Below are 57,671 nucleotides of genomic sequence, written 5' to 3'. Positions count from 1 at the left end.
TATCATATTCGGTTTATAAAAGTTACTTACTTCTTAAAACCGTAGTTTGTTAAAGAACATCAACCCTTTGCGACGTTTGTCACTCAAATTGGACGGGAATTATAATAGGTTTTTTACCCTTTGTCAAGAGGTACAGATTAATTGTAGCTTAAATTTTGAAATTTTTTAAATTTCTACTTTTTCTTAGTTTTTATATACATATATAAGATAATATAGTCATGTTAATCAACTATGTTTATAAAGTACATTTAATTATCATATTTAAAGATATTATTAAGCTTTACATATTAAAATATCAACTGTATATATAAAATACAAAAAGGAAGACATAATGTACAACAGAGATTATTTATCTCATAAAGATACAACGCAACAATATACACAAGAATCATCTAAAGTTGAATTAATGAGCTTTTTAAAAGCTACATATCAATTATTTGCAGGTTCATTACTTGCTGCAACTGCAGGAGCTTATATCGGGTTAGGTATGGTTTCAACTATTGCTAGTTGGTATTGGGGATTAGTTATTTTAGAATTTGCTTTATTATTTGGACTATTTGCAGTTAAAAATAAACCTGGTATTAACTTAGCAGTTTTATTTGGATTTACTTTTGTAAGTGGTTTAACAATTACTCCTTTATTAGCTTCAGTATTTGCAATGCCAGCAGGTGCTTCAATAGTAGCACAAGCATTTTTAATGACTTCAGTAGCTTTTGGTGGAATTTCAATGTTTGCCCTTACAACTAAAAGAGATTTTTCTGGTATGGGGAAAATGTTGTTTATTGCTCTTATTATATTAGTAGTAGGATCTATTTCTAATATTTTTATTCAAGCGCCATTATTACAACTTGGAATAGCGATGGTGGGAGCTGTTTTATTTTCTGCGTTTATTCTTTATGATACACAACAAATTATAAAAGGTGGGTTTTCAACTCCAATTGAAGCTGCTATTTCTTTATACTTAGATTTCTTTAATCTATTTATTTCATTATTACAAATACTTGGTATTTTTAATAGTAGTGACGACTAAATCATAACTCCTCGAGTTATGATTTACTTCTTATAACATGAATACAACCGAATTAAGACTTATTGATGCAAATCTAAATCGCCTAAGAGAGGGAATTAGAGTTGTAGAAGATATCTTTAGATACGTTTACAATAATAAAGATATCGCTTCAAAACTAAAAGAATTAAGACACAAATCAAGAATATCTATTTATGATGAACTTTTAGACTCAAGAGATATAAAAAATGATGTCTTAAAACAAAGCACTGCATCAGAAAAAAGTAGAGATGACTTAAACTCTATTCTAATAGCTAACTTTAAAAGAGCGCAAGAGAGTTCTAGAGTTCTAGAAGAAGTTTGCAAACTAGAAGAAAATAATAGCAGTGAAGTATTTAAATATATAAGATATGAACTTTATGATTTAGAAAAAGCTTTGACAAAGATAACTTCAAACTCTAAATAATTTAAACTATACTCTTTGTATAATTTTTTAGCATCTTTAAATTCAAGAGTATTTCCACCACTTACACCTGATTTCTTAATATAATCAAATAATTTTTTCTTATTATCAAACTCTAAATTATAAGTTATAGTTTCAAATTCACAATCACAATATTGAGTAAAAGCTTTTTTTATTGATTGGTCATCTAATATTGGTGATTTTTTATTTGTTATTGTTTGTATTGTCTTAAAAGTATTTGAAGTAAATAAAGCAGCATAAATCTTAGGAGAAATAGCACTAATAGCTTTAACTATCTTACTTAAATCCTTTGACCACTGTAGGGCAGAAGAAGATATAACAACATCATATCTGTCATTTTTTATATTTTCAAAAAAAGCATCAGTATCAAAATCAAAACATTCCACTTGTATATTATTAGCTTTAGGATGAATATCACACATGTTTTGTGAAAAATCCATAGCCTTATAAAAATCATACTCCCAAGAAACATTTTTAATAACTTGCCCAGAGCCACAACCTAACTCTAATATTCTTTTAGGTTGACAATTTATATCTCTAATGATAGATTTTGCTGCAATTTGTTGTACAATATTGTATGAGTTATATTGATTTGCGTATTTTGAAAATTCGTTTTTTACGGACATAATCGAATCTTAACTTTTTTTTAATAAATTTTGGATAAAATACCTACCATTTTTTCAAAGGAATAAAATTATGACATCAACACTTTTAGTAGTTCAATTTATTTTAGCAGTACTATTAACAATTTGCATCTTACTTCAAAAAAGTTCAAGTATGGGATTAGGAGCTTACAGCGGAAGCAACGAATCTTTATTTGGAGCAAAAGGTCCTGGAAACTTTTTAACAAAAGCAACTATGATTTTAGGATTAATTTTTGTTTTAAATACTCTATTTTTAGGTTATTTTTATAATGAAAATAGACAAAAAAGTGCAGTAGACAATGTACAAACAGAAAGTTTAATTCCAAAAACTCCTGAAAAAACTCAAGCACCTACTGCTCCTGTAGCACCAGCTGTACCAACACAAAAAGCTGCACCTACAGTACCAACTACTGAAAAATAGTTGATTTTCAAGAAGTAGTTCAAATGAAATATTTTCAAAGAGCTACTTCTCCATTTAATAAAAAAAGAAAATATGTTTTCTTTTAAATTTCAAAGAAAATATATTATCAAAAATTTATTTCAGTTAAGTATGCCAATTAATAAATGGTATAATATGCAAAATTTAATAATAAATCAAAGGAGAGAGAATGTTAAATGAGATTTATTCAGAAACAAAAGAGAAAATGGATAGTGCAATAGAAGCATTAAAAAGAGACTACAAAACACTAAGAACAGGTAAAGTAAGTACTACAATTTTAGATGGGATAAAAATTGATTATTATGGAACACCAACTGATTTAACTCAAGTGGGTTCAGTTTTAGCACCTGATGCTACTACCATTGTAATAAATCCATGGGAAAAACATCTTGTAGGTGATATTGAAAAAGCAATTCAAAATGCTAATATTGGTGTTAATCCAAATAATGATGGTGAAGTAATTAAACTATTTTTCCCTCCTATGACTGTTGACCAAAGAAAAGAGAGTGCAAAACAAGCAAAAGGTATGACTGATGATGCAAAAGTTGCTATTAGAAATATCAGAAAACATGCAAATGATAGAGTAAAAGTTCTTCATAAAGATAAAGAAATAACTGATGATGAAAACAAAAAAGCTCAAGATGAAATACAAAAAATTACAGATTCTTATGTAACAAAAGCTGATGATACTTTCAAGGCAAAAGAAGCTGAAATCTTAAAAGTATAATTATGGTAGTAGAACAAATATACAAAGATGCAAATGCTCTATTAGAAGGTCATTTTAAATTAAGTTCAGGTAATCACTCTAAATACTATTTACAATCAGCAAAAGTGCTAGAAGATCCTAAAACTGCAAAATTATTAGCTGAAGAATTAGCAAAGCAAATAAAAGAATCTGGACTAAAAGTTGATGCTGTTTGTTCACCTGCTCTTGGTGGATTAATTGCAGGATTTGCACTAGCAACTGCCCTTGATGTAAGATTTATCTTTGCAGAGAGAGTTGATGGTGAGATGACTATAAGAAGAGGTTTTGAAGTAACTCGTGGTGAAAAATATATTATCTGTGAAGATATTATTACTACGGGAGGTAGTGCTTTGGAAGCTGCTAAACAAATCGAAAAAGATGGTGGTGAGATACTTGCTTATGCAGCATTAGCTAATAGAGGTTTTTGTTCAAGAGTTGGAAGTGAAATAGAACCAAAAGATAATTGTAAATTACCACTTGATAAACCACTTTTTGCTTTAGATGATTTTACCTTTGAAATGTATGCTCCTGAAAATTGTCCTATGTGTAAAGAAGGATCAGTTGCATATAAACCTGGAAGTAGAGGAAACTAATCCATAATGAGTAGATGGAGAGATATAAAAGCTGGTAAAAAAGAACCACTTAATGAAGAGTCTAAAAACACTAATTTAAACTCTACTATCTGTACATCTATTCCTGCTAGAATTAAGGCCTTTATTGTAGACATGTTTATGATAATGATGCCCTTAGCTTATGTTACAACTTATGTTTTTATGAATGGGAAAGATGACTTCCAAGGCAGCGAAGAAGCAAGATGGAGTCTATCTATTATTTATGGTTTGATTATTATTGTTTTTTGGATAGCAAAAGGTCAAACACCAGGATTAAAAGCTTACAGTTTAAAACTAGTAGATGAAAAAACAAAAGAAAAAATATCCTTCCCAAAAGCTATTTTAAGATATTTATGCTTTTTATTTGCCTCAACTACTATAGTTCTTGCATTTTTACCATTTTTTAGAAAAGATAAAAAAACTTTTCAGGATCTAGTTGCTAATACACTTGTAATTAAAATTTTTAAAAAATAAATGCTTTTTTTTAACTTATCTGCATTTTATTTCTTTTATTTTGCAGCCGTTGCAGTATATGTTATATTTATGCCAAAAGTACTCCATGACATAGGGTACACTCCTTCACAAATTGGAGTAATATTTGCCCTAGCTCCATTGATGAGATTTGCTACTCCATTTTTATTTTTAAAGCATATTAAACTTGATAGAAATATTTTTAGATTAGCATTATTTACGTCAATACTTTGTTCAATTGGATTTTATTTTACACTACATAATTTTTATGCTTTTATGTTAAACAATGCTCTTTTAGGAGTTTGTCTAAGCCTTATATTACCTTATATTGAAGTTATTGCCTTAAAAGATTTGGGTAAAGATAAATATGGAAGATCTAGATTATATGGTTCAATTGGTTTTACGGTAATTGCTTTAGTTTTAGCAAAATTCTTGACTGAACCACAAATTGCATTACACTATTATTTAACTATAAATATTTTTATTGTATTTTTTTCACTTTTACTTTTAAAACATGATGTTGAGCATAAAGATACAATCAGTTCAAAACCCTTTTCTGTTCTTGAATATTGGCCATTTTGGTTAAGTCTATTTTTTATGCAAATAAGTTTTGGTGGCTTTTACAACTTTTTTACTATATATGAAACAGAGCATGGAATATCATTAGAAATGACTTCTTATCTTTGGTCTTTTGGAGTGATTTGTGAAATATTAATGTTTTATTTCCAAGCTCCAATATTAAAAAATAATCTTTTAACTATAATAAAATTTTCTATTTTTTTGACTACAATTAGATGGTTATTACTCTATTTATATCCTGATAACTTATATGTGACTTTTTTCACACAATCAATACATGCCTTTTCTTTTGGACTATACCATAGTTCAGTAATTATATATTTGTATTCAATCTATGAAAATAAAAAACTTGCTCAGCAATTTATGTATGGAGTTGCTTATGGACTTGGTGGTTTTATAGGTGCTTTAGTCGCAGGATGGTTATATGGAGAGAATTTATTCTTATATTCTAGTATTTTTGCAGCGATTTCATTACTTTTTGTTAGTACTATAAAAACTGAAAGAAAAATTTAATTATATTTATAATAGTATTATATTATTTTATCTTTATTTACTTGCATTAAGAGAGACTTATCACTATGATTAAAACACTAAAGAATTATTTCCGGATTTCAATACTAGCCATTAGCTTATTACTTTTTATTATCTTTTATTTTTTTTCTTCGACAATTCATACAAATTTAACAATTCAAGAAAATGAAAGAGTATCGCAATCATTATCAAAACAAATCTTTAACTCTATGTATCAAGTTATGAGAAAAGGCTGGACAAGAGAAGAAATAACACAATTTATGGGAGATATTAAAAGTTCATTTAAAGAGTCTTCATATAGTATTGAAGTCTACCGTTCAAAAAAAGTTGAAGATCTCTTTGGTAAAATAAATCAAGGAGAAATCACAAAAAATCTACAATATGTCTTTGATACAAAAAAAGAATTTAACCTCTCAAAAGATAATAAAATTAGAAATATAACTCCAATATTGGCAAAACAAGAGTGTTTAGCCTGCCATACAAATTCGAAAGTCGGTGATATTTTAGGTGCTGTTGATATAGAATATGATTTTAATTATCTAATAAATGAAACTAAATACCAATACTTTTTATTGTCATTAATAATCTTACCATTTATGATATTTTGTGCATTTCTAATTTCTGGAAATCTACTAAAAAAAATAGATATTTCGATTAAAGGGTTTAAAGACAAAATAGAAAGTATAAATAGTGTAAAAGATTTTAAAACTTTAGACTTATCACCTCCTAAAAAAAGTTTCACCGAGTTTAACCACATAATGAATGGATTAACTGATTTAAGCAATAAGCTAAGAAATATAGCAGTTGATAAAGATATATTAGAGTTTGAAGTAAAATTACTAGATAAAATGATAATAACCTCTGATGTGATTAGGGACTGGAAAGAGTATATAAAAGACTTATTGCATGACATAAATCTTGTATTGCCAGTTCATTGCCTTATTACTATATTTAAAGCAAATGATGAATTTTATGAGATTGAAATTTTTTGGTTAGGAAAACCAAATGATAAAGTAATTAAACACATTGAATCAGTATCATTTGAAATGATTAAATCTCACCACAAGTTAGATATTCTTGATTGTAGTATTAATCACAATTTTACAAATGAAAATTATTCTCTTATAGCTTTAGATATAAAAGATATAGAACATGAAGCAAAATCTATTCTTTTAGATGCTCCAAAAATTGGAGGAATTGTTGGACTTGGAATTCAATCAAATTTAGAGAAAGACTCAATTCATTCAATTGTTATAGACTCTATCTTAACAACTTTATTAAACCTTGTAGGTTCAATTAAAGCCATAAACAAATACACTGAAAACCTAGAATTTTATGCCACTAGAGATCCACTAACATCATTATTTACACAAAGAGTATTTAGAGATTTAATGGAATATGAGATTAAAAGAGCCGCTAGACATGACTACACTTTTGGACTATTAGTTATAGATTGTGATAACTTTAAACCAATAAATGATGCTCATGGCCATACCTTTGGGGATGAATTCTTAAAAGCACTTGGAAATATACTTGCTGATTCAAAAAGGGATGAAGATATACTTTCAAGATATGGAGGAGATGAATTTACCCTAATCTTACCAGAGTGCAATAAAGAAGAGGCCTTTACAGTTGCGCAAAGAATTTTAAATAATGTAAGTGATTTAGAACTAATAAGCCCTGATGGAACTAAATGTAGCATGACTGTTTCTATTGGTATGGCTATGTACCCTGAACACTCAACTTTACAAATTGAGTTATTTAACATAGCAGATGCAATGATGTATGAAGCAAAAACTATGGGTAAAAACTCAATTAAATTTCCAACTGAATATGATTTAGAAGAGATTCATAAGGAAGCTGAAGATAAATCCATGCTTGTTTTAAATGCTATTAAAAATGAAAATATTATTCCTCATTTTCAACCAATAGTAAATCTAAAAACAAACAAATGTGAGATAAATGAACTTTTAATGAGAATAGAAATAGATGGAGAGTATTTACCAGCTGCTAAATTTATAGAAACAGCAGAATCTCTAGGAATAGTTCATAAAATGGATTATATGGTAATAGAAAAAGCTTTTGCAAAAATCAATGAAACAAATTATCAAGGTCTTTTATTTATAAATCTTTCTCCAAAAGCTTTAATTATAAGTGAATTTATAAACAAAATAGTAGTACTTGCCCACAATTATAATATAAACAGAGATAATATAGTATTTGAAATTACAGAAAGAGAGACTGTTAAAAGTTTCTCTTTATTAGAAAGATTTGTTCAAAACCTTAAACTGCAAGGCTTTAGTTTTGCAATAGATGATTTTGGTTCAGGATTTTCTTCTTTTCATTATATTAAAAAGTTTCCAATTGATTATATTAAGATTGATGGAGATTTTATTATAAATATAACTAAAGATAAAAAAGATGTGGCTTTTGTGAAATCAATCGTTGCTTTAGCAAAAGAATTAAAAGTTAAAACAATTGCTGAATTTGTAGAAAATGAAGAGATTTTAGACTTTTTAAAAGATATTGATATTGATTATGTTCAAGGTTACCATATAGGAAAACCAAACAAAGAGATAAGAATGTAAAAATTGCTAATTATTTTATATTCATAATTAGTAATTTTATATTCTTTTTTTCTTGTATCTCCACTAGTTCTAATCCTGGAATTTGAGTATTCATAAATTCAGCTATTGATTGGACATTTTTTTTAGCAAGAGTATTTAAAACCATACCTCTATAATACTTTGCCCAATGAGATACAACTTTACCATCTTTTAAAAACTTCATAGTAATAACAGTTGCACTTTTGGGAGTATAAAACTTTTCATAAAAACCGGCTCTTAAATCAATAATTTCATCGCCAATGTATTCATCTAAATCTTTTGAGAAATTATCTTTATAAAACTTTTCAATATTCATATTTGCCAGCTTAGCACCTTGTTTAAATTTATAATCAGGTATTTTATCACTAGCTTTTATAGGTCCAAATAAATTAGAAAATAAAATTACATTCTCATCAATATAATTTTGTTCTTCCTTTGTCAAGCTATTGTACGCTAAAGCATCAAAAGCTACACCGTTATATCTTTGTATTGCTTTCATAGAAGGTTTGTTTCTCAAGCTCTCTTGATACTTCTTTACATCATCTAGTTTTTTTATTCCAAACCAAGAAGATAGCTCTTGTAAACTTAAACTTTGTACATGCTTTTCATAAACTTCAAAAGCCTCTTGTCTCAAAGAAAAATTTTTTTCTAAAAAGAAATTCTCTTTTGAAAAGAAAGTCTCTTCTCCTCCACTATTTTTTGTCTCAGCTGGAGCTAGTAATACCTTCATTTATTTCCTAATCATCTAAGAATTCGCCACTTCTATATAGCCATTTCCCATCTATTTTTAAAAATTTACTTTTCTCAGTAAATGAAACATCCAATCCTCTTTGTTTAATTCCTACTTTAAATGTCACATAAGACTCTTCATCTCCATCTATGAAATCAAGTATTTCAAGACTATAAAAATCATTTGAATTTATAACATCTTGGAGATCTTCTCTCCATTTACTTTTATTTTTCGAGTACTCAATATTATCTTCATGAGTTGTACTAATTATATAATCTATATTTCCTACTACAAAAGCTGAAAATCTAGATTTCATAAGTTCTACAGCAGTTTGTGGATATTCACCTTCATGAAAGATTTTACAACAATTTTTATAACTTTTTTTACTACCACATGGGCAAGCAGCATGTTCATTATAAGCCACATTCACTCCTATTTTTATTTAAGATATTAAATCTTTATACTCTTTTGTTCTAATTTTTCTATTTATTTCTCTTTTTATTATACCAAAGGCATATTTGCTATCTCCTCCACCAATTACAGCTTTTTGAGATTCACAAGAGGGGCATAAAAAATAGGTCTTATGTAATAAATAGTCATTTTCATAAACCAATGTTTCACCACAATCTAAGCAATGACATTTTAAATTTACAATTTCTTTTTTCTTCCATTCCCATCGCCAAGGAACTTCATATAAATTATCTTCTTTATATTTGTAAAAATCCTCTTTTGTCATAAAAAAAGCATAATATAAAACAAGACAAATTATAAACAATCCTATGCCTAAGGCTATATATGTATAATTCAAATAAATCCTTTATAAAAAGTTATTATACAAAAAATTCTATTTAATACAACACTATTTTTTTAGTTATATTTATAATGTTTAATGTATTATTATATAAAACAAAGGAATTAAATGCTTCAAAACTTCCCAATAGAAATTGTATCTAACATTGTATCTTTATTAATTATAATACTAATAATTGTAAAATTTATTAATTACAAGAAAAAAGTTGCAGTAATAGATGGATTGTATAAATTAGAAGAGGAAAAAAAATTATCTACAGAGGACAAAGAATTTATCAAGAAAAACCTAAATGAATATCAAGTTTTACATGAGAAACAAATAGGTTTCAATAAACTTATGTATCCAGCTTTTATTTTGGTTGCTGGTATATTTTTTATTTTTTTCGACTTTGCAGAAGCAATGATTCATATTAATATACTTGTTGTTACTTTTATATATTTATATATCAAAAAGATTCATTACAAAAATTATATTGAACTATTAAAGGGTATAAAGATTTGATAAAATCTTTTTCAAAACTTTTTTTAGCTTCATTTTTAATTATCTTATCATGTATGGGTTTAGCTAGATTTGCATTTGGTATGGTTTTACCAAATATGCAAAGTGACTTACATATTTCAACGACAGTTGCAGGATTAATTGGAAGTGCAAACTTTGCTGGATACTTTGTAGGTATAATCTTTGCAAGTAAAATATATTCACACTTTAGAACTACACCTTTAATTTCAATATGTCTTTTTCTTCAAGGTCTTACTATGATATTAATGGCCTTAGCTGATAATTATTTTATTATATGTATTTTATATTTTTTAACTGGTTTTTTAGCTGCCATTTTAAATATTGCCATCATTGTTTATTTATCACATGCAATACCTAATAAGATACGAGGGAAAGCACTTGGAATAGCAGTAAGTGGGAATGGTGTTGGTATTATATTTTCAGGTCTTCTAGTCCCTTATTTAGAACAATTTTATCAAACAAATTCATGGAGAGTATCTTGGATTGTCTTTTCTTTAATTATTATTGTTATTTCCTTTTCAATAAAGTATTTACTAACTTATGATGTGGATCACAGTGTAAAATCAGATGTAAAATTTTATTCTTATATAAAAAATAAAAACTTTTGGAAGATAGGCTCACTTTACTTCTTTTTTGGCATCTCTTATGTCGTGTATGTAACTTTTTTTGTAAGTGCTGCTATTGATAAATGGAATTTGAGTTCACAAATATCTGGTATGTTTTGGTCAACTTTTGGATTTATTTGTATATTTGGAGGATTTTTATTTGGAATAATTGCAGATAAATATGGAACTTTTAAAACACTAATTTTAGTTTTTGGATTTCAAGCGTTCTCTATTTTTATACTTATTTTTAATACACCAAGCTTCGCACTATTTGTTTCTGTATTCTTTTTCGCAATATCAGTGTGGAGTGTACCCACAATGATTACCATACTTTGTACTGAATTCTTTGGGCTTAAAAAAACGGCACAAGTATTTTCTTTGGTAACTCTTCTTTTTGCTATAGGACAAATTATAGGACCTTTAGCAGCTGGATATATCCATGATACTTTTAAATCTTATGATTATGTATTTTTCATGACTTTTGTATTAAGTTTTTTTGGATTTATTTCTTCTATTATTTTTTCATATAAAAAAATCACTATTTAAATCCATAAAAAAAGAGGGAAACAATAAAGCTTCCCCCTTTTAATTTAGATTAAATCTCTTCTTATAATACTGGTGATTTGATTACCATCATTTTTTGGTTTGTCATCTCTTCCATACTATAGTGTATTCCACCTAATCCTAATCCTGAAGCTTTCGCTCCTCCAAACGGCATCCAATCTACTCTAAATGCTGTATGGTCATTTACCATTATTGCTGTTCCATTTATTCTTTTCACTGCTTTTAATGCTGTATCTATATTTTTTGTAAACACTGCTGCTTGGAAAGACACATCTAAAGAGTTCGCTCTATCGAATGCTTCTTCTATATCTGAGTAAGAATAAATTACTACTACTGGTCCGAATATCTCTTTTTGAGAAATAATTGCATCATCACTTGGGTTTAATATTACTGTTGGTTCAAAGCAAGAATCTGAAATTCTTTTACCACCAGTTAATATTTTCCCACCTTTTGCTACTGCATCATTTACCCATTCTTCTACTCTATTTACTTCATTATGGTTAATTAGTGGTCCTACTTCTGTTTTAGGGTCTAATTGGTCACCTACTACTAATTTAGATGCATAATCAGAAAGTTTAGAAGACACTTCATCACAAATTGATTCATGTACATATACTCTTTGCACAGAAACACAAACTTGACCTGCGTGGTAGAATCCACCTTTACCTAAGTCTGGAATCATTGCATCGATATCTGCATCTGGTTCTACTATTACAGGTGCAACACCACCATGTTCTAGTGCTACTCTTGTTCCATTTGCCACTTTAGATTTTAAGTACCAACCAACTGCACCAGAACCTATAAATGTTAGGAAATCTACTTTAGGAGAAGTTGCAAGCAGTTCTCCTCCATGTCTATCACAAACTACTGCTTGTGCCCATCCTTTTGGAAGTCCTGCTTCTTCTAGAATTTCTACTAATCTTATTGCACTCATTGGAGTTTGAGTTGCTGGTTTGATTACTACTGGGCATCCTACTGCGATTGCTGGAATTACTTGGTGAACTGCTAGGTTAAATGGGTGATTAAATGCTGATATTGCTGCTACCACTCCTATTGGTTCTCTAAATGTGTAAGCCATTCTATTTGCACTTGAAGCTGTATGACCCATTGCCACTTCTTTTCCTTCTAGTGCTCCTAGGGCTTCAATAGATAGTTTTATACCGTTGATTGCTCTATTTATTTCAACTTTAGAATCTACATAAGGCTTCCCACCTTCACTTGCACAAAGTATTGTTAATTCTTCTATTTGAGAAGACATTATTTCTGCTACTTTCTCTAAAATCTCTATTCTTTTATATTTTGGTAAGGCATTCTTATGATCTAAAAAAGTATCACTTGCTAAATCTATCGCTGCTTGTACTTCTTCTTCACTATTAAACGGAACATTCCCTACTACTTTCCCATCATACGGCGATGTTACTTCTATTGTTTTACTCATTTTACTACTCTCCTAAAAAATATTTATATATAAAAAACTATTATTAAACTAACGATTTTCTAATCGTATTACAAATACAGAACAGTGAGCATGTCTAATTACACGTTCAGCTGTGCTACTAATAAAATAACTACTCAGTCCAGGTCTTGTTGCCATCATTACAATTGCATCAGCCTTTCTTCTTTTTGCTTCATCAAGAATCTCATCATGAACAATCCCATCTTTTACTAAAAAAGATACTTTATCCAATGGTAATGAATGTTTATTAGCAATCTCTTTTAATTTATCCAATGCCTCATGATCGTAATTTGTTTGATTGTCATCATCTAAAACCACAGAACCATGTATACGATTTTGATTTGTAAATAACAAAGTCATTTTTCCATCATCATCTAAAACTTCCAAGGCACCTTTAAATAACTTTTCGTGATTCTTTGAATATGCAATATGAATCGGTACTAAAATATTTTTAAACATTAAAACTTTCCTTTATCCCATAATCAAATCGGGTAGCCAAACAACAATGTCTGGAAAAATCATACAAATAATTAATACAACTAAATTAATAAGTATAAAAGGAGTTACTGATTTATAAATTTCACCCATCCCTACATCAGGAGGAGTAATCCCTTTAAGATAAAACAGCGCAAATCCATAAGGTGGTGTTTGAACTGCAATTAAAATATTAATAATCATCAGTACACCAAACCAAATTGGGTCATAACCCAATGAAACTGCAATAGGCGTAAATAACGGTGCACACATTAATACAATAACATAATCATCAAGTATAAATCCCAATAATATCATTATAACTTGGAACATCATAATAATAACAATTGGAGGTAAATCTAAACCTTGTGCAAAATTAGCAATCATACTTTGAATTCCCATAAGTAACTGGAAATTACTAAATAATGAAGCACCTAAAATAATCCACATAGCAACACTAATCAATGAAGCTGCTTGTAAACCTGCTTTTTTGAATATTTCAAATTTAAATCGTTTAAAAAACATTGCAAGAACAACTGCTCCTGCTACTCCTAGGGCACCTGATTCAGTTGGTGTAGCTATACCTAAAATAATACTTCCTAAAACAACAAAAATCAAACCTATAGAGAAAAATCCATCTACAGCTATTTTAAATTTATCTTTTGCTTTTAAAACAGGTAAACCTATTGTTTCACTAAGCAAAGGAGCACGCTTTGGATTTAGTTTTGTACTAATTACGATATAAATTATTATAAGTGTAATCGTCAATAAAGCTGGCATAATTGCACCTATAAACATTCGTCCAACTGAATTGTGTGTTGAAGCTGCAAACATAACCATTGGAATACTTGGAGGAATTAATATTCCTAAAGCACCACCTGCCATAATTGTTCCAAGCGCTAACTTACGATCATATCCTGCATCTAGCATTGGTTTTAAAGCAATACTTCCAGAACTCATAATCCCAGCACCAATTATTCCAACCATAGCTCCAATCATAGAACAGATAAAAACAACACTAATCGCTAGTGAACCACGAACTTTACCAATCATTAATTGACTTGCTTTAAACATAGCATCGCCAATTCCCGTATGTGTTAACAGCTGTCCCATATAAATATAAAGAGGAATAGCCAGTAAAATATAACTAAAATATGTCGATTCTATTGTTGTTGGTATTACATTAAAGATTCCTGTTCCCCAAGAAAAATAACCAATTAACATGGCAATTCCACCTAGTGCTAGACCTACAGGAGATCCAATTATGAAGAAAAATAAAAGACAAAGTAATAAAACAATAGAAAGTGTCTCAATTCCCATTTTTATGCTCCTTTTCTAAAAGTGGTGTTCCTGTAAAAAGGAAATAAAGTTCTGTAATCAAATCTCTAAATAATTGAACTATAAAGAATCCACTTGCAATACAAAACATAAGCCAGAAATGCCACATTGGAGGAGCCCATTCCGTTTGACGACGATAATTTAAAGCCATAGCTTCATTAAACTTAGTAAGACAAAGATAACAAACAATAATAAGAAAAAAGATACCTAAAGAATAAGTAATAAGATTAAAAATAGCCTTAACTCGAGGAGAAACTTTTATATAGAATATATCTACATTAATATGAGATCTTTTTTGTTGGGCATAAGCTCCACCTATCGCAGCAACATAACCAAATAGGAATAATGCCATATCAAATGTCCAAATAGGAGGGGAATCAAACATATATCGAGCTATTGTTCCATAAAAAACAACAAAAGCAAGCATGGGTACCATTACTGATACCCCCTTGCCTAACCACATAACCGATGTATCAATTGATACACAAAATAGTTGTAAAATCCTTTTAAACATGGTAATACTTGTTCAAAATTCAATTACTAGTTTTGTGTTTTTCTAAGAACATCAATTAATTGTTTACTATATGGACCTTTTTTAGAATATTCATCCCATAAACCAGCACCTGCTTTTTTCCAAGCTGCTTTATCAGCTTCTGAAGGTTCTGGACTCCATTTTAGACCTTTTTTAACCATTTCATCAACAGCTTCTTTTTCCCATTGTCTTGATTTAGTTAATTGTTCTTTTGCATGATCTACAGTTGCTTCATACACTTCTTTTTTTAATTTATCAGATAATTTATCCCAAGCTGATTTATTAACAAGAATAGGTAATACTTGTGCACCAGCTAATGGTAATTTATACATATATTTCGCAACTTCTACGTGATTTCCATCTCTGTGGTCAATCATATTTGAACCAATAGAACCATCAATAACACCTGTTGCTAAACTTGTATAAATTTCACTCCAAGCTAAAGATACAGGAGATGCTCCTAAGTTTCTTAAGAATTTACCATATGCACCTGGTGCTCTAATTTTAAGCCCTTGGAAATCTGCAATTGAATTAATTGGTTTTTTAGTAATAATATAAACTGGTGGTTGAATATAAGGCTCTAACCATACAAGTCCTTGAGCAGCGTAAGCTTTTTTAAGGATATCTCCAAAACCTTGTTCATGGAAAAGTTTATATAATTTATCAGTATCTGCTGTACCACCTGGTAAACCAAGTTCAACTATACCTGCTGGTAATTCTCCTGCATTAAGTGCTTGGAAAGGTGCAATCATTTGTACTAAACCTGATTTTGCAGCTCCTAATAATCCAGAACTACCAACACCTTCTCCTGAGAAAAGTACTTGAACTTTAATCTCTCCATTAGTTTTTGTTTCTATTCCTTTAGCAAGATCTTCATAGATTTTACCAAATGCTGTTCCTCGTCCGTATAAATTACCGAACCTCCAATTAAACTCTGCTGCAGAAGCAGTATCAACCATAGCCATAACACCTAATAATGCAATTATAGATGTCGCCATTATGTTCTTTTTTAACTTACTAAACATTTTATTCCTTTTTATTTTTATTTTTATTTTCTCAATTAAAACTTTTAATTAATGATTTACAAAAAAGTAAATCATTAGTATCCAGATTAGTTGTTTACACCTATTTTAATAATAAAAAGTCCCCCCTTTTCTTATAATTTAAATTTCTATTTTATTAAACTTCTAAATAACTCTGAGAATTTATCTAAACCTTCATTTGCAGTTTCATCACTTATTGTTAATGGAGGTAAAAATCTAATTACATTTCCGTTATATCCACAAGATAATAAAATCAATCCATACTCTACTGCTTTTGAAATAATTGCTTTAGTTAAGTCTGTATTTGGAACATTCGCATCACCATCAACCATTAATTCCATTGCAATCATAGAACCTTTATTTCGTACATGAGATATTAATGTTGGGAATTCATTTTGTAATTCAGTTAATCTTTTATTGAATAAATCTCCAATAATTACTGATCTATTTAATAAATCTTCTTCTTCCATAACTTTAAGTACTGCTAAACCTGCTGCACAACCTACTGGTGAACCACCATAAGTTCCCCCTAATCCACCAGGAACAGGAGCATCCATAATTTCTGATTTTCCAACAACTGCTGATAATGGATAACCACCAGCAATACCTTTTGCCATAGTCATTAAATCTGGTTCAACACCTGAATATTCACTATTAAACATTTTTCCAGTTCTACCAAATCCTGATTGAATCTCATCAAAAATTAATACAATTCCATTTTCATCACATATTTTTCTTAAAGCTTGTAATAGTTCAACTGGTGTTTGGTAAAATCCACCCTCACCTTGAACTGGTTCTACAATAATTGCTGCTACATCTTCTGCTACTACATCTGATTTAAATACATTTTTAATAGCTCTTAAAGAATCTTCAACAGTAGCACCATAAGCATCAGCTGGAAAAGGAACATGATAAATTTCACCAGGAAATGGTCCAAATCCAATTTTGTAAGGGGCTGTTTTACCTGTTAATGCCATTGTTAAACTAGTTCTTCCATGAAAAGCTCCATTAAATGCGATTACAGCTCTTCTTTTTGTATGTGCTCTTGCAATTTTTACACAGTTTTCAACTGCTTCTGCACCAGTTGTTACAAAAATTGCTTTTTTTGGAGTATCACCAGGAGCTAATGCAGTTAATTTTTCTGCTAATTCAACTGCTACTTCATAAGGATTTACCATTACACAAGTATGACTAAAATTTTCTATTTGTGTTTTTACAGCTTCAACAATTTTTGGATGACTATGCCCTGTATTACATACAGCTATCCCTGTTCCAAAATCAATAAATCTATTACCTTCAACATCCCAAACTTCTGCATTTTTTGCTTCTTTAACAAATACAGGATAAGTATTTCCTTGTCCTCTAGCAAATACTTTGTTTTTTCGTTCTTGTAATTTTTGATTTGTCATTTTTTTCCTCTTTTATTTTTAATAATTTTGCTTCATTTAATTATTACAGAAGAGAGTACTCAAATAGTATCATTATTGATTATTTTTAATGTTTTATTAAAGGATATTTATAGAAGATATTTTATGTATAAAGTGAATAAAAACAAGGCTATTTATTTTGATTCTTATTTTCTAGTGAAAAGTTATTCTTTATATTAATGGGAATAAAAATAGAAAATTTAACTCCATTGGGAATATTTTGAACACTTAATTCGCCTTTCATATTTTGTTCAATAATCATTTTACTCATATATAACCCAAGCCCTGTACCATTGTAGCTATCTTTTGTAGTAAAATAAGGTTCAAATATTTTATGAATAATAGATTCATTTATTCCACCTGCATTATCTGCAATTAATATTCTAATATGAGTTTCAGCTTTCTTAGTTGTTATCGTAATACATGGATTCTTTATTTTCAAATCTAAAAAAGCATCTTTTGAGTTTGTAAGGATATTTAATAAAACTTGAGAGAGTTCACTTTCAAATCCACATATAATGGCATCATATGAAATTCTATTTTCAATTTTAATATTATTACTTTTAAAACTATCATCAATAAGAAATATTGTTTGTTGCAAAGCATCCCCTATTGAAAATAATTGTTTTTCTTTATTTGGTTTAAAAAAGTTTTTAAAATCATCAATTGTTTTTGACATTTTATCTGTAAGTGCATTACTTAAAACTCTTTGTTTCTCCAAATACTCTTTATCTAGTTTTCCAAGAGAGTGTCTTAAATGTATATTTTGAATAACTGTACTTAATGCACTTAATGGTTGTCTCCATTGATGAGCAATCATACTTATCATCTCTCCCATTTCTGCAAGTTTAGATTGTTGAATCAATAGTTGTTCTTGTTTTTTTCTATTATTGATTTCTTCTTTTATTCTAGTATCCAAGGTATTATTTAGATGTTCAAGTTCGTGAGTTTTGATTTTTAGTTTTTTATTTGAAAGTTCTAATTCTTGAGTTCTACTTTGTACTTTCTTTTCTAAAGTACTATTTAACATCTCTATTTCTTCTTTCACATTTGTCAGTTTTTTAATGTAGTTGCGTTGAAGTATGTATGTATATAAAATTAAAAGTAAAATAAAAAATAAAAAAGATATAACACTCCAAAATAATTTATAATCAATACTTTTTTCATATTTAATAGATACCCATTTATTAATAATTCTTTGTTTTGTTTCATCACTTATAGAATCAACTACTTTCTCAAATATACTTAGAAGTACGGGATCATCATTTCTTACACCAACAGATAGATGCCATTTCTCGTCAAATTTACCTGATATTTGTAAACTTCCATAAAACTCTTCTTGAAAAGCATAAGCAACATTAAGATGTGTAGTTACTTGTCCAAAGAGTTCTCCTCTTTCAACTTTTTTCAACCCCATTCGTAAGTGATCCATATCTACAACTTTCAAATTAGGGTAATCTCGTCTTATTATTTCATTATATGCAAAGTTTTTTTGAATACCAATCTTTTTGTTTTTTAGCATTTTCAAATCACTAATAAAGCTTACATTTCTTTTTGTAACTAAAACCAAAGGAGCAGTTACATATGGTTTTGTAAAATTCATATAATGTTCTCTTGACTTTATATCTTGAACAAGGGAAAGAACATCACACTTCCTCTCTTCCATGTACTTTAAAGATTCTGTCCAGTTTTTTGTTTCTATAAGATGTAAAGGAATTCCAATTTTTTTCTCAAAAACTTTCATATAATCAGCAACAATACCAACATGTTTATGATTCTCTATTTTTTCATAGGGCATCCAATCTGGATCCACACACAAATTAATATTTGTTCTTCTTTGCAAATAATTAATTTGTTCTTTTGTAAACATAATAGGTAAGTTAGCCAAGTCTTTTAAAAACCATTTGTCAAAAAGTTTTTTAGTATCTTTTATTGAAATAGAGTTTAATCCTTTTTCTAAAATGGATTGGAGTTCTCTTTTATCTTTTCTAATAAAAAAATATAATTTTGAAGGATTAAAACTAATAAGTGGCATAGCTTTTAAATCAATAATCAAATTTTTTTCCAAATACTTTTGAATAAGAATAGGAGAAGCTATTAGTGCATCAACATTTCCTTCAAGAAGTTCTTGTGCAGATTCTTGCGCATTTTTTGTTTCTACTATTTTTATAAATGGATATTGTTTTTTAATATTTGATATTGCTCCTGCTTCATTAATAACAGCTACTCTTTTATTTTCCAAATCATCAATTGAATTAATATTAATTTGTTCTTTTTTTACAAATAAAATATTCTTAATTTCTAAGATATCAGAAGTGTATACACCATAATCACTTTTTACTTTTTTTTGATTTATCACAGGAGCTACATCTATTTCTTGATTTTCAAATGCAGATTCTACATCTCCTTGAGTAATATCAACTGATTTAGTTTTAATTTGGAATTTCTTTATTATGAGATTTAAAACATCATTTGCAAAGCCATTTCTTTGATAATCTCGGGTTAAGTAACTTAAGGGATATAAATCTGTAATACCTATTTTTATTTCATTGTTTTTAATCCACTTTTTCTCTTCTTTACTTAAATCCGTTGAGTTAGCATATAAAACACTAAAAAAGAAAAAAAGAAAAAAAAGAAACTTCAAACAATTACCCCTAAATATTTTTTTGATTATAGCATACTAGGTATTATTATATAAAAAGAAATACCTTCTTTAATATTTTTTGCAAATAATTCTCCTTGATGGTGACTTTGCACTATGATTTTTGACATATAAAGACCTATTCCTGTTCCATTTTTTTCTTTTTTAGTTGAAAAATATGGTTCAAAAATAATATCTAGGTCTTCTTCTGCAATTCCTCCTCCATTATCATGTATTTCTATTTTTATACTATTCTCTAAATCCCAAGTTTTAATTTCTATTTTCGCATTTTTAGTCTTTTTTTCTAAAAATTTATCTTGGGCATTCTTTAATATATTTATAAATACATGAATCATCTCATTTTCATAAATATTAATTCTATTTTCACTTTCAAAATTTTGTATTAATTCAATGTTATTAGATTCTAAATCTCTTTGTATTATCTTTAGTGATTTTTTAATAGAATTTTCAATAGTTGTATTAACAAGTTCTTTATCTGTTTTAAAAAAATTCCTGAAATCATCTATCGTAGTAGTTAAATTTTGTACATAAAATTCTATTTCATCAAGCTTATTAGTAAAAAATTTAGTTTGTTCAATTCTTCCTTCTTGTGTATCTAAATCAAATTTTTCAGATAATAATTTATATTTTAAATTAAAAGACGCCGTTCCAATTGAAGATAAAGGTTGTCTCCACTGATGAGCTATCATACTTATCATCTCGCCCATTGCTGCGAACCTTGATTGACTTTCTATAATATGTTGTTTCTCTTCATTTTTTTTAATTTCTATTTCTAGTTTTTCATTTTTTTTTATTAATTCTTCTTTTAATACTTTTGCCGATATTGCTTTTATTAAATTTTCTTTTAATTTATAAATATCAATAGGTTTTAATACATAAGCATCAATATTTAGTTCAATTGAGTGTAAAAGGAAACTTGTTTCATGGTGAGCTGTTGTAATAATTATTGGAATATCTTTATCAATTTCTCTAATTTTTTCAATCATTCCAAGACCATCTAGTTTGGGCATTTTAATATCAGTTAAGATTAAATCTATTTTTTTACTAGAAGATTTAAAAATAGATAAACCTTCTTGCCCATTTTGAGCACAAATAACATCTATTCCAAAAAGATTTAGAGTTTCTGTTATTCCTTCTTGTATTATAGATTCATCTTCTGCATAAAGAACCGTTATATTTTTTAGAACTTGATTATCTATCATTGAATCTCTTTTAAATTTTTAAATAGTTTAGCAATAAATAGTATTCAAATAGTATTCAATTACTATTTAAATATTATCATAATTTATATATTAGTACTCTATCTTGGAAAGCTTTTTTATACACAAATATAAGAAACAAAATGCTACTATAACTTTTTAAAAGGATTCTAATGGATTATGGATTGTTGAAAAAATATACTAAAGATTTTAATGTACTTTTTGTTGAAGATGACATTGACTTTAGAAAAGAATTTTTTGAATTACTCCAAGATATTTTTCCAAAAGTTACAATAGCAGTTGATGGATTAGATGCCTTAAACAAGTATAAAGAATTTTATGCACAAACAAATAAATTTTATGATTTGATAATTTCAGATATAAAAATGCCAAATTTTGATGGTACCCAATTAGTTGAGGCAATATATAAAATAAAAGATGATCAAACTATTGTAATCTTATCTGCAAGAAATGAATTCAAATATCTTTTGCCTTTAGTCAATCTAGGAATACATCAGTTTTTCACTAAACCAATAAATTATTCTACTTTTTTGGATGATATTTTTAAACTATCTAATCAGATTTACCATTTGAAATTAAATGATAATAAAAATGTATTAAGAATTGATGAGTCTTTAGTTTGGGATATAGAAAATAAAAGACTAATGCAAAATAATGCAGAAATAAAACTAACAAAAAAAGAGATTATCTTTGTAGATACAATACTAAGTAATAATGGGAGAATATGTACAGTAGATGAACTGATTGATATTATTTGGTTTGAAGAGTTTGATGTTAATGCAGATATTAGAAATCTTAAAAATATCATTTCTCGTTTACGAAAAAAAGTACCCCAATTACATGTAAAAAATATTTATGGGATGGGATATAAAGCTGATTATTGATAAGTGATATTTAAATCCATAAAAAAAGGGGGAAACAATAAAGCTTCCCCCTTTTAATTTAGATTAAATCTCTTCTTATAATACTGGTGATTTGATTACCATCATTTTTTGGTTTGTCATCTCTTCCATACTATAGTGTATTCCACCTAATCCTAATCCTGAAGCTTTCGCTCCTCCAAACGGCATCCAATCTACTCTAAATGCTGTATGGTCATTTACCATTATTGCTGTTCCATTTATTCTTTTCACTGCTTTTAATGCTGTATCTATATTTTTTGTAAACACTGCTGCTTGGAAAGACACATCTAAAGAGTTCGCTCTATCGAATGCTTCTTCTATATCTGAGTAAGAATAAATTACTACTACTGGTCCGAATATCTCTTTTTGAGAAATAATTGCATCATCACTTGGGTTTAATATTACTGTTGGTTCAAAGCAAGAATCTGAAATTCTTTTACCACCAGTTAATATTTTCCCACCTTTTGCTACTGCATCATTTACCCATTCTTCTACTCTATTTACTTCATTATGGTTAATTAGTGGTCCTACTTCTGTTTTAGGGTCTAATTGGTCACCTACTACTAATTTAGATGCATAATCAGAAAGTTTAGAAGACACTTCATCACAAATTGATTCATGTACATATACTCTTTGCACAGAAACACAAACTTGACCTGCGTGGTAGAATCCACCTTTACCTAAGTCTGGAATCATTGCATCGATATCTGCATCTGGTTCTACTATTACAGGTGCAACACCACCATGTTCTAGTGCTACTCTTGTTCCATTTGCCACTTTAGATTTTAAGTACCAACCAACTGCACCAGAACCTATAAATGTTAGGAAATCTACTTTAGGAGAAGTTGCAAGCAGTTCTCCTCCATGTCTATCACAAACTACTGCTTGTGCCCATCCTTTTGGAAGTCCTGCTTCTTCTAGAATTTCTACTAATCTTATTGCACTCATTGGAGTTTGAGTTGCTGGTTTGATTACTACTGGGCATCCTACTGCGATTGCTGGAATTACTTGGTGAACTGCTAGGTTAAATGGGTGATTAAATGCTGATATTGCTGCTACCACTCCTATTGGTTCTCTAAATGTGTAAGCCATTCTATTTGCACTTGAAGCTGTATGACCCATTGCCACTTCTTTTCCTTCTAGTGCTCCTAGGGCTTCAATAGATAGTTTTATACCGTTGATTGCTCTATTTATTTCAACTTTAGAATCTACATAAGGCTTCCCACCTTCACTTGCACAAAGTATTGTTAATTCTTCTATTTGAGAAGACATTATTTCTGCTACTTTCTCTAAAATCTCTATTCTTTTATATTTTGGTAAGGCATTCTTATGATCTAAAAAAGTATCACTTGCTAAATCTATCGCTGCTTGTACTTCTTCTTCACTATTAAACGGAACATTCCCTACTACTTTCCCATCATACGGTGATGTTACTTCTATTGTTTTACTCATTTTCTTCTCCTTCTAATAATGTTTCAGCATTTTTCACAAGGTCATTTAAGATAGCGTGATTTAATGAATAATCAACAGCTAAATCTATTAAATGTACACCTTTAGAATTTACACATTTTTCTAATGTTTCTGTAAACTCTTCACAAGATGCAGGTCTGTGTCCAATTGCACCATAACTTTCTGCATATTTAACAAAATCTGGATTATTATAGTCAAGTCCAAATGTATCAAATCCCATACCAGTTTGTTTCCATTTAATCATTCCAAATGCATTATCATTTAGAATTACTACAGTAATATCAAGACCAAGTCTTACTGCTGTTTCTAGTTCTTGTGAATTCATCATAAACCCACCATCACCACAAACTGCTACAACTTTTCTATCAGGATAAACCATTTTAGCTGTCATTGCTGATGGAAGACCAGCACCCATAGTAGCTAGTGCATTATCTAGTAATACAGTATTTGGTCTAGCTGCTTTATAGTTTCTAGCAAACCAGATTTTATATACACCATTATCTAGTGTTAAAATATCTTCAGGTGCTAAAATATCTCTAATAGTTTTTACAGCTCTTTGAGGTAAAATAGGGAATCTCATATCACCAAAATATTTAGTCAATCTTTTGTTAATAGTTCTAATAACTGTTTTATAAAATTCAAAATCCCAATGAGCTTGAGGAGATAATGCTCTATTTAAATCTGTAATACTTCCTGCGATATCACCAACAACATCTAAGTGTGGGAAATAAGTATCATCAACTTCTGATGGAGAGAAGTTCAAGTGAATAACTTTACAAGCATCAGGACCTTCTTCCATGAAAAATGGTGGTTTTTCAATAACATCATGACCAACATTGATAATTAAATCGGCTGTTGAAATAGCAGCATGAATAAAATCATCAGCAGAAAGAGCAGCTGTTCCTAAACATAACTTATGATTATCATCAATCACACCTTTACCCATTTGAGTAGTAAAGAATGGAATTCCTGTGTCATTAACAAAATCAGTTAAAGCATCACCAATTCTATTTCTATTAGCTCCTGCCCCAATTAGAATTAATGGTTTTTTTGATTCTTCAATCATTCTAACTGCTTGTAAGATTGTAGCTTTCTCAGCAAATGGATATCTTACATTTCTTACTGGATAAACATGATCCCCAGCTTCTTCTTCTGCAATATCTTCAGGTAATTCAATATGAACTGCACCTGGTCTTTCTGCTGTTGCTACTTTAAATGCTTCTCTTACCATTGATGGAATGTTATTTCCATTTACAACTTGTTTAGCATATTTAGTCATTGGTCTCATCATACCAACAACATCAATAATTTGAAATCTTCCCTGTTTAGATTTTTTAATTGGTTTTTGTCCAGTAATCATCATCATTGGCATTCCACCAAGTTGTGCATAAGCAGCAGCTGTTGCAAAGTTAGTAGCTCCAGGCCCAAGAGTAGAGATACAAACTCCAACTTTTCCTGTTAGTCTTCCATAAGTTGCAGCCATGAAACCTGCCCCTTGTTCATGCCTTGTTAAAATCAATTTAATTTTAGATTTTCTTAATGATTCTAAAAAATCTAAGTTTTCTTCACCAGGTATTCCAAATATGTACTCAACGCCTTCATTTTCTAAGGCTTTTACAAATAAATCAGATGCCTTCATTTTTTTTCCCTTTGTTTTGTTTATTAAAAATTTTATTTTGATAAGTTTCTCACAACTTACGTTTGAAATGTCTTAAAATCAAGTTTTCCCTATGTTGAATAAAAAAAAATTTGTTTTAGTTCTATTATTACACACTTTTTCAAAAAACCAATATTATAGTTACATTAAAATAAATAATTAAATTTAAATCTCTGCATAAATTAAGGTTTTAAACCTTTATATTTTAATATTTTATCCTTATTTTTTATTTAGTTTTTTAATGTAAAATCATTAAAAAAGATTAGGAAAATAATATATGAAATCTCTTATTTTTGATTTGGATGGAACATTAATAAACTCTCTTTTAGACATTGCTCTTAGCATGAATAAAGTATTGGAAAAACATGGCTATGAAACACATGAAATTGACAAATATAACTATTTTGTGGGAGATGGTGCTTTAGTTTTAGTGAAAAATGCTTTACCACAAGATACAACACAAGAAGATGTTCAATTAGTATTAAAAAGTTTTATTGAAATTTATGAACAAAATACTCACAATAATACTTTTGCATATGAAGGTATTTATGAGATGTTAGAAAAATTAGAAAAGTTAAAAATCAAAAAAGCAATATTATCAAATAAACCACACCTATTTACTCTAAAATATATGGAAAACTTATTTAATAATTTTAATTTTCAAGAAATTCATGGACAAAAAAGTGATGTTCCTAAAAAACCAGATCCAACCATGGCTATACAAATTGCTACAAAACTAAACACTCCTTGTAATCAAATCGTATTTATTGGTGACACTTCAACTGATATAAAAACAGCTAAAAATGCGAATATGTTAAGTATTGGCGTAGCTTGGGGATTTAGACCCATTGAAGAATTAAAAGAAGCAGGAGCTGATTTTATTGCATATAAGCCTATGGATATAGTTGATTATGTAACATCATTGTAAAATAGCTTTGCTATTTTACAACTCTACTTCAAAAAATTTTTCATCAATCTTTTTATATTCAGCTACTGAACAAGTTATTTTAAGAGCATTTTTATAATCTGCAAACTCTTTTGTAAATAATTTTTGAAGATCACTAATATTTGCCGTTCTAAAAATAAAATAACCCAATATTTGCTTACCCCTAGAACCTGTTTTTTCTATTCCAAAACTATCAAATTTCCACTCAACACCTTTTGAAAATAAAAACACTTCCCCTAATCTTTTTTCTAATTCATCTCTTACTGAATTATTGTACTCTTTTAAGTGCACATAAAAAGCAACATTTATATTGTATTCATCTTGTGATAATTTACTTTCAAATTCGGTTTGTGGTTTTTGCACTATTTTTGTTTTATCCATAAAAAATCCTCTATAAAATATATTTCTTATTATAATAGGTTATACTTTTTTTTCTATAAAATAAGAACTTAATATTTAAAAAGAAATTTATATAAAAGTAATTCGAAACTTTTACTTGTTATAATGGTTTCTTTATAAGGAATTAAAATGAGAATATTGTTTATACCATTATTTATTTTATTTTATTTATCAATAAATGTAATAGCAGAACCTATTAAATTAACAAAAGATGAAAAAACCTTTATTGCTTCACATCCAATAATCAAAGTGGGGATGATGCCAGACTTTACACCATTTACTTATTATATAAAAAATACACCCGTTGGGTTTGAACATGATTTATTAAATATAATTTCCAAAAGAACAGGCTTAATATTTGAAAGAAAAATAGATAACTGGACAAAAGTATATTCTGCTTTTAAAGATAAAAATATAGATATGGTTACTAGTATTTCATATAAAAAATATCGAGAACCTTTTACTATTTTTACAAGTGCATATTATGAAATACCTATTATGATATTTGTAAGGGATGACTTTGGAGAATATAAGGGAATTAAAAGTCTTAAAGGGAAGAAAGTAGGAGTTTTAAAAGATGTCTTTTATGTCAAAGAATTAGAAGATATGAAGACAATGGACTTAGTCTATTATGACAACTATACTGATTTATTAAATGATTTAGTCTTTGGCAAAATCGATGCCTTGATTCAAAATCTTACAAATATTAATTATCTTATAAAAAAATATTTATACTCTAATGTGAAACTAGCAAGTGAATTAATTCTTCCAAATACAAAAAAAGAGGATTTAAGATTTGGTGTTCAACCTGAAAAACCACTTTTAGCTTCTATTTTAGAAAAAGCTCTTGATTCTTTAAGTAAAAAAGAAAAAGAAGATTTAGTCACTAAGTGGATTGGTTCCATAAAACAGTACAAAGGCGGACATATTGAACTCAACAAAGAACAAAAAGCTTACCTTAATACAAAAGTTATCAAATATTGTATAAATCCTGATGGTATGCCATTTGAAGGACTTAATGAAAAAGGTGAACATACAGGAATGAGTTCAGATTATTATACTTTATTTGAAAAAATGCTATCAGCAAAATTTGAACTTGTTAAAACAAATAACTGGAATGAATCAATCACTTTTATAAAGCAAAAGAAATGTGACATGTTGGCTCTTGGAATGGAAACTCCTGAAAGAAAAAGAAATCTAAACTTTACAAGTAGTTATTTAGAAGTTCCCCTAGTAGTAGCAACAAGAGTTGATGTGCCATTTATAAATCAAATACTAGACTTAGAAAATGAAAAAATTGGTATCATAAAAGGAGATGCTTTTGTAAAGATACTTCGACAGAAGTACCCTTCTTTAAATCTAATAGAAGTAACTGATATAAAAGAAGGTCTAGACAAAGTTAAAGATGGAGAACTATTTGGATATATAGATACCTTGGCTAGTATAGGGTATGAATTTCAACAAAAGTATTTTGGAGAACTTAAAATTGCAGGAAAGATATCTGAAAATTTGAAACTATCAATTGCTATTGTAAAAGAAGATAAGACATTATTAACTATTTTACAAAAAACAGTCAATAAAATAACAAATGAAATGCACAGAGAAATTTTTAGTAAATGGGTTCCTATAAAATACCAAAAAGGTATAGACTATGATTTAGTTTGGAAAATTTCTATTGGGGCTATATTATTTATCATTCTTGTTGTTTATTGGAATAGAAAAATCATACAAACAAATAAGTTATTACAAGAAGCAAAAAAAGATATTGAAGTAAAAAATAAAGAGTTAGAAAAACTTGCAATAACAGACAAATTGACAAATTTATATAATAGAAGAAAATTAGATGAACTATTACAAAATGAGTTAAATAGATCTGAAAGATTTAAACATACATTTGCTGTAACTATTTTAGATATAGATTATTTTAAAAAAGTCAATGATACTTTTGGACACCAAACAGGAGATAAAGTTTTAATAGAAATTTCAAATATATTAAAAACTCATATAAGAACAACAGATTTTGTAGGAAGATTTGGTGGAGAAGAGTTTGTAATAATCTGTCCAGAATCACAAGAAGATGGTGTATTTAATTTAATGGAAAGTATTCGTTTAGATATATCAAACTATGATTTTAAAAATATAGGAAATATAACTGTTAGCTTTGGTATTGCATTATCTAAAGAAAATGATACAGTTGAATCAATTCTAAAAAGAGCAGATGATGCACTTTATGAAGCTAAAAACTTTGGCAGAAATAGAGTTACCGTAAAAGATTAAAAAAGTCCTTGTTTTAAAAGGTAGGTTTTAAAACTGTTTTAAACCTACTCTTTTATAAACTGTTTTCTATAATTTTCTTCTAAAGCGGTCTTATCTTTATAATCAATTATATCACCAATTTCAATCTGAACTCTCAAACCTTTTGTTCTATTGTTAATAGCCTCTTCTAAAACCTCATTTGCATTTGATTTTATATACAAAGGCAAGATAGGCAATCTATTTTTTAAAGCAATTATTCTAGAACCTTCTTTAAAAGAGGACAAAGGGGTATTTTCTTTATTTCTAGTTCCCTCGGGGAAGATAAAAATAGAGTGTCCCTCTTTTACTATTTTTTTAGTATCTTTAAAAAATGGTGCCATATTTGAAGCGTCCCTATCTAATAAGACTGTACCAGCATTTCGTGTAAATGTTCCAAAGAAGAAAGAGTTATATAACTCTTTTTTTGCTACCCAAAAGCCATTGATATTGCTATTTTTTAAAGCAAGTTCAATAATCAAAGGGTCAATAATACTTCTATGATTTGAGACCACTAAATACTGCCCATCAAGTGGCAGTTTTTCTTTATTTATTACTTCAACGCTTATATTTAATTTTCCTAATAATTCTTGGGCATATTCAAGTCGTAAATCAAATATTTCTTGAGAGTTTTTTACTTTTTTTAGTTTAAATCCATATTTATTTGTAAGGTATGTGGCATAAATAGCTATGCTTATTTGTTTGAAATTCAATAATATCCTAGTATTTTTTTTGTATTGTATCTAATTGAACTTAGGGGAATCATTGGTTTTGATTTTACAGTTGACTATTGGATTAAATGTATGATATAAATTAGTTTTAGGAGTGATTATGAATATAGAACAACGCTTTTTATTAAAAGCTATGGAAGATAATAACTTTGTCTGCTTTATGTATGAGCAAGAGAGTTTTAAAAGTGTCAAGATTTTAAAGTTTGAGAATGGTTTGATTTATACGGATAGTGGTAACTTTGAGATAGAGAAGATTAAAAAAGTTGTTGTTTTGAAAGATAGGTTTTAATGAATTAAGCTTATAAAAAAAAGAGACTTAATTATTATTTTTAACTTCTAAAATCTTTCTTTCTATCTCTTCTAGTTCATTAGAACAAATATCAAAAACTGTTTCTGCATCAATATCAACATAATGAAGAGAAATAAAATCTCTTGTTTTAATGATTCTACTCCAATAAGTTTTATCTGCAACTTTTAAAAGAAATTCCTCTTCTCTTTTATTAAGATTTTTTAATGCCTCTTCAATAGCTCAAACAGTTGCCAATCTTGTTTAGAGAAGAGAAAACTAAACGCTCGGCTTCTGCAGATGTGGGGATTTATATTTCTTGAGTTCTTGTTATTAAGTTTAGTTTTAACTCGGATATATTAATAATATATCCTAACTTATTTAACTATTAATTCAAATAAACTTTAATTATTATATATCACTTCATATATCTTTTTTGCAACTTCTCTAACAACATTAACTGGAACAGCATTTCCAAACTGTCTATATAATTGAGTATCTGATACTCCAGCTTTTTTTGCTTTTTCTACTATTTCAGGAGGAAAACCTTGTAACTTAGCTGCTTCTAAAGGAGTTAGCTTTCTAGGATTTTTATTTATTTGCTCAATTAAAATTTCAGAACCATCTTTGTAATATCGAGCTGAAATTGTATTTGTATACTCTGAATCATGATTAAATAATCCATATCCAAATCCATTTCCTTTTTTCTTATGCTCTATTTTTCTTCTTTGATGCCCAGCCCATAATTTATCAGAAATTGTATACTTATCATCAACTATTTTTTCTAAAATATTTCCTAGTTTTGTTTCGACATTTAATTTATTAGGATATTCAAATTTTTCATAATGTCTTTCATCTAAAAAACCAACTATATAAATTCTTTCTCTATTTTGAGGTAAACCAAAATCTCTTGCTGCTAATATTTTTTCTGTCACAAAGTATCCCATAGACTCTAAAGATTCTTTTATAACCTTATAAGTATTACCTTTATCATGCCCTTTTAGTCCTTTTACATTTTCAAGTAAAAAGGCTTTAGGCATTTTACATCGTAAAATTTTTTCAATCTCAAAGAAAAGAGTTCCTCTTGTATCTGTAAAGCCTTTTCTATGTCCAGCTAAACTAAATGGTTGACAAGGAAACCCGCCAACTAATATATCAAACTCTTCTATTTCACACGGTTTAATTTGTGCAATATCCCCTTTAGGCATGTCACCAAAATAAGCTTGATAAGTCATTTTTGCATATTTGTCTATTTCAGAACTTAATACACATTCTCCACCCAATTCATCAAATGGTATTCTTAATCCACCAACTCCAGAAAATAAATCAATAAATTTAAATTTATGTTTTTCTTTTTTATCATCTTCATCTTTTTTCAAATCATTTAAAACTAAATCTGTTATATGCTCTTGAATTGTTGTATCTAATTTTGCACATTTAATTTTTAACTTTATTTTTACATCTTCATCTAATTTTACATGTATTTGTTTTGTAGTATTCATATTCATGGTTTATCTTTTGATTTAAGGTATATAATTATACCCTGATTAATATTATTAGAAAATTAAAAAATACATAAATGAAGTTTCTTTTGATTATCATGTAGATATAATTTACTTAATAACTTTTTATAAGGATTTCATAATAATGCAATTTCAATTTAATAATACTCTAGTAACTATTCAAGAACCTACTAACATAGATTTCAATTTACATAATGCAACCCATTTTTTGCAAGAAGTTTATACTTACTTATATGGATTACTCAATGAAGACAATGGATTATTTCAAATTAATTACGATGAATTAGATACAAACCTAATTCAAAGGTTAATTGATGAAAATAATCCTAGAATAGTTTTAACAAAGATAAATGGGAAAAAAGTTTCAACAACAGAATGGCAGAACAATCCTATACAAAAAGCTTTTGTTTTATTTTTTAGTCAATTTCCAGATTTTAATTTATTATTAAAAAACCTTCATACAGATCCTTCAATAAATATTAAAAATGCAGAAACTTTATTTGGAGAAGCTGTTTCATCACAAAACTTTCTAAACATAAAAAAACAAGTTGACGAAATTAACAATTTAAAGTGGACTAGAGAAAAATCTTTACCAGAAAGACAAGCTGGAGTGTCTATTCTTGGTAATATTTCTGAAACATTACTCGAAACAGCTATGGAATCTCTTATTGATAACACAAACTTCTTCAGAAGTCAAAATCATGATGTACAATCATATGGGGATTTTGTATTAATGTGTTTACCTAATAACTTGTGGATATCTGTAAAATCAAATTTTGCAAGAGAGAGACTATTAGCTTCAGGTTATACTACAGATATTATAGGTGTTGGTTATTTTACAGATTACAATGAGTTTACAAGTCAAATAAAAGTGAGGAACTTTATAAAAGTTGGCTTTTTAGCAATGTATATACCTAATATACCTATTACCGAAAGTCAAATAACAAATGATGTCAGCACATACCAAGAAGCAGTAAATTATTACAATGATAATAATAGAGAATTACCTCTCAATATAAATGGAAAACCATTTTTAAGACCTTTATCTGACTTGTATCACGACCTTAATACTCTTTTACAAATTGACGATATAAAAAGAAGAACAACCGTCAGATATTAAAATAACTAATTTTATTCAAGTTCAAGGCAGATAGAATTTTTTGGGCGGAGCATACTAGAAGTATGTGACAACTAAAAAATTCGTATCGAACGCAGAAATTGAATGAAAGTAGTTATTTTTTAGCAAGGCTGATGCCTGCTAAGTAGCCTGACGCCCATGCAAAATGCAAGTTATATCCACCTCTGTTTCCCACTATATCCAGCACCTCTCCTGCTAAATACAACCCTTCCACTTTCTTACTCTCAAAAGTTTTATTATCCACCTCATCGGTTCTCACTCCTCCACCACTTGCTTCTGCGTGTTTGAAACCTTGGGTGTCTGTGATTTTAAATCTCCAGTTTGTGAGAGTATTTATTATACTTCTTATTTGTTTGGCATTTATATCTTTTGCTTTTACCTCTTTGTCTATGCCATTTATTTGACATATTACTGGAGAGAGCTTATTTGATACTATTCCTGTTAGTAGTAAAACTGCATTTGAGTTTGGTAAGGTTTTAAATAGATTTTCTATTTGTCCTAAAAGTTCATTTCGGCTTATATTTGGGAAAAGATTTATTGAAACTTGAACATCTTGGTAAAGGCTTAGCGGATATACTGCATGTTGTGAAATATCCAGAATAGCAAATCCTGATAAGCCGTATTTTGTGAAAAGTACATCACCGTATATTTCACACTCTTTTTTTCCATCTAAGTATAAAGAGACATTTGCCTCTTTTTTTACTCCTTGTATTCTTGAAGCTTGCTCAAAATCTGTGTGAAGTCCTACAAGTGAGGGGTAAGTTAGGTTATATGTGTGTCCGAAATTTTGAGCTATGTTCATACCCTCTTCTGTGGCATTTAGTTGGGGTGCTGCTCCTAGCCCTGAGCTTATAAGTACTTTGTCATAATCTTTAAACTCATTGTGTGTACTTTTTACTGTGAATTTATTTTCTTGTTTTTTTATGTCTATTACTTTTGTCTCTAGGATTAGGTTTATTCCTAGATTTTCAAGTTCATTTTCTAATAGGCTTACTACTGATTTTGCTTCATTTGATAGTGGATATACTTTGTTTGTCTCTTTTATATCTAGTAACAAGCCAATACTTTTACAAAACTTTTCAAAGGCTTTATAGTCAAACTCTTTTAAGGCATATCTTGTAAACTCTGGTTTTTCACCTATGAAGTTTTCTACTCTTGCTTGGGTATTTGAGATATTACATCTTCCATTTCCACTTGCCAGTATTTTTTTACCTATTGCGTTATTGTTATCAAAGAGGTCTATTTTTATATTTTTATTTAATCTTTTGGCAGTAATGGCTGCTATTATTCCTGCTGCCCCTGCTCCTATTATTGCTATTTTCAAAGTATGCCTTTATCTTTATGCTTTGGATTATACACTTTTTATGTTTTGATTTTATTCAAGCAAAGAGCATAGTTCTTACAAAGTCTTTCTTATATACAAAGTGGAGTTATTTGTATTTCTTTTAAAATAAGAATAAGATACCATTTTAAAGCCCTTTGCTTATTTCGTAATTATATGCATTGTAATTAAGTTTACTTTTTGTTAATATAATATTAATAATATATGCTAATATATAAGCCCATATAAAGTGAAGGAATAAACCATTGAATAATTATAAAACAAGAAATTACTTATTTGTTAGTGTACTTACATTAGTCATTATTTTTAATGGATGTACAGAACAAAATGAAAAGAAATCACCTACTAAAAGAGTAACAGAAGTTGGAACTTATACAATAAATGAAAAAGAAATTACACTACAAAAAGAACTTCCAGGAAGAACGGTTATTGCTTTAAACTCAGAAATTCGTCCTCAAATTGATGGAATAATTGAGCATCAACTATTTAAAGAAGGTTCAACTGTAAAAAAAGGTGATGTTTTATATAAAGTAGTTTCATCAAGTTATAAAGCAACATATAATCAAACAAAAGCAGCATATGAAAATGTCTTAGCAAATGTTAAAGCAGCAAAACTAAAAGATGAAAGATACGAAGACTTATTGAAAATTGATGGTGTTTCAAAACAAGATTATGAAGATGCACATGTTGCATATTTACAAGCATTAGCAAGCGTTGAAGAGAAAAAAGCTGCAATGCAAAGTGCTAAAATTGATTTAGAATATACACAAATAAAATCTCCTATTTCTGGACATATTGGTATATCAACGGTAACAGAGGGTGCTCTTGTTACAGCACAACAAACAACTGCCTTAGCTACTGTTAGATCACTTGATCCTATTTATGTTGATTTTACTCAATCAAGTGTCCAAATGCTAAATTTACGAAAATTTTTAAAACAAAAAGATATAAAAGCAGCAAGTGAAACAGTAAGTTTAAAACTTGAAGATGGCTCAATATATGAGAATCAAGGGAAATTTAAACTGCAAGAATTGACAGTAGATGAAGCAACTGGTTCTGTTACTCTAAGAGCACAATTTCCAAATCCAAAAAATATATTATTACCAGGAATGTATGTAAATATTATAGTTAACGAAGCTATTAATACAAAAGCTATTTTAGTACCGCAACAAGGTGTAACTTTTGATCCAAAAGGAAATGCTACAGCAATGGTAGTAAATAAAAATAATAAAGTTGAACAAAAGAAAATAGTAATTGATAGAGCGATTAAAGATTATTGGTTAATAAAAGATGGATTTAATGTAGGTGATCATTTGATTGTTGAAGGTTTAAATAAAATCAAAGTCGGTGATGAAGTTAAAGATATAGATTTATCATCAAAATTTATATTTAATAGTTCTAAAATAATCTAATGGGAGCTTTTTTTATAAATAGACCCATTTTTGCTTGGGTTATTTCAATCGTAATAATGTTAGGTGGATTAGGTTCTATTTTCAATTTACCTGTTGCCCAATATCCCGATATTGCTCCACCTACAATTAGAATTGCTACTACATATACAGGTGCTTCTGCCCAAACTGTTGAAAATAGTGTTACTCAATTATTAGAACAACAATTAACAGGATTAGATGGTTTATTATATTTTTCCTCTTCAAGTGATTCGTCAGGAAAAGTATCTATAAATGTATCTTTTGAACAAGGAACAGACCCAGATACTGCGCAAGTTCAAGTTCAAAATAAAATTTCTCAAGTAACAACTAGATTACCCAATACTGTTCAAGAACAAGGGGTTAATGTTACAAAATCGCAAACAGATTACTTGATGATTGCTGCACTATATGATGAAACAGACAAAGCAACAGCTTCTGATATTTCTGATTATTTAGTAAGTAACATACAAGATACTGTTGCAAGAGTAGAAGGAGTTGGGAGTATTAGAGTTTTTGGTTCTCAATATGCTATGCGTATTTGGTTGGACCCTTCAAAACTTTTATCATACAAACTTATGCCCTCAGACATAGCAACAGCTATTAAAACTCAAAATGTTCAGGTTTCAGCAGGAGATATTGGAGCAATGCCTACCTTGCCTAACCAACAATTAAATGCAACTGTAACTGCTGAATCAAAATTACAAACTCCCCAACAATTTAAAAATATCATTATAAAGCATGATACAAATGGTGCTTTAGTTCGTCTTTCTGATGTAGCAAGGGTAGAAATAGGAAATGAAATATACAAAAACATAACAAGATTAAATGGACATCCTGCATCAGGACTTGCTGTTATGCTATCATCAGGAGCAAATGCACTTAATACTGCAAAAAGAGTTCGAGAGGTACTTACTTCATTACAACATAATATGCCAGATGGTTATAAAATTGCTTATCCAGTTGATAGCACTAAATTTATTAGTATCTCTATAAATGAAGTTGTAAAGACTTTAATAGAAGCAATAATACTTGTAGTTCTTGTAGTTTTTCTCTTTTTACAAAGTTGGAGAGCTACTATTATACCAGCAATCGCTGTTCCTGTTGTACTTTTAGGTACATTTGGGGTTCTTCAAATTTTTGGGTATTCAATAAATACTTTGACAATGTTTGGAATGGTTTTATCCATTGGTTTACTTGTTGATGATGCTATTGTTGTAATTGAAAATGTTGAGAGAATCATGAGAGAAAAAGGTGCTTCTGCCCATGATGCTACAGTTGAATCAATGAAAGAAGTAAGTACTGTATTAATAGGTATTGCTGTTGTTCTTTCTGCTGTATTCTTACCTATGGCATTTTTTAGTGGTTCAACGGGTGTTATTTATCGACAATTTTCTATTACAATAGTCTCTTCTATGATTTTATCAGTTATTGTTGCTTTAACTTTGACACCAGCTTTATGTGCTTCATTGTTAAATTCAAATCATTTAGATAAAGATACAGGTTTTTTCCATTGGTTTAATAATACTTTTGAATCCATTACTAAAAAATATGAAAAAAGAGTTTTTAATGTATTAATAAAACCAAAAAGATGGATGTTTTTATATCTAATAATTATAGTAGCAATGTCGTATTTAACATATAAACTTCCTACTAGCTTTTTACCCTTAGAGGATCAAGGTAAAGTAATGGCTCAAATTTCATTACCAGAAGGTGCTTCAATAAAAAGAACTGATGAAATAGCAAAAAAAGTAGAAGATTATTTTTTGAATAAAGAAAAAGATAATGTAGAATCTATTTTTACTATCTCAGGATTTAACTTTAGTGGAAGTGGTCAAAATGCAGGGATGGCTTTTCTTTCTTTAAAAGATTGGGATGAAAGAAAAGATAGTGCAGGTACAATAGTAAATCGTACCAATCGAGAACTATCGACAACTAGAGATGCTAGCATCTTTGCTTTAAATCCTCCTTCAATAAGAGGATTAGGGAATACCAATGGTTTTACGTTTCAACTTCAAGCAAGTGCGGGGACAAATAGAGAGACATTAAAACAAATGAGAGATACTTTATTAGATAATGCTGCAAAAGATACTCTTCTAACTAGAGTTAGATTAGGAAGTATGTCTGAAACTCCACAACTACACATTAACATCGATCATGAAAAAGCAGTTTCTTTGGGGCTTAATTTATCAGATATTAATTCCACTTTAAATGCAGCATGGGCAGGAAGTTATGTAAATGACTTTATTGATAGAGGTCGAGTGAAAAAAGTATACATCCAAGGTGATGCAGCCTTTCGTTCTGCCCCAGATGATCTTTACAAATGGTATATAAGAAGTAATGATAATGAAAGTATGACTCCTTTTTCAACTTTTGCAACAACAAAATGGACTTATGGACCTGAGAGTTTATCAAGATATAATGGTTTAGCTTCTTATGAGATACAAGGGTCAGGTTCGCAAGGAGTAAGTTCAGGAATTGCTATGGAAGAGATGTCAAAATTAGCTAAAGAACTTCCTAAAGGTTCTAGTTTTTCTTGGAGTGGATTATCTTATCAAGAGTACCTTTCAAGTGGGCAAAGTGCACTTTTATATTCAATATCTATTTTAGTTGTTTTCTTATGCCTTGCCGCACTTTATGAGAGTTGGTCTATTCCTTTTTCTGTTTTATTAGTTATTCCATTAGGAATAATTGGGGCTGTTACAATTACCTCTATTAGAGGATTAGATAATGATGTTTATTTTCAAGTTGCCCTACTAACTGTAATTGGATTATCCTCTAAAAATGCAATTTTGATTGTAGAGTTTGTGGAAGTTGCATATAAAGAGGGGCGTTCATTAATAGATGCAGCAGTAGAAGGGGCAAGATTAAGATTTAGACCTATTTTAATGACATCATTAGCCTTTGTTGTTGGAGTTTTACCACTTGCTGTTTCAACTGGTGCTGGTGCAAATAGTAGAATAGCAATAGGAACAGGAATTGTAGGAGGAACTCTTAGCGCTACAATTCTTGGAGTATTTATGATTCCATTATTTTATGTTTTAATAAGTTCAATATTTAGAAGAAATAAAAAAGCAAATGCAAAAACAATTGAAAAAGGAGAAAATCAATGAAAATAAATAAACTAATCCATATATTTATCTCTTTTTCTTTATCATTTTTTCTTAGTGCTTGTAGTTTAATAGACTCAAACTATAAACAACCAACAGCTCCTGTACCAGTAAATTGGCCTAAAGGTGAAGCATATAAAGAGCAAATAAATCCAAATATAAATAAAGCCCTTGTATGGGAAAATATGATTTTAGATGAAAAGCTTAAAAAAGTTATTAAAATAGCACTTAGCCAAAATCGTTCAATAAAAGAATCAATAGCAAATATAGAATCTGCAAGAGCCACATATAAAGTACAACATGCAGGAGAATTTCCATCAATTGATGCAGGAGTTTCTGGTACTAAAGCTCGTTCATTAAATAGTTCAAACTCTAACAAAGATACATCAAGTATCTCTGAAAATTATAAAGCAACTGTTGGTTTAAGCTCATATGAACTAGACTTTTTTGGAAAAGCAAGAAATTTATCTAAGGCAGATTTTCAAAAGTATTTATCTGTACAAGAAGCTCAAAAAGTTACTAGAATAACTACTATTGCAGAAGTAACAAATGCTTGGTTAACCTTAGCTGCTGACAAAAGCTTACTAGATTTTGCAAAAGAGACTTTAAATAGTAGTAAAAAAAGTTTGGACATTGTACAACAAAGAGTTAAATTAGGTGTAGATTCAAAAGTTACTCTTTATAATGTTCAAACAGTTTATTACCAAGCACTAGCAGACATTGAAAAATATAAAACTCAAGTTGCACAAGACTTAAATGCACTTAATTTATTAGTAGGTGAAAATGTAAAAGAAGAGTTATTGCCCTCTTCTTTAGATGAGAAAAAAGAGTATTTAGCAACTATTCCAGTTGGTTTATCTTCTGATGTTTTATTAAATCGTCCAGATATATTACAAGCTGAACATGATTTAAAAGCTGCAAATGCAAATATTAGTGTTGCAAGAGCTGCTTACTTTCCTTCTATTTCTATTACTACAAGTGCTGGAATTGCTAGTAGTGCTTTAAATAATCTTTTCACAGGAGGAGCTGCTTCTATTTGGTCTTTTGTTCCAAGTATCTCTTTACCAATTTTTGATTGGGGTTCAAAAGGGGCTTCTTTGGATTATGCTAAGTCCCAAAGAAATATGTACATAGCCAAATATGAATTTGCTATTCAAACTGCTTTTAAAGAAGTTGCAGATGCCCTTGCTAGATTTGGAACAATAGAAAATCAATTAAATGCACAAAAAAACCTAGTAGATGTATCTAAAAATAGCTTTTTCCTTTCACAGAAACGATATAAATCAGGAATTGATACTTATTTAAATGCCTTAAGCTCACAAAGAAATTTATATAATGTAGAACAAAACTTAATATCTTTGCGTTTAACTAAAATCAATAATCGTGTAACTTTATATAGAGTTTTAGCAAATGATGATAAATAATTAATTATTATTATAAAAAATAGCTAGCCAAATTGTGGGCTGGCTTGTCGAAGTATATTTTATTCTATGTTTTTCCCTTGCTTTTATATCTAAGAAATCACCTTTTTTTAATTCAACTTCTCTTTTATCTTCAAACTCAAGAATAGCATCACCTTCTAAAACTAATATAAACTCATTTTCATCTTGCTCATACCAAAAGTTATCTTCACTTTTTTGTCCATTTGAAACAATTCTTTCAACTCTAACACTTTTTTCTCTTAATAAAGTGATATATTCTTCATTATTTTTATCAACAATAACTTTATCAAATATATTTTTTTTCTTCATTTTCTCTCTTTTTATAATTCTTATAAAAATAGTCAAGATTATTTTTATATAAAAATTAAATATTTTAGATTATAAAAAGCCTATATAATAGCTTTTTATAAGATTTTATATACCTAAGTGTATTAATCACTATTAAATTACTTGACATTAAATGAAAAATATATTACAATTTCACTATAGATTTAATATGATATACAAAAAGGAATAAATATGCAACAAGATACTATTGCAGTCCATGCAGGTTATAATAAAAAAGAGGGATGGGGAACAATGAATGTTCCTATTGCTCAAACTACTGCTTTTGCATTTAGAGATGCAGAGCATGCAGCTAATTTATTTGCCCTTAAAGAGTTAGGGTCTATTTATACAAGACTTACAAATCCTACTACTGATGTATTAGAACAAAGATTTGCACAACTTGAAGGAGGAGCTGCTGCTTTATGTGTAGCTTCAGGGCAAAGTTCAATCTTTTATGCTATTGCAAATGTGGCAAGTGCAGGAGATAATATCATCATCTCTGACAAATTATATGGTGGGGCAGTTACTCTTTTAACTCATACTCTTAAAAGATTTGGTATAGAAGCTAGAGTATTTAGAGTAGCTGATGCTTCTAATTTAGAAGAACAAATTGATGATAAAACAAAAGCAATCTTTTTTGAATCATTATCTAATCCACAAATAGCTGTTGCAGATGTTGAAGGAATAGTTTCTATTGCTAAAAGAAAAGGTGTTTTAACTGTTTGTGATAATACAGTTGCAAGTGCTACTTTATTTAATCCAATCAAATGGGGAGTTGATATAGTAGTTCATTCAACATCAAAATATACAAATGGACAAGGTAGTGCTATTGGTGGGATTATTGTTGAAAGAGATGGTTTATCAGAATTTTTCAAAGAAAATTCTTCAAGATATCCAGAATTTAATGAGCCAGACCCATCATACCATGGTTTAGTTTATGTGGATGTTCCTCTTCCAAACTTTTGTTTAAGAGCAAGATTATCATTACTTAGAGATTTTGGAGCAGCACAATCTCCACATAACTCTTGGATATTACTACAAACTTTAGAGACTCTAAGTTTAAGAATGGATAAACACTCAAGTAGTACTTTAGAAGTTGCAAAATTCTTAGAATCACATCCAAAAGTTAAATCAGTAAACTATCCAGGGTTAGAATCAAATGCTGATTATAAAAAAGCACAAAAATATTTCAAAGATGGAAAATCATCTGGACTATTATCTTTTGAAGCACAATCTTATGAAGATGCTAAAAAAATAATTGATAGTGCAAAACTATTTTCAGTTGTGGTAAATATTGGTGATTCTAAATCATTAATTGTACATCCAGCTTCTACAACTCATTCACAAATGAATGAAGAAGAGTTGATAAAAGCAGGTGTTAATCCTTCAACTGTTAGGCTTTCGATTGGATTAGAAGATCCAATTGATTTAATTGAAGATTTAACTCAAGCGTTAAATTAAAGATGAGATTATGGCTTTAATCTCCTCAAAAGGTGTGTATGGACTTGCTGCCATGCATGAATTGTTACAAAATGAAGAGAACAAACCAATGCAAAGTAGAGAGATATCAGCAAGAGCTGATATTCCTCAAAGTTATTTAGAACAACTTCTAGGGAAACTTAAACATGCGGGTTTGGTTTTAAGTACAAGAGGTTCAAAAGGTGGCTATATGTTAGCTAAAGATCCAAAAGATATACTTATCAAGGATATTATTATTGCTTTAGAAGATGATATAAAAATCATTGATTCAAAAAGTAATAACCCTATTTTGAATATATTTTTTGACGAAACAAAAGAAAAAACAAAAAAACTATTTAACTTGTCGCTGAAAGATTTAACACAGTATCAAGATAAATATAATCAATACTTACACTACAATATTTAGGAGAAAATTATGAAATATGCAAATGATGTAACAGAATTAATTGGAAATACGCCTTTAGTAAAATTAAAAAAAGCAAGCGTAAATGGAACAACAGTTTTAGGTAAATGTGAATTTATGAATCCAACTCACTCAGTAAAAGATAGAATTGGATTTAATATGGTTAATGAAGCGATTAAAGCTGGGAAAATAACAGAAGGAACAACTGTAATTGAACCAACAAGTGGAAATACTGGTATTGCTTTAGCATCTGTTTGTGCAGCAAAAGGTATCAAACTAATTCTTACTATGCCTTCAAGCATGAGTATTGAAAGAAGAAAACTTTTAAAAGCCCTTGGAGCTCAAATTGTATTAACTGAGCCTGAAAAAGGTATGAAAGGTGCAGTTGAGAAAGCTAATGAATTAAGTGAATCACTTGATAATTCAATTGTATTACAACAATTTGCAAATGAAGCAAATCCAGATATTCATAGAAAAACTACAGCATTAGAAATTTTAAAAGATACAGAAGATAAAGTTGATGTTTTAGTTATTGCAATTGGTACAGGAGGAAGTATTACAGGTATTTCAGAAGTTGTAAAAGCAAAAAATCCAAATGTAAAAGTAATAGCTGTTGAACCTACTGATTCTCCAGTACTTTCAGGTGGGAATCCTGGTCCTCATAAAATTCAAGGTATTGGTGCTGGATTTGTTCCTGCTGTATTAAATACAAAAATTTATGATGAAATTATCACTGTGTCAAATGACGATGCAATGGAAACTGCTAGAAACTTAGCAAAAGACGAGGGATTATTAGTAGGTATTAGTGCGGGAGCTAATGTATTTGCTTCAACTGCTCTTGCTCAAAGAGAAGAGAATAAAGGTAAAACAATAGTTACTATTCTTTGTGATACAGGGGAAAGATATTTAAGTACTCCATTATATCAATTAGATGATGAATAGGATTAAATAAAAAGATGGCAGAAAAGGCTTATAGATCTATTGTTAAAACTATTTCGTGGAGAACAGTAGGAACTCTAGATACCATGATTATCTCATATTTTATTACAGGCGACCTTGTTATGGCCGCCTCTATAGGTTCTATTGAAGTTTTTACAAAAATGATTCTATATTATTTTCACGAAAGAGCTTGGAATAAAATCTCTTTTGGGAAAGTTAAAGAGCCAGATTATCAGATTTAGGAAAGAAAATGATAGATGTAATAAAAGAATTAAACAAAAAATTAGAAGATAGTAGTACTGAAGAGATTTTAAAATTTTTTATGAATGAATACAAAAATGAAGTAGCATTATCTTCTAGTTTTGGAGCAGAAGACCAAGTTTTAACTCATATGATGTTAGAACATGATAAAAGTGCAAATATATTTACACTGGATACAGGAAGACTTCCATATGAAACATATAATGTTATGGATAGTACAAATTTAAAATATAATATAAAAGTAAATGTTTTTTTTCCTAACAATGAAAATGTAGAAGAGCTTTATAAAAGTCATGGAATAAATGGTTTTTATGAATCTATAGATAATAGAAAATCATGCTGTAATATAAGAAAAATTGAACCACTTAAAAGAGCATTGAAGCCATTAAAAGTTTGGATTACAGGTTTAAGAGCATCACAAAGTGTTACAAGAGTTGAGATGCCATTAGTTGAATGGGATGATAATTTTCAAGTAATAAAAGTAAACCCTCTAATATCTTGGAGCGAAGAAGATGTATGGAAATTTATAAAAGAAAACAAAGTTCCATACAATAAACTTCATGACCAAGGCTATCCAAGTATTGGATGTGCACCATGTACAAGGGCTGTAAAAGAAGGTGAAGATATTAGAAGTGGAAGATGGTGGTGGGAAAACCCAGAACATAAAGAGTGTGGCTTACACGCAAAATAGAAACATAAAGCTTTGTTCTCAAAGCCCTTTAGGTTTTCTCAAAGAGAGTGTAAACACAAGGCTACTTTTAAGGATTTTTATAAATCCTGTTAAAAAGTAGTTATTAAATAATAGGTTCCCTTTTAAAGGGGAACAATTTAAAAGGAAAATGATGATTAGTAAAGAAAGACTTACACATTTAAAGCAACTAGAAGCTGAATCTATTCATATCATGAGGGAAGTTATAGCAGAATTTCAAAATCCTGCAATGCTTTACTCTGTAGGAAAAGATTCTTCTGTAATGTTACACATTTTACAAAAAGCCTTTTATCCAGCTCCTCCACCGCTTCCATTGGTACATGTTGATACAACATGGAAGTTTAAAGAGATGATAGAGTTCAGAGATAGACGAGCTAAAGAAGTTGGAATGGAATTAATTGTTTACTCTAATCCAAAAGGTTTAGAAATGAATATCTCTCCTTTTACTCATGGTTCAGCAGTCCACACTGATATTATGAAAACAGAAGGTCTAAAAAATATGCTTAATATCCAAAAATTTGATGCAGTTTTTGGAGGAGCTAGAAGAGATGAAGAAAAATCTCGGGCAAAAGAGAGAATCTATTCATTTAGAGATGAAAATCATAGATGGGATCCAAAAAACCAAAGACCAGAGCTTTGGAATATCTACAATGGAAGACACACAAAAGGTGAGTCTATTCGAGTTTTCCCTATATCTAACTGGACTGAGCTTGATATTTGGCAATATATCTATTTAGAAGGTATTCCTATTCCTGATTTATATTTTTCTAAAGAGAGAGAAGTTGTGGAATACATGGGTACTAAAATCATGGTTGATGATGATAGAATGCCTGAAGAATTACGAAAGACTGCAAAAAAAGAGATGGTTAGATTTAGAACACTTGGGTGTTATCCTTTAACAGGTGCAGTTAATAGTGAAGCAACAACATTGCCTGAGATTATTCAAGAGATGTTGATTTGTACAACTAGTGAGAGACAAGGAAGACTTATAGATAGTGATGGTGAAGCATCAATGGAGAAGAAAAAACAAGAGGGGTATTTTTAAGATGGCACACCAATCAGATTTAATAGCTGAAAATATTGAACAATATTTAAAAGAGCATGAGAATAAAGAGATACTAAGATTTATAACTTGTGGTAGTGTTGATGATGGGAAAAGTACTTTAATTGGAAGATTACTTTATGATTCAAAAATGATTTTTGAAGACCAATTAGCTGCAATAGAAAAAGATAGTAAAAAAAGTGGAACTACTGGTGATAAAATTGACTTAGCACTTTTAGTTGATGGATTAGCAAGTGAGAGAGAGCAAGGTATTACTATTGATGTTGCCTATAGATTTTTCTCAACTGAAAAAAGAAAGTTTATCATTGCAGATACTCCAGGACATGAACAATACACAAGAAATATGGTAACAGGTGCTAGTACAGCAGATGTGGCTATTATCCTAATTGATGCAAGATCTGGGGTGCTAACACAAACAAAAAGACACTCTTATATAGCTTCTCTTTTGGGTATTAAGAATCTTATTGTTGCAATAAATAAAATGGATTTAGTTGATTTTAGCTCGGATAGATTTGAAGAGATTAAAAAAGATTATGCGCAGATTATTCCTAATCTTCCACATAACAGTGATATCAATTTTGAGTATATTCCAATCTCTGCACTTGATGGAGATAATATCCTTACAAATTCACCAAAATCTACTTGGTACAAAGGTCTACCACTTATGCAATTATTGGATACTATTGATATTCATAAAGCTGAGAATCATGACTTTAGATTACCTGTTCAATATGTATCAAGACCTCATTTAAACTTTAGAGGATTTTCTGGGACTATTGCAAGTGGAAAAATTTCTGTAGGTGATGAAATCACTGTATTACCATCAAGAAAAACTTCTATTGTAAAATCTATTGTTTCAAATGAAATTAAAGATTTAAGACCAATAGGAAAAGATGAAACTGTTGAGACTATACAAACAGCATTTGCTCCAATGGCTACAACAATCACATTAAAAGATGAGATTGATATCAGTAGAGGAGATATGATTGTAAAATCAAGTTCTATTCCACAAGTATCAAATAAACTTGAAGTGATGGTTGTTTGGATGGATGAGAAAAAGCTTGAACTTAATAATAACTATATTATTAAAAGAGCAACTTCTGTTATAAATGGAGCATTCAAATCAATAGAGTATAAAAAAGATATTAATACTTTTGATGAAGTTAAAGCAAATCAATTAGAGTTAAATGATATCGCAAAATGTACCCTAGCAATAGACAGACAAATCGCAGTTGATCCATATAATGAAAACAGATATACAGGAAGTTTTATTATCATAGATAGATATACAAATTCAACAGTTGGTGCTGGTATGATTGTATCTTCAGTTATGAATGAATCTGTAAATAAAGAAGAAAAAATAAGAGATTATTCAAAAGCAGAAGTTGAGCTTAATGCATATATTAGAAATAATTTCCCAGAATGGGGATGTAAAGAAATTTAATGGAACATTTTTCAAGGATTAGATAATGGCAAAAGAGAGTGCAGCTCAAAGAGTAGAGCGAATAAAAAAAGAGAAGAATGGATTAGATGTATTAAAAGATATATATGTCTACGCTGTTTTAGGAGAAGAAGTACATCCAGAAGATATTGATAGATTTAAATGGTATGGACTTTACACTCAAAATAGAAATCTTCAAGCAGAAGATGACCCAACTTTATATTTTATGTTAAGAATAAAATTAGAGAGTGGATCTATGAATTTAGAACAACTAAGAGAAGTGTCTGCAATATCTAAAGACTATGCAAGAGGAACAGCAGATTTTACAACTAGACAAGATATTCAACTGCACTATATTCAAGTAAAAGATTTGCCTGAAATATTTAGAAGGTTAAATGAAGTTGGATTATCAACAATTTTTGCAGCTGGAGATGTTCCAAGGAATGTAACTACATGTGCAGTTTCAGGGATTGACCATGATGAACTTTATGATGTACGACCAATTGTTGAAAAAGTAAATGATTATCTAAGAGGAAATAAAAACTTATCAAATTTACCAAGAAAATATAAAATTGGTATTAGTGCTTGTCATAAACACTGTATGGGACATGAGATACAAGATTTATCTTTTACTGCTGTTCCATGTGATTGTAGTGACAAAGTACTTTTTGATGTAAGTGTTGGAGGAGGATTAGCTTCAAATAAACAAATTGCTACGCACATGGGATTTGTAACACCTTCTCAAATCTTACCAATAGTAAAAGCTGTTAGTACAATATATAGAGACCATGGATTAAGAGAAAATAGAAGAAAAGCAAGACTTGGGCATCTAATTGATGAGTGGGGAATTGAAAAATTCAAAGAAGAAGTAATTGCTAGATCAAAAGTTGCCATAAAAGAAGAAAAAATAATGGAGTATACTCCTTATGCAAAAAGAGAACATTTTGGTATTCATGATTCTAAAGAAAAAGCAAAATCATATATAGGTTGTGCTATAAATGGTGGACATATTGGTTCGCAAGGATTAGAAGACTTAGCAAATATTTTAGAAAAGCATGGTGCAACAACTATTAAAACTACAACTACACAAAATTTTGTAGTAAAAGATGTACCTACTAAAAGTGCTGAAGAACTTGCCCAAGAGTTAAAAACAATTGGAGTTGATGCCTTTCCAAGTCCTTTTAAAGCAAGAACTCTTTCATGTACAGGATTAAACTTTTGTAAGTTTGCTATTTCAGAGACTAAAGACAAAGCAATTTCACTTGCAGAACATTTAGAGAAAAAGTTTCCTGATTTTAATGAGACAGTTTCTATATCTGTAAATGGTTGTCCAAACTCTTGTGCTCATCCACATGTAGTTGATATAGGTTTACTTGGACTAAAAGTAAAAAATAAAGAAGGAATTACAGTTCCTGGATTTGAACTTATTTTAGGTGGAAATCTAGAAGGAAGTAAATCTAACTTTGGAGAAAAAGTAAAAATCAAATTTTTACCAGAAGAAGCTGAAGGTATTTTAGAAAATATTATTCAAAAATATATAGCTAGTGGTGAAAATGATCTAAATAAATTTTTAAAAGAGAGAATAAATGACGAAGAATTTGTTTCGTCCCTTCATTAATCAGCATACGGATAAACTTCAATACTTAAAGTATGGAACAATAGGTAAGCACAAAAGTGCTTACTTTGACTATACAGCTTCAGGATTAGCATTTAGGCCTATTGAAAATCGTATTTACGATATGTTAACAACATATGCAAATACACACTCAAAAGAGTCAGGTATGGCTAATCAAACAAATACTTATTATGAAGAAGCATTAACTAATCTAAAAAAATCTTTAGAATTAAATGATGAATTTGAAATAATCCCCAGCGGCTGTGGCTCAACTGCTGCAATAAAAAGGTTTCAAGAATTATTAGGGCTTTATATTCCACCTGCTACAAAAAGAAGATTAAAAATAAATATTGATAAATCAACTCTTCCTCTTGTAATTGTTGGACCTTATGAGCATCACTCAAATGAAATAAGTTATAGAGAAGCTATGTGTGAAACAGCTAGAATTGGACTTACAAATGAGGGATTAGTAGATTTAGAAGAGCTTGAAAAGATTTTAAAAGAAAATCAACACAGAGAACTTATAGGTTCATTTTGTGTAGCTTCAAATGTTACTGGAATAGTAACTTGTTACAAAGAAATTTCTAAAATGCTTAGAAAATATAATGCTATAGTATCCCTTGATGCAGCAGCTTCATCTTCATATATGAATATAGACTGTAATTATTTTGATGTAATGTATGTATCTCCTCACAAACTTTTAGGAGGACCTGGTTCTTGTGGCTTACTTATTATAAAAAAAGATTTAATAGACCCTAGTTTATCTCCTACTTTTGCAGGAGGAGGCACAGTTACTTATGTAAATAAATCTACAGTTGAATATGAAAAAGATATAAGAGCAAGGGAAACAGCAGGAACTCCAGGAATCATTCAAGTGATAAAAGCAAGTTTAGCTTATCAACTAAGAAATGAAATAGGTTTTAATTTTATATTAAAAAGAAAAGATGAATTATTAGAATATTTTTTAAAAGAAGCACAAAATATACCAAATATAATCATTTATGGAAATAAAACATCATATAACATTGGAATTGTTTCATTTAATATTAAAGATTTAGACCCTTATAAAATATGCGAAAAAATTTCTACTAATAATGGGATTCAAACTAGAGCTGGATGTTCATGTGCAGGACCATATGGTCATGACTTATTGCACTTTAATAATAAAGATGAATTAAATAAAAAACCCGGATGGATAAGAGTTTCTATTCACTACACTCAAACAAAAGAAGAAATAGATGAGCTAATAAAAGCTCTTAAGAACGCTATCTAATAAAAACAATTTCAAAATATAATTTAATTGTAATTGCTTTGTAACTTATAAAATATAAAATCCTGAATAATGATTCAAATTTAGGAGTAAGATATGAAAAACAAAGTAATTACAGCTTCAGTTATTGCAGCATCTGTTCTATTTTCAGCATGTGCTACAAAATCAAATATGGTTAACTCAACAACTCAACATAGCATCAAGTTCAATGAAGTTCCAGTTCCCTTAACAGATAGTGAAAAAAGAAAGATTGTTGCTTCAAGCCAAATTGAAGTTGATGGACAACAAACTAATATTGGCTATAACACTATTATAAGAAGTGGTGATAAAGTTGGGAATGGTATCTTTGGTCTTTTATATGACAAAGAAGGAAATCCAGTAAGACAAAAAGATGGTTCTTTAAAAATCTCAAACTCAAATGACTTTGCTTCTCTTTTACCAGTAGGTGAAAAACTTTTTATGGTATCACACTTTGAAAGTAGACCAGCTGCTATGTATATCACAGAGTTAAACCAAGCAAAAGATGGAAAATTAACAGCTGTAAATACTAGAAATATTGATTTTGCCAAAGTAAATGGACTTTGGGTTCCTTGTGCAGGAAGTGTAACTCCTTGGCATACACATTTAGGTAGCGAAGAGTATGAACCCGATGCAAGAAAAGTTGCAGCTGATGGTTCAATTGATGATTATTATGCTCCTATGGCAGAGTATTTCGGTGGAGATTTAAAATCATTAAATGTTTATGATTATGGTTGGTCTCCTGAAATAACTGTTTTAAATGAAAAAGGTGATGTAAAAGTTGAAAAACATTATTCAATGGGTAGATTTGCTCATGAATTAGCTTATGTTATGCCAGATGAAAAGACAGTATATTTATCAGATGATGGAACAAATGTTGCCTTATATATGTTTATAGCTGATAAAGCAAAAGATTTAAGTTCAGGTACACTATATGCTGCAAAATGGGATCAAACAAGTAATATAGGTGCTGGAAGTGCAAATATAAGATGGGTAAATTTAGGTCATGTAAGTGATGACTATGTAAAAGCTGGATTGGATCAAAAATTAACTTTTAATGATTTATTCGAAACATCTGATTCTCCTAAAGAAGGATTTACTTCAATAAATACAACAATGGGGCAAGAGTACTTAAAAATCAAACCAGGTATGGAAAAATTAGCTTCAAGAATGGAATCTAGAAGATATGCAGCAATGAAAGGTGCAACTACTGAATTTAGAAAAATGGAAGGTATCACTTACAATCCAAATGAAAATAAAGTATATCTATCAATCTCTGAGATAGCAAAAGGGATGGAAGATAACATGAAAAGTGGTAAGTCAAATGACAAGTATGACAAAGGTGGAAATAATGATATTAGAATTAACTACAACAAATGTGGTGCAGTATATGAATTAAACCTTGCACATGAAGATGATATTCAATCTGCAAAAGATGGTTCGTATATTAATTCTAATTATGTTGTAAAGAGTATGACTGGATTAGTTGCAGGTGAAAAAAATAAAGGAACGGGTGAGTTAGCAAAAGCAAATAAATGTTCTCTTGATGGATTAGCAAATCCTGATAATATTACTTTTATTCCTAATACAAATACTTTAATAATCGGTGAAGATACAGGTTCAGGTCATCAAAATGACTTTATTTGGTCTTATAACTTAGGGGAGAAAAAACTAACTAGGATCTTAACTTCTCCATATGGTTCTGAAACAACTTCTCCGTATTATTACAACAATATTGGTGGGCACGGTTATTTAATGGCAGTTATCCAACATCCATATGGTGAAGGTGATGCGATTACAAAAGAAGAAAATATGCCATCAACTGCTAAATCAGTTGGCGATATGAAAGCTTATACAGGTTATGTAGGACCACTTCCTGTGATTTCTAAATAAATTCAAGCATGAAAAGACTTATACTTTTAATTACAGCACTTCTAAGTGCTGTAATGCTTCAAGCAAATAAAGTTGATTTAAAAGACTCTTTTATTCATAATTCAACAGCCTATATTTCAAGCCAATGTTATACTAAAACAAATCACGAAAAAGATGAAAATATCCTAAGCAATCCTTGTTATTCTTGTCATAGTAAAAATAAAGAACCAAATTTTGCTTCTTATGACTCTGATTTACAAGAAGCATATGATTTTCCTGAAGTGGCATTAAATAATCCTTGGATAAACCTATTTAAAGATAGAACTAAAGAAGTTAGTAATATTTCAGATAACGAAATTATAAAATACATTAGAGAAGATAATTATAAAAATAAGAATAATCAACTAATTCTTTCTCAAAAATTAAAAAATATTTCAAAAGAATGGGATGCGAATAATAATGGTAAATGGGATGGATATATTCCTGATTGTTTTTATAATTTTGATAAAGAAGGCTTTGATAGAAAGCCAAATGGAGAAATTACAGGGTGGAGAGCATTTGCTTATTATCCATTCTTAGGAACCTTTTGGCCAACAAATGGAAGTACGGATGATGTACTCATTCGTTTACCAGAAATCTTTTGGAAAGATAAAAATGGTAATTTTGATTTAGAAGTTTATAAGATAAATCTCTCTATTGTAGAAAGTCTTTTAAAACAAAAAACTATCTCAACTGAAAAAATTGATGAAAGAAAATATGCTATTGATTTAAATAAAGATGGGAAAATAGACATTACAAATACAATTGTATATAAATGGACTATTCCAGATTATGATATTTCATCAAATACCCTAAGAAACTTTTCTATGAGTTATGTGGGACTTGCTAAAAATGCATTATTAAAAAATAAACTCCACATGGCACCCGGTCTTTATCCTACAGGAACAGAATTTTTACACTCTGTTAGATATTTAGATATAAACAAAGATTCTTCTATAATAATGTCTTCTAGAATGAAAGAACTTCGATATACAAAAAAGAAATATTGGGCAAGTTATTCAGAACTTCAACAAATAGGAAATGAAGAGATAAAAGACAAAAATGACTTTCCAGATAGAGTTGAACAATATACAGGAAATATCGAAATAGGCTTAAATAATAAAAGAGGTTGGTATTATCAAGGTTTCATTGAAGATGAAAAAGGTGATTTAAGACCCCAAAACCAAGAAGAAACACTTTTTTGCATCGGTTGTCATAGTAATACAGGAGCAATTGCTGATTCTACATTTGTTTTTCAAAGAAAATTTGAAAATGACCCTTATGCAAATGGCTGGTATCATTGGAGTCAAAAAGGATTAAAAAATGTTCCTGATAAAAAGCTTGCTAATGGGGAGACAGAATATGCAAGATACCTAAGACTAAACAATGCAGGTGATGAATTTAGAGCAAATAAAGAAGTTATGAATAAATTCTTTCACAAAGATTGGGAAAATAAAAAAGGTAAAATAGAAAAAGATTTAATTTCACGACTTGAAAATCCAAATATAGTACCAAATCAAGATTGGAAACTTAAAAAAGAAGCAATTAATAAACTTAAAAAAGATATCACATATTTAATTATACCAAGTAAAAAAAGAGCCTTAGAACTAAACAAAGCATATAAAGTGATTGTAGATGAACAAAGTTTCATTTATGGAAGAGATGCCCATATAAAACCTGTGACAAATGTGCATAAAGAAATAACACAAGGTCAATCTACAAATCTTCAAAAGGTAATAAATTGATTGATTCTATTTTTAATTATATAGTCAAATGGCAACAAACATTAAATATAACTATTTCTGATTATTTTGACTTATTAGATAATGGAGATAATACTATTATTATCTCCATTTTATTCATATCTTTTCTTTATGGTCTTATACATGCCTTAGGGCCAGGTCATGGAAAGATGGTAATTGCAAGTTATTTTATTGCTAAGGGTTCCAAGATAAGTGAAGCTTTAAAAGTAGGTTTTTTAACCTCAATTATACATACTTTATCTGCTTTAGTTATTACAGCATTTTTATATTTATTTTTTCAAAACGCCTTAAGTAGTTATTTTCAAACAATAAACACACATATGTACAAAATATCAGCTGTTTTTATAATATTCATTGCCTGTTACTTGCTCTATGAGAGCCTGAAAGATAGACATATAAAAGAAAAGATGAAACCTTTAGCGAATAAAAATATACTTTCTGTTGCTTTTTCAATTGGTCTTGTTCCTTGTCCTGGAGTTATGACAATAGTATTATATTCTATGATTTTGGGATATATCAGTTTAGGTATTTTTAGTGCTATTACTATGAGTATAGGTATGGGCTTAACTATCTCTTTGTTTGGGGTTCTTGCCTCATCAATAAAAAAATCCAAATATTCAAATTATCAAGCTGTTATTAATATTACAACTTATGTAGGTATTTCGCTACTATTTATTTTAGGATTTTTTTTATTATTATGAAAAAATTACTTTCTCTTATATTTTTATATAATATTGCCTTTGCCCATCCACACTATTTTATTGATGTAGATTTAAAAATAAATGCAAATAAAATATACCATCAATGGCAGTTTGACAGAATCAATTCTAAAATACTTCTATTTAATTTTGATAAAAATAGAAATAATATTTTTGAAAAGAATGAAAGTATAGACTTTTATAAGACAATACTAACTCCCATAAAAAAAGATAATTTTCATCTTTTTATAGACTCAAATACAATAGAGTATAAATTTAAAAAACTCAATGACTTTAAAATATCTTATACAAACAAAAGATTAACAATAAACTTCACCACTGAACTACAAAGTTTAAAAGAAACAACCATGTGTACTATCGATTCAAGTGTATACATGGCATTTAAATTAAATAGTGTTGATACAACATTAAAAATACAAACCCAAAAAAGTGAATATGACTTTTGCATAGGAACAATATAATGAAAAAAATAGTATTAATAACCCTACTTCTTTTAGTAAATATGTTTGCACACCCAGTAAGTTATACAATGGATATACAAGGAACATATGACAAAGTAAAAAAAGAGCTCTTCATCACATGTAAAAGTAGTAGTAGAAATAAATGTGGACTATATAATATTCATGTATTTAATAAAAATAAAAAAATACTTTTAGAGAAAAAATTTCCTTTTTTAAAAAAAAGCATTAAAGTGCAACTACAAAATACTCCAGAATTCATGGAGTTTTATTTAAGAGACATTCCTGAACATAAATATATTATTTATGTAAAATAATTTAAGACTTATTAATCTTTACAAGTTATAATCCCATATGAGATTTATATTATTTGCTACCGTTTTTATACTTGTAATGGGATTACTAAGTCTCTTTATCTCAAAAAGATTTATCAAAAAATTAGATATTTCTAAAAAATCAAAACTATTTTTAAATATATTTTTATTGGTTAATTTTTTAGGTGTCGTTGCTTACATGTGTACTAGATACTTAATTTCAGTACCAAATGACTTGTACTTTTTGCTTTCACTTCCTATTGGTGTTATTTTTTTACTTTTTTGTACAACTTTAATGTATGAAGTTCTTTCTCATCTTCCAAAAATTAAAAAAGATGAAAAAAGAAGAGCCTTTATGAAAAAATCAATTGACTTTGGCTCACTTGCTTTTGCCACATCAATTACTGCAAAAGCCATATACAATGCAAAACAATCTTATATTGAAAAGGTAAATGTCAAAATTCCTAATTTAAAAAAACCATATAATGTAGTTCAATTAAGTGATGTACATATTGGAGGATTGATAGATCAAGATTTTATTAAAAATATTGTTTATAAAGTAAATAAACTAAATCCTGATGCAGTTTTTATAACAGGAGATTTAGTAGATACAAATATCAAATTTGCAAAAAATGCAATTGATGAACTCAAAAACTTAAAATCAAAATATGGCACATACTTTATAGTTGGGAATCATGAATATTTTCATGGTGTAGAAGAGATAATCACATATTTAAAATCTATAAATATTAGTGTTTTAGAAAATGAGAATGTATATATTGGAAAAGAAAATCAAGGCTTTAATTTAGCAGGTGTTTATGATATATTTGGATATAGAGCAAATAAGTTTGCCCCAGATATTAAAAAAGCTTTAGTAAATGTAAAAGATTCTCCCACAATTTTATTAGCCCACCAACCTAAATATATCAATGAACTTGATAACCAAAATATTGACTTGGTCTTAAGTGGGCACACTCATGGAGGGCAAATAGTTCCTTTTAATTTATTAGTTAGACTTGAACAACCCTACATAAAAGGTCTTCATCAACATAATTCTAAAACTCAAATATATGTTAGCAAAGGGACAGGCTTTTGGGGTCCACCTATGAGACTAGGTGCTAGTTCTGAAATTACTTACCTTAAAATTACTTCTTAATCACTTTTAATTATATATTTATTTTAAATATAATATTAATAATATAGATATCATTATAATAACAAATTAAATTATTGTTATCTTAAAGTAAATTATTACTTTTTGATATTTACTAACAACTAAAATATGTTATACTAATCTTAAATATTACTTTTAAAGGATTTCAAATGAATAATAAAGAGATATTATTGAACTCTACTTCTTTTATTGTTTCAGAAACTGACGAGATGGGTATTATTAGATATGCAAATGATGAGTTTTGCGATGTTAGTGAATATACTTTAGAAGAACTTATTGGGCAACCACACAACTTACTTAGACATAAAGATATGCCCAAATCAACATTTGAAGATTTGTGGAAAACCATTCAAGAGGGCAAAATATGGAAAGGTTTTGTAAAAAACAGAACTAAAAACGATAATTTTTATTGGGTCTATTCTACTGTATATCCACTTACTTTAAGTGATGGCAGTAAAGGTTATATGTCATGCAGAAAAGTTGCATCAAGAAATGAAATAGAAAAAGCTACAAAGCTTTATAGCACAATGAAATAAGGAAATTCTATGAATATTATAGAAAATAGCTCAATTAAAAAAAGACTCTTTTTAATCTTTATTGTTCCTCTTGTTGCAATTATTTTTTTATCTTCTTTAGTTATTTTTGAACATTATCAAGATTATAAAAACTATCAAAAACTAGAAATAATGATGAATCTTAATTCAAATATATCACAAGTTCTTCATGAACTACAAAAGGAAAGAGGAGCAAGTGCTGGATATATTGGAAGTAAAGGTGAGAAATTTTCTGACATACTAAAAAATCAAAGATTATCTACTAATAATAAAATTAAAGATTTAGAAAATTTTATAAAAGATAATAATATTATACAACTTTCAGAAGCAGAAGCTAAAAATGAAATAAACAAGATTTTTCAGGACTTGGATAAAATTAGTTCTATAAGATCAAATGTCAATGAATTTAAAATTGCTCTAAAAGATGCTGTTAATTATTACTCAAATATAAATTCATCTTTACTTCATTTGACAACATACTCATTTAAAAATTCAAAAGATGCAGACCTTTCAAGCCAAGCAATGGCATATTATGAGTTTTTAGAAGCAAAAGAATTAGCAGGATTAGAACGAGCAATTGGTTCTGCAATATTTGGTTCGCAGGAAATAGATATTAACTTAAAGAGTAAATTTATTTCATTAATTGCTATGCAAAAAACATACATTAGCGAATTTCGTAATTTTGCTAATAAAAAAATACTAATGATTGAAAAAGAGACTTTAGATAAAAATGTTGTAGATGAAGTAAATAAAATGCGTGAAATAATTACTACAAATATAGCAGGTAGTCATACTGAAGTTGAACCAACTTTTTGGTTTAAGACTATAACAAAAAAAATAAATCTTCTTAAACAAACTGATGATTTAATAGCAAAAGAGATACTAAAAGAAACTATAGAAAAAAAATCTAAGATATTCAATACCTTTATTTTATATGTTGCCCTTGTATTGATTATAGTATTAATTACAACTTTCCTTGGAGTATATATAAGTAAAACAATTAAAGATGCTGTTTTAAAAATTAGAGAAGGTATTAAAGAATTCTTTGATTTTATGAATAGAAAAGCAAACATAGTAAATGAAATTGATAT

Annotated in this window: 55 protein-coding genes; 35 read left to right on the top strand and 20 right to left on the bottom strand. The window is 29.0% G+C overall.

Translation table 11 applies throughout. The annotated features are described in order from the left end of the window. Nucleotides 1–331 precede the first annotated feature (331 nt). Complete coding sequence (locus CRU95_RS13000; protein WP_129101543.1) at nucleotides 332–1,030, top strand: Bax inhibitor-1/YccA family protein; 699 nt, start codon at nucleotides 332–334, stop codon at nucleotides 1,028–1,030. 37 nt (nucleotides 1,031–1,067) lie between these two features. Further along, complete coding sequence (locus CRU95_RS12995; RefSeq protein ID WP_129101542.1) at nucleotides 1,068–1,472, top strand: thiamine-phosphate pyrophosphorylase; 405 nt, start codon at nucleotides 1,068–1,070, stop codon at nucleotides 1,470–1,472. Here the strand turns inward: CRU95_RS12995 and CRU95_RS12990 are convergent. Next, complete coding sequence (locus CRU95_RS12990) at nucleotides 1,424–2,116, bottom strand: methyltransferase domain-containing protein (protein WP_129101541.1); 693 nt, start codon at nucleotides 2,114–2,116, stop codon at nucleotides 1,424–1,426. The two genes, CRU95_RS12995 and CRU95_RS12990, sit on opposite strands and share 49 nt — an antisense overlap. Before the next feature lie 70 nt (nucleotides 2,117–2,186). On the opposite strand from CRU95_RS12990, the gene secG reads away from it, so the two are divergent. The 6 genes from secG (at nucleotide 2,187) to CRU95_RS12960 (ending at nucleotide 8,098) form a co-directional block, all read left to right on the top strand. Further along, nucleotides 2,187–2,555, top strand: coding sequence for a preprotein translocase subunit SecG (secG, locus tag CRU95_RS12985; protein WP_129101540.1), 369 nt, complete (start codon nucleotides 2,187–2,189; stop codon nucleotides 2,553–2,555). Between the two features lie 187 nt (nucleotides 2,556–2,742). Then, nucleotides 2,743–3,300: a ribosome recycling factor gene (gene frr / locus CRU95_RS12980; RefSeq protein WP_129101539.1), complete on the top strand. Its 558-nt coding sequence runs from the start codon at nucleotides 2,743–2,745 to the stop codon at nucleotides 3,298–3,300. A gap of 2 nt (nucleotides 3,301–3,302) precedes the next feature. After that, nucleotides 3,303–3,911 carry an orotate phosphoribosyltransferase gene (pyrE, locus tag CRU95_RS12975; protein ID WP_129101538.1) on the top strand — a complete coding sequence of 203 codons (609 nt, stop codon included), beginning with the start codon at nucleotides 3,303–3,305 and terminating at the stop codon, nucleotides 3,909–3,911. A 6-nt stretch (nucleotides 3,912–3,917) separates the two neighbouring features. Continuing rightward, the gene (locus CRU95_RS12970) at nucleotides 3,918–4,403 is read left to right on the top strand and encodes an RDD family protein (RefSeq protein WP_129101537.1); all 486 of its coding nucleotides are present in this window, start codon (nucleotides 3,918–3,920) and stop codon (nucleotides 4,401–4,403) included. Beyond that, entirely contained in the window at nucleotides 4,404–5,492 is a 1,089-nt protein-coding gene (locus CRU95_RS12965; protein WP_129101536.1) for an MFS transporter, read from the top strand. It begins immediately after the preceding gene. 65 nt (nucleotides 5,493–5,557) lie between these two features. Continuing rightward, complete coding sequence (locus CRU95_RS12960; RefSeq protein ID WP_129101535.1) at nucleotides 5,558–8,098, top strand: bifunctional diguanylate cyclase/phosphodiesterase; 2,541 nt, start codon at nucleotides 5,558–5,560, stop codon at nucleotides 8,096–8,098. Nucleotides 8,099–8,108: 10 nt separating this feature from the next. Here the strand turns inward: CRU95_RS12960 and CRU95_RS12955 are convergent, their stop codons facing one another. The 3 genes from CRU95_RS12955 to CRU95_RS12945 are packed head-to-tail and all read right to left on the bottom strand — an operon-like array spanning nucleotide 8,109 to nucleotide 9,654. After that, nucleotides 8,109–8,846: a YaaA family protein gene (locus CRU95_RS12955; protein ID WP_129101534.1), complete on the bottom strand. Its 738-nt coding sequence runs from the start codon at nucleotides 8,844–8,846 to the stop codon at nucleotides 8,109–8,111. Between the two features lie 7 nt (nucleotides 8,847–8,853). Then, nucleotides 8,854–9,270, bottom strand: coding sequence for a YchJ family protein (locus CRU95_RS12950; protein WP_129101533.1), 417 nt, complete (start codon nucleotides 9,268–9,270; stop codon nucleotides 8,854–8,856). Between the two features lie 18 nt (nucleotides 9,271–9,288). Further along, nucleotides 9,289–9,654, bottom strand: coding sequence for a hypothetical protein (locus tag CRU95_RS12945; RefSeq protein ID WP_258238723.1), 366 nt, complete (start codon nucleotides 9,652–9,654; stop codon nucleotides 9,289–9,291). Nucleotides 9,655–9,765: 111 nt separating this feature from the next. Between CRU95_RS12945 and CRU95_RS12940 the strand changes: the two genes are divergently transcribed. Then, on the top strand, nucleotides 9,766–10,158 hold the full coding sequence (locus tag CRU95_RS12940) for a hypothetical protein (RefSeq protein WP_129101532.1): 393 nt from the start codon (nucleotides 9,766–9,768) through the stop codon (nucleotides 10,156–10,158). After that, nucleotides 10,155–11,327 (top strand): YbfB/YjiJ family MFS transporter, encoded by a 1,173-nt coding sequence (locus tag CRU95_RS12935; RefSeq protein WP_129101531.1) that lies wholly within the window; start codon nucleotides 10,155–10,157, stop codon nucleotides 11,325–11,327. The genes CRU95_RS12940 and CRU95_RS12935 overlap by 4 nt, the downstream gene beginning before the upstream one ends. Before the next feature lie 61 nt (nucleotides 11,328–11,388). On the opposite strand, the gene CRU95_RS12930 is transcribed toward CRU95_RS12935, so the two are convergent. The 8 genes from CRU95_RS12930 to CRU95_RS12895 form a co-directional block, all read right to left on the bottom strand. Next, complete coding sequence (locus CRU95_RS12930; protein WP_129101522.1) at nucleotides 11,389–12,783, bottom strand: aldehyde dehydrogenase family protein; 1,395 nt, start codon at nucleotides 12,781–12,783, stop codon at nucleotides 11,389–11,391. Between the two features lie 48 nt (nucleotides 12,784–12,831). Next, nucleotides 12,832–13,260: a universal stress protein gene (locus tag CRU95_RS12925; protein ID WP_129101530.1), complete on the bottom strand. Its 429-nt coding sequence runs from the start codon at nucleotides 13,258–13,260 to the stop codon at nucleotides 12,832–12,834. Between the two features lie 12 nt (nucleotides 13,261–13,272). Continuing rightward, entirely contained in the window at nucleotides 13,273–14,595 is a 1,323-nt protein-coding gene (locus tag CRU95_RS12920) for a TRAP transporter large permease subunit (RefSeq protein ID WP_129101529.1), read from the bottom strand. Then, nucleotides 14,585–15,127: a TRAP transporter small permease subunit gene (locus CRU95_RS12915; RefSeq protein ID WP_129101528.1), complete on the bottom strand. Its 543-nt coding sequence runs from the start codon at nucleotides 15,125–15,127 to the stop codon at nucleotides 14,585–14,587. The genes CRU95_RS12920 and CRU95_RS12915 overlap by 11 nt, the downstream gene beginning before the upstream one ends. Nucleotides 15,128–15,153: 26 nt before the next feature. After that, nucleotides 15,154–16,170 (bottom strand): TRAP transporter substrate-binding protein, encoded by a 1,017-nt coding sequence (locus CRU95_RS12910; protein ID WP_129101527.1) that lies wholly within the window; start codon nucleotides 16,168–16,170, stop codon nucleotides 15,154–15,156. Nucleotides 16,171–16,316: 146 nt separating this feature from the next. Continuing rightward, nucleotides 16,317–17,597: a 4-aminobutyrate--2-oxoglutarate transaminase gene (gabT, locus tag CRU95_RS12905; protein WP_129101526.1), complete on the bottom strand. Its 1,281-nt coding sequence runs from the start codon at nucleotides 17,595–17,597 to the stop codon at nucleotides 16,317–16,319. A 148-nt stretch (nucleotides 17,598–17,745) separates the two neighbouring features. Next, nucleotides 17,746–20,259: a transporter substrate-binding domain-containing protein gene (locus tag CRU95_RS12900; RefSeq protein ID WP_129101525.1), complete on the bottom strand. Its 2,514-nt coding sequence runs from the start codon at nucleotides 20,257–20,259 to the stop codon at nucleotides 17,746–17,748. A 26-nt stretch (nucleotides 20,260–20,285) separates the two neighbouring features. Further along, a complete protein-coding gene (locus CRU95_RS12895) occupies nucleotides 20,286–21,479 on the bottom strand; it encodes a hybrid sensor histidine kinase/response regulator (protein ID WP_129101524.1) in 1,194 nt (397 codons plus the stop codon). A 170-nt stretch (nucleotides 21,480–21,649) separates the two neighbouring features. Between CRU95_RS12895 and CRU95_RS12890 the strand changes: the two genes are divergently transcribed. After that, the gene (locus CRU95_RS12890) at nucleotides 21,650–22,381 is read left to right on the top strand and encodes a response regulator transcription factor (protein WP_129101523.1); all 732 of its coding nucleotides are present in this window, start codon (nucleotides 21,650–21,652) and stop codon (nucleotides 22,379–22,381) included. 75 nt (nucleotides 22,382–22,456) lie between these two features. Here the strand turns inward: CRU95_RS12890 and CRU95_RS12885 are convergent, their stop codons facing one another. Continuing rightward, nucleotides 22,457–23,851 (bottom strand): aldehyde dehydrogenase family protein, encoded by a 1,395-nt coding sequence (locus tag CRU95_RS12885; protein WP_129101522.1) that lies wholly within the window; start codon nucleotides 23,849–23,851, stop codon nucleotides 22,457–22,459. Further along, entirely contained in the window at nucleotides 23,844–25,508 is a 1,665-nt protein-coding gene (locus CRU95_RS12880) for an acetolactate synthase large subunit (protein WP_129101521.1), read from the bottom strand. Before CRU95_RS12880 ends, CRU95_RS12885 begins: the two co-directional genes overlap by 8 nt. 295 nt (nucleotides 25,509–25,803) lie before the next feature. Between CRU95_RS12880 and CRU95_RS12875 the strand changes: the two genes are divergently transcribed. Next, complete coding sequence (locus CRU95_RS12875) at nucleotides 25,804–26,454, top strand: HAD family hydrolase (RefSeq protein ID WP_129101520.1); 651 nt, start codon at nucleotides 25,804–25,806, stop codon at nucleotides 26,452–26,454. A gap of 15 nt (nucleotides 26,455–26,469) precedes the next feature. Here CRU95_RS12875 and CRU95_RS12870 read toward each other — a convergent pair whose 3' ends face one another. After that, complete coding sequence (locus CRU95_RS12870) at nucleotides 26,470–26,853, bottom strand: hypothetical protein (protein ID WP_129101519.1); 384 nt, start codon at nucleotides 26,851–26,853, stop codon at nucleotides 26,470–26,472. A 147-nt stretch (nucleotides 26,854–27,000) separates the two neighbouring features. Between CRU95_RS12870 and CRU95_RS12865 the strand changes: the two genes are divergently transcribed. Continuing rightward, nucleotides 27,001–29,148 carry a diguanylate cyclase gene (locus CRU95_RS12865; protein ID WP_258238722.1) on the top strand — a complete coding sequence of 716 codons (2,148 nt, stop codon included), beginning with the start codon at nucleotides 27,001–27,003 and terminating at the stop codon, nucleotides 29,146–29,148. 44 nt (nucleotides 29,149–29,192) lie between these two features. On the opposite strand, the gene CRU95_RS12860 is transcribed toward CRU95_RS12865, so the two are convergent. Next, entirely contained in the window at nucleotides 29,193–29,876 is a 684-nt protein-coding gene (locus CRU95_RS12860) for a lysophospholipid acyltransferase family protein (protein ID WP_129101518.1), read from the bottom strand. Between the two features lie 118 nt (nucleotides 29,877–29,994). Here CRU95_RS12860 and CRU95_RS12855 point away from each other — a divergent pair, with 118 nt between their 5' ends. Further along, nucleotides 29,995–30,183: a hypothetical protein gene (locus tag CRU95_RS12855; protein ID WP_129101517.1), complete on the top strand. Its 189-nt coding sequence runs from the start codon at nucleotides 29,995–29,997 to the stop codon at nucleotides 30,181–30,183. A 27-nt stretch (nucleotides 30,184–30,210) separates the two neighbouring features. Here the strand turns inward: CRU95_RS12855 and CRU95_RS12850 are convergent, their stop codons facing one another. Further along, complete coding sequence (locus CRU95_RS12850) at nucleotides 30,211–30,420, bottom strand: HepT-like ribonuclease domain-containing protein (protein WP_129101545.1); 210 nt, start codon at nucleotides 30,418–30,420, stop codon at nucleotides 30,211–30,213. Between the two features lie 164 nt (nucleotides 30,421–30,584). After that, the gene (dcm, locus tag CRU95_RS12845) at nucleotides 30,585–31,688 is read right to left on the bottom strand and encodes a DNA (cytosine-5-)-methyltransferase (RefSeq protein WP_258238721.1); all 1,104 of its coding nucleotides are present in this window, start codon (nucleotides 31,686–31,688) and stop codon (nucleotides 30,585–30,587) included. A gap of 139 nt (nucleotides 31,689–31,827) precedes the next feature. Here dcm and CRU95_RS12840 point away from each other — a divergent pair, with 139 nt between their 5' ends. Beyond that, nucleotides 31,828–32,823, top strand: a complete 996-nt coding sequence (locus CRU95_RS12840) for a hypothetical protein (RefSeq protein WP_129101516.1) — start codon at nucleotides 31,828–31,830, stop codon at nucleotides 32,821–32,823. Between the two features lie 112 nt (nucleotides 32,824–32,935). On the opposite strand, the gene CRU95_RS12835 is transcribed toward CRU95_RS12840, so the two are convergent. Further along, on the bottom strand, nucleotides 32,936–34,165 hold the full coding sequence (locus tag CRU95_RS12835) for an NAD(P)/FAD-dependent oxidoreductase (protein WP_129101515.1): 1,230 nt from the start codon (nucleotides 34,163–34,165) through the stop codon (nucleotides 32,936–32,938). 263 nt (nucleotides 34,166–34,428) lie between these two features. On the opposite strand from CRU95_RS12835, the gene CRU95_RS12830 reads away from it, so the two are divergent. The 3 genes from CRU95_RS12830 to CRU95_RS12820 are packed head-to-tail and all read left to right on the top strand — an operon-like array spanning nucleotide 34,429 to nucleotide 40,144. Continuing rightward, nucleotides 34,429–35,595, top strand: coding sequence for an efflux RND transporter periplasmic adaptor subunit (locus CRU95_RS12830; protein ID WP_129101514.1), 1,167 nt, complete (start codon nucleotides 34,429–34,431; stop codon nucleotides 35,593–35,595). Next, nucleotides 35,595–38,723, top strand: coding sequence for an efflux RND transporter permease subunit (locus CRU95_RS12825; protein WP_129101513.1), 3,129 nt, complete (start codon nucleotides 35,595–35,597; stop codon nucleotides 38,721–38,723). The genes CRU95_RS12830 and CRU95_RS12825 overlap by 1 nt, the downstream gene beginning before the upstream one ends. Next, nucleotides 38,720–40,144 (top strand): efflux transporter outer membrane subunit, encoded by a 1,425-nt coding sequence (locus CRU95_RS12820; protein WP_129101512.1) that lies wholly within the window; start codon nucleotides 38,720–38,722, stop codon nucleotides 40,142–40,144. The genes CRU95_RS12825 and CRU95_RS12820 overlap by 4 nt, the downstream gene beginning before the upstream one ends. Here the strand turns inward: CRU95_RS12820 and CRU95_RS12815 are convergent, their stop codons facing one another. After that, nucleotides 40,145–40,471, bottom strand: a complete 327-nt coding sequence (locus tag CRU95_RS12815) for a cupin domain-containing protein (protein ID WP_129101511.1) — start codon at nucleotides 40,469–40,471, stop codon at nucleotides 40,145–40,147. A gap of 210 nt (nucleotides 40,472–40,681) precedes the next feature. Here CRU95_RS12815 and CRU95_RS12810 point away from each other — a divergent pair, with 210 nt between their 5' ends. The 17 genes from CRU95_RS12810 to CRU95_RS12730 form a co-directional block, all read left to right on the top strand. Then, complete coding sequence (locus CRU95_RS12810) at nucleotides 40,682–41,950, top strand: O-acetylhomoserine aminocarboxypropyltransferase/cysteine synthase family protein (RefSeq protein ID WP_129101510.1); 1,269 nt, start codon at nucleotides 40,682–40,684, stop codon at nucleotides 41,948–41,950. Nucleotides 41,951–41,960: 10 nt separating this feature from the next. Next, nucleotides 41,961–42,374 carry an Rrf2 family transcriptional regulator gene (locus tag CRU95_RS12805; protein WP_129101509.1) on the top strand — a complete coding sequence of 138 codons (414 nt, stop codon included), beginning with the start codon at nucleotides 41,961–41,963 and terminating at the stop codon, nucleotides 42,372–42,374. A gap of 9 nt (nucleotides 42,375–42,383) precedes the next feature. Beyond that, entirely contained in the window at nucleotides 42,384–43,313 is a 930-nt protein-coding gene (gene cysK / locus CRU95_RS12800) for a cysteine synthase A (protein ID WP_129101508.1), read from the top strand. A 14-nt stretch (nucleotides 43,314–43,327) separates the two neighbouring features. Then, nucleotides 43,328–43,552 (top strand): DUF2061 domain-containing protein, encoded by a 225-nt coding sequence (locus tag CRU95_RS12795; protein ID WP_129101507.1) that lies wholly within the window; start codon nucleotides 43,328–43,330, stop codon nucleotides 43,550–43,552. Between the two features lie 8 nt (nucleotides 43,553–43,560). Beyond that, nucleotides 43,561–44,262, top strand: coding sequence for a phosphoadenylyl-sulfate reductase (locus CRU95_RS12790; RefSeq protein WP_129101506.1), 702 nt, complete (start codon nucleotides 43,561–43,563; stop codon nucleotides 44,260–44,262). 151 nt (nucleotides 44,263–44,413) lie between these two features. Then, nucleotides 44,414–45,325, top strand: a complete 912-nt coding sequence (gene cysD / locus CRU95_RS12785) for a sulfate adenylyltransferase subunit CysD (RefSeq protein WP_258238720.1) — start codon at nucleotides 44,414–44,416, stop codon at nucleotides 45,323–45,325. A gap of 1 nt (nucleotide 45,326) precedes the next feature. After that, nucleotides 45,327–46,787: a sulfate adenylyltransferase subunit CysN gene (gene cysN, locus CRU95_RS12780; RefSeq protein ID WP_129101504.1), complete on the top strand. Its 1,461-nt coding sequence runs from the start codon at nucleotides 45,327–45,329 to the stop codon at nucleotides 46,785–46,787. Between the two features lie 25 nt (nucleotides 46,788–46,812). Then, nucleotides 46,813–48,402, top strand: coding sequence for a nitrite/sulfite reductase (locus CRU95_RS12775; RefSeq protein ID WP_129101503.1), 1,590 nt, complete (start codon nucleotides 46,813–46,815; stop codon nucleotides 48,400–48,402). Beyond that, on the top strand, nucleotides 48,371–49,672 hold the full coding sequence (locus CRU95_RS12770; protein WP_129101502.1) for an aminotransferase class V-fold PLP-dependent enzyme: 1,302 nt from the start codon (nucleotides 48,371–48,373) through the stop codon (nucleotides 49,670–49,672). Before CRU95_RS12775 ends, CRU95_RS12770 begins: the two co-directional genes overlap by 32 nt. 93 nt (nucleotides 49,673–49,765) lie before the next feature. Then, entirely contained in the window at nucleotides 49,766–51,580 is a 1,815-nt protein-coding gene (locus tag CRU95_RS12765) for a PhoX family phosphatase (protein ID WP_129101501.1), read from the top strand. A gap of 8 nt (nucleotides 51,581–51,588) precedes the next feature. Then, nucleotides 51,589–53,343, top strand: a complete 1,755-nt coding sequence (locus CRU95_RS12760; RefSeq protein ID WP_129101500.1) for a hypothetical protein — start codon at nucleotides 51,589–51,591, stop codon at nucleotides 53,341–53,343. Next, nucleotides 53,340–54,062 (top strand): nickel/cobalt transporter, encoded by a 723-nt coding sequence (locus CRU95_RS12755; RefSeq protein ID WP_258238719.1) that lies wholly within the window; start codon nucleotides 53,340–53,342, stop codon nucleotides 54,060–54,062. Before CRU95_RS12760 ends, CRU95_RS12755 begins: the two co-directional genes overlap by 4 nt. Beyond that, nucleotides 54,059–54,541, top strand: a complete 483-nt coding sequence (locus CRU95_RS12750) for a DUF1007 family protein (protein WP_129101498.1) — start codon at nucleotides 54,059–54,061, stop codon at nucleotides 54,539–54,541. Before CRU95_RS12755 ends, CRU95_RS12750 begins: the two co-directional genes overlap by 4 nt. Further along, complete coding sequence (locus CRU95_RS12745; RefSeq protein WP_129101497.1) at nucleotides 54,541–54,855, top strand: hypothetical protein; 315 nt, start codon at nucleotides 54,541–54,543, stop codon at nucleotides 54,853–54,855. Before CRU95_RS12750 ends, CRU95_RS12745 begins: the two co-directional genes overlap by 1 nt. A 37-nt stretch (nucleotides 54,856–54,892) precedes the next feature. Next, nucleotides 54,893–56,008, top strand: a complete 1,116-nt coding sequence (locus CRU95_RS12740; RefSeq protein WP_129101496.1) for a metallophosphoesterase — start codon at nucleotides 54,893–54,895, stop codon at nucleotides 56,006–56,008. 167 nt (nucleotides 56,009–56,175) lie between these two features. Further along, nucleotides 56,176–56,562 (top strand): PAS domain-containing protein, encoded by a 387-nt coding sequence (locus CRU95_RS12735; RefSeq protein WP_129101495.1) that lies wholly within the window; start codon nucleotides 56,176–56,178, stop codon nucleotides 56,560–56,562. 9 nt (nucleotides 56,563–56,571) lie between these two features. Then, the coding region (locus CRU95_RS12730; RefSeq protein ID WP_258238718.1) for a nitrate- and nitrite sensing domain-containing protein at nucleotides 56,572–57,671 on the top strand (1,100 nt) is incomplete at its 3' end.

Source organism: Arcobacter sp. F2176 (assembly GCF_004116465.1).
GTDB classification, from domain to species: domain Bacteria; phylum Campylobacterota; class Campylobacteria; order Campylobacterales; family Arcobacteraceae; genus Arcobacter; species Arcobacter siniprincipis.
This window is presented reverse-complemented; position numbering and strand designations above follow the sequence as displayed.

Excerpts from the sequence above, each read along its gene's own strand:
- CRU95_RS12790 (WP_129101506.1), top strand. The coding sequence starts at position 43,561 with ATGATAGATGTAATAAAAGAATTAAACAAAAAATTAGAAGATAGTAGT.
- CRU95_RS12875 (WP_129101520.1), top strand. The coding sequence starts at position 25,804 with ATGAAATCTCTTATTTTTGATTTGGATGGAACATTAATAAACTCTCTT.
- CRU95_RS12995 (WP_129101542.1), top strand. The coding sequence starts at position 1,068 with ATGAATACAACCGAATTAAGACTTATTGATGCAAATCTAAATCGCCTA.
- CRU95_RS12925 (WP_129101530.1), bottom strand. The coding sequence starts at position 13,260 with ATGTTTAAAAATATTTTAGTACCGATTCATATTGCATATTCAAAGAAT.
- CRU95_RS12990 (WP_129101541.1), bottom strand. The coding sequence starts at position 2,116 with ATGTCCGTAAAAAACGAATTTTCAAAATACGCAAATCAATATAACTCA.
- cysD (WP_258238720.1), top strand. The coding sequence starts at position 44,414 with ATGATTAGTAAAGAAAGACTTACACATTTAAAGCAACTAGAAGCTGAA.
- CRU95_RS12815 (WP_129101511.1), bottom strand. The coding sequence starts at position 40,471 with ATGAAGAAAAAAAATATATTTGATAAAGTTATTGTTGATAAAAATAAT.
- secG (WP_129101540.1), top strand. The coding sequence starts at position 2,187 with ATGACATCAACACTTTTAGTAGTTCAATTTATTTTAGCAGTACTATTA.
- pyrE (WP_129101538.1), top strand. The coding sequence starts at position 3,303 with ATGGTAGTAGAACAAATATACAAAGATGCAAATGCTCTATTAGAAGGT.
- CRU95_RS12870 (WP_129101519.1), bottom strand. The coding sequence starts at position 26,853 with ATGGATAAAACAAAAATAGTGCAAAAACCACAAACCGAATTTGAAAGT.
- CRU95_RS12765 (WP_129101501.1), top strand. The coding sequence starts at position 49,766 with ATGAAAAACAAAGTAATTACAGCTTCAGTTATTGCAGCATCTGTTCTA.
- CRU95_RS12895 (WP_129101524.1), bottom strand. The coding sequence starts at position 21,479 with ATGATAGATAATCAAGTTCTAAAAAATATAACGGTTCTTTATGCAGAA.
- CRU95_RS12810 (WP_129101510.1), top strand. The coding sequence starts at position 40,682 with ATGCAACAAGATACTATTGCAGTCCATGCAGGTTATAATAAAAAAGAG.
- CRU95_RS12915 (WP_129101528.1), bottom strand. The coding sequence starts at position 15,127 with ATGTTTAAAAGGATTTTACAACTATTTTGTGTATCAATTGATACATCG.
- CRU95_RS12930 (WP_129101522.1), bottom strand. The coding sequence starts at position 12,783 with ATGAGTAAAACAATAGAAGTAACATCGCCGTATGATGGGAAAGTAGTA.
- CRU95_RS12740 (WP_129101496.1), top strand. The coding sequence starts at position 54,893 with ATGAGATTTATATTATTTGCTACCGTTTTTATACTTGTAATGGGATTA.
- gabT (WP_129101526.1), bottom strand. The coding sequence starts at position 17,597 with ATGACAAATCAAAAATTACAAGAACGAAAAAACAAAGTATTTGCTAGA.
- CRU95_RS12770 (WP_129101502.1), top strand. The coding sequence starts at position 48,371 with ATGACGAAGAATTTGTTTCGTCCCTTCATTAATCAGCATACGGATAAA.
- CRU95_RS12880 (WP_129101521.1), bottom strand. The coding sequence starts at position 25,508 with ATGAAGGCATCTGATTTATTTGTAAAAGCCTTAGAAAATGAAGGCGTT.
- CRU95_RS12885 (WP_129101522.1), bottom strand. The coding sequence starts at position 23,851 with ATGAGTAAAACAATAGAAGTAACATCACCGTATGATGGGAAAGTAGTA.
- CRU95_RS12775 (WP_129101503.1), top strand. The coding sequence starts at position 46,813 with ATGGCAAAAGAGAGTGCAGCTCAAAGAGTAGAGCGAATAAAAAAAGAG.
- CRU95_RS12965 (WP_129101536.1), top strand. The coding sequence starts at position 4,404 with ATGCTTTTTTTTAACTTATCTGCATTTTATTTCTTTTATTTTGCAGCC.
- CRU95_RS13000 (WP_129101543.1), top strand. The coding sequence starts at position 332 with ATGTACAACAGAGATTATTTATCTCATAAAGATACAACGCAACAATAT.
- CRU95_RS12760 (WP_129101500.1), top strand. The coding sequence starts at position 51,589 with ATGAAAAGACTTATACTTTTAATTACAGCACTTCTAAGTGCTGTAATG.
- CRU95_RS12940 (WP_129101532.1), top strand. The coding sequence starts at position 9,766 with ATGCTTCAAAACTTCCCAATAGAAATTGTATCTAACATTGTATCTTTA.
- CRU95_RS12910 (WP_129101527.1), bottom strand. The coding sequence starts at position 16,170 with ATGTTTAGTAAGTTAAAAAAGAACATAATGGCGACATCTATAATTGCA.
- CRU95_RS12865 (WP_258238722.1), top strand. The coding sequence starts at position 27,001 with ATGAGAATATTGTTTATACCATTATTTATTTTATTTTATTTATCAATA.
- CRU95_RS12855 (WP_129101517.1), top strand. The coding sequence starts at position 29,995 with ATGAATATAGAACAACGCTTTTTATTAAAAGCTATGGAAGATAATAAC.
- CRU95_RS12960 (WP_129101535.1), top strand. The coding sequence starts at position 5,558 with ATGATTAAAACACTAAAGAATTATTTCCGGATTTCAATACTAGCCATT.
- CRU95_RS12820 (WP_129101512.1), top strand. The coding sequence starts at position 38,720 with ATGAAAATAAATAAACTAATCCATATATTTATCTCTTTTTCTTTATCA.
- CRU95_RS12735 (WP_129101495.1), top strand. The coding sequence starts at position 56,176 with ATGAATAATAAAGAGATATTATTGAACTCTACTTCTTTTATTGTTTCA.
- CRU95_RS12750 (WP_129101498.1), top strand. The coding sequence starts at position 54,059 with ATGAAAAAATTACTTTCTCTTATATTTTTATATAATATTGCCTTTGCC.
- CRU95_RS12825 (WP_129101513.1), top strand. The coding sequence starts at position 35,595 with ATGGGAGCTTTTTTTATAAATAGACCCATTTTTGCTTGGGTTATTTCA.
- frr (WP_129101539.1), top strand. The coding sequence starts at position 2,743 with ATGTTAAATGAGATTTATTCAGAAACAAAAGAGAAAATGGATAGTGCA.
- CRU95_RS12795 (WP_129101507.1), top strand. The coding sequence starts at position 43,328 with ATGGCAGAAAAGGCTTATAGATCTATTGTTAAAACTATTTCGTGGAGA.
- cysN (WP_129101504.1), top strand. The coding sequence starts at position 45,327 with ATGGCACACCAATCAGATTTAATAGCTGAAAATATTGAACAATATTTA.
- CRU95_RS12920 (WP_129101529.1), bottom strand. The coding sequence starts at position 14,595 with ATGGGAATTGAGACACTTTCTATTGTTTTATTACTTTGTCTTTTATTT.
- CRU95_RS12840 (WP_129101516.1), top strand. The coding sequence starts at position 31,828 with ATGCAATTTCAATTTAATAATACTCTAGTAACTATTCAAGAACCTACT.
- CRU95_RS12955 (WP_129101534.1), bottom strand. The coding sequence starts at position 8,846 with ATGAAGGTATTACTAGCTCCAGCTGAGACAAAAAATAGTGGAGGAGAA.
- CRU95_RS12890 (WP_129101523.1), top strand. The coding sequence starts at position 21,650 with ATGGATTATGGATTGTTGAAAAAATATACTAAAGATTTTAATGTACTT.
- CRU95_RS12805 (WP_129101509.1), top strand. The coding sequence starts at position 41,961 with ATGGCTTTAATCTCCTCAAAAGGTGTGTATGGACTTGCTGCCATGCAT.
- dcm (WP_258238721.1), bottom strand. The coding sequence starts at position 31,688 with ATGAATATGAATACTACAAAACAAATACATGTAAAATTAGATGAAGAT.
- CRU95_RS12970 (WP_129101537.1), top strand. The coding sequence starts at position 3,918 with ATGAGTAGATGGAGAGATATAAAAGCTGGTAAAAAAGAACCACTTAAT.
- CRU95_RS12745 (WP_129101497.1), top strand. The coding sequence starts at position 54,541 with ATGAAAAAAATAGTATTAATAACCCTACTTCTTTTAGTAAATATGTTT.
- cysK (WP_129101508.1), top strand. The coding sequence starts at position 42,384 with ATGAAATATGCAAATGATGTAACAGAATTAATTGGAAATACGCCTTTA.